Origin of the sequence: Microcoleus sp. PH2017_08_TRC_O_A, from assembly GCF_020738665.1 — a bacterium.
Classification (GTDB): domain Bacteria; phylum Cyanobacteriota; class Cyanobacteriia; order Cyanobacteriales; family Microcoleaceae; genus Microcoleus.
Genome location: NZ_JAEQCE010000014.1, coordinates 1 through 57,671, shown reverse-complemented (window position 1 = coordinate 57,671; position 57,671 = coordinate 1). Strand labels below are relative to the sequence as shown.

The window sequence follows — 57,671 nt, the reverse complement described above, 5'->3', positions numbered from 1 at the left end:
CCAAAAACCGGCCCCAAAGCAGCCGCACTCTTGGCAAACGCAGCATTAACCTCAGTGAAGTCCATCGAATCGTATTCGATCGCCTCTTCCAAGGAATCCATCACCTCCGGTTCCAAAACTCGCTCCATAAAATTTATCTTGTCATCTGGGATTTCTATATAGGGGCTGAGTTTCGCCTGCAAAAGCTCCACCAACTCCGGTTCCATATATCTGTAATTATCCGGGATTTGCAGGCAAATAACTTCCTTGTCCTTAATACTGTCGGGAAATTTGCTGCGAAGTCGATCCCCATGCTTCTTTTCCATCACAAATATCAAATCCGCCCAACCGAGCAAACCTTCAGTTACTTTAATTCTCGCACCTTTTTCGGTTCCAGCCGATCGCGCGCTGTACCCGCTAATTTTCTCGCAGATCTTCTCGGCCGTTAAACTCCGCCACTTATTCTGGCTGCACACAAACAATATCTTTGTTCGATCCATTTTATCTGCGTTAATCCGCGTACATCTGCGGTTAAAAATCTCAATTCCATTGCTCCGACCCACCTTGCATATCATAGATAGGGTATTTTGTCAAATTTGCCAAAATTTCCGTTACAATTATTAACCTATAAAATGCCTGTTTTGCACAAAAACTTGTATTTTTAATATTGGCAGAGTTCGTTTATTTAACGATTTTAAAGAGTTTCAGGCGATAAAAGCAAAAATAGTTATAGCACCCCTTGAGTATCAGAATCCTATAATAGCTCAAACGGCGCAAATTCGTCAAGTAAATGAGAATGGAATCAATAGTGAAGGGTGGTAATTTTGGGGATTTTTGGAGATTGATTGAACATTTAAAACAAAATTACTTTTTCTATTGTTTTTACTTATCAAAATTGCTTCTGCTGTCCCGATCGCCCTCAACCGCTCAACAATAGAAATAAGCTCGATCTAACTTTCTCCATCTCTGTTATAATTGAGATTAAACGAAGTCGTTATGAGTTCAAGTAAGCAGCTATGACTGAACAAGCCGTAGAAAACCTAGTAATTATTGGCTCTGGCCCCGCAGGTTACACAGCAGCCATCTACGCCGGGAGAGCCAACCTGAAGCCAGTCGTTTTTGAAGGCTACCAAACCGGAGGAATTCCCGGCGGTCAACTGATGACCACCACAGAAGTCGAAAACTTCCCCGGCTTTCCCGAAGGCATCACCGGGCCGCAACTGATGGATCGGATGAAAGCTCAAGCAGTGCGCTGGGGTGCGGAGTTATACACAGAAGATGTAACTTACGTTGATTTAACCCAGCGGCCGTTTACAGTGCGATCGGACGATCGAGAAATCAAAACCCACACGATAGTAATTGCTACAGGCGCGACGGCGAAAAGATTGGGTTTGCCTAGCGAGCACGTATTTTGGAGTCACGGCATTTCTGCCTGTGCGATTTGCGACGGCGCCACCCCAATTTTTAAAGGAGTAGATTTAGCTGTCATCGGTGCGGGCGATACCGCAGCAGAAGAATCTATTTATCTGACAAAATACGGCTCTCACGTCCATATGTTGGTGCGGCGCGGTCAGATGCGCGCTAGCAAAGCCATGCAAGACCGAGTGCTGAGCAATCCTAAAATCACCGTGCACTGGAACACCGAAGCTGTGGATGTTTTGGGAGTGCCGGGGAGCAAGATGGATGGGTTGAGAATTAGAAATATTGAGACCGACGCCGAGAGCGATTTGCTGGTGAAGGGTTTGTTTTACGCGATCGGTCACACTCCCAACACTCAGCTTTTCCAAGGTCAGCTAGAACTCGACGAACTAAGCTATATCGCCACGAAACACGGTTCGGTAGAAACCAGCGTCGATGGAGTGTATGCTGTCGGCGACGTGCAAGACCACGAGTTTCGTCAAGCCATCACTGCTGCCGGTAGCGGCTGTATGGGGGCGATGCTAGCCGAAAGGTGGCTGTCATCGAACGGCTTGACTCAGGAATTCCATCAAACCAAGGAATCGCAGCAAGCAGCAGCGCCGCCCGCTCCAAAAGTACGCAAAACCAGCGAGAACTTTGATATCAACGACACTCGCCACGAAGGAGGTTTTGCTTTGCGGAAGTTGTTCCACGAGAGCGATCGACTGATTGTAGTTAAATACTCGGCTCCGAGTTGTGGCCCTTGCCACAGTCTCAAACCGATTTTGAGCAAAGTAATAGATGAGTTCGAGGGCAAAATTCACTACGTGGAAATTGACATCGAAGAAGATCCCGAAATTGCTGAAAATGCTGGCGTGATTGGTACGCCGACGATTCAGTATTTTAAAGATAAAGCTTTGGTGACTGAGCTTAAGGGAGTTAAGCCGAAAAGCCAGTACCGCGAGTTAATTGCCAGCAATTTGTAAGCTCGTGTCGGCAGAGGATGACTGCGATCGGATTGGTTGCTAGTGAGAATTTCAGTCTCCCCCACAGAAGGACTTGCATTCCTCACTACGAACGGCGGACTTGCATTCCTCACTACCAGCCTGGTCGATGTTTGATAAAATTATGACTGGCGCCGATCGAGCAGATTGTTGAGCAAAATCTACCCAGCAACCGAGTCGATCGAACTGCGTCGGTCTGTCCGGAACAAGTACGACCGCTAAACTTTGCCGATCGCGTCCGGAACCTCCAGGATTGGAAGATTTGAAACCATAACTGTCCCGTTGCAAGTGCAGCACAAAGGCACGCCGAACTAACCAATCCCAAGGCGATCGCATACCGGAACTCGAAAGCCTACATAATTAGACTTGAATTGCCAAAATCGAAAAATACCCTGAAACGATCTGCGTTTATCTGTCTTTATCTGTCTGACATCTGCGGTTTCGGGAACGATCGAAGACTTATGCAATTCAAGTCTATTCAAAAAAAACAATATAAAGCCCTCCTAGAAAGACGGGGCTTCTACCCATTTTTCTGATGACAGAAACTAACTTGAATCTCCAGCCAGACTACTGGAATAAGATTTGGCAAGAAGAAGGCCGCGGAACTTGGCGTCGATATCCCGGCTGCTTCGGCAGAGTTTGTTGGGCCGTCGGACACGGGCTGGAAGTTTTAGAACTCGGATGCGGTTCAGGTGTCCTGGCTTCTCAGTTGTTAGAGTTTGGCAATTCAGTAACTGGGTTAGATATTTCCGAAGCTGCGATCGCCCAACTTCCCAAACAGATCTCAGGGGTAGTCTCAACTTTACCCGAAATTCCTTTTCCCGATCGCAGTTTTGATGTTGTAGTAGCAACAGAAGTTTTGGAACATATCGACGACGATCGAGCGTGCGTGATAGAAATAGTTAGGGTGTTGCGATCGGGCGGCAGAGCTTTTTTTGCCGTACCCAACGATTGCCTCGGCCCTGATGAAGAACCAGAGCACGTTCGCAAGTACACTCCAGAAAGCCTAATGGATTTACTCTTGCCTTACGGCGACGTTTTTACGGAAACATTTATTGATGAGTTCAGTGTTGGCAGAGATCTTATTGCTCTACCAAGCATTTTAGCCGCACTCTACCTTCCCAGCGACAACTAACTTGTTTGAGTTGCAAGATATCAGGATAAAAAATGAGCATTAGGGCAGCACTCGGACAAAAACCATTTTTATCTTTTTGTGCGATCGTCAAAAATGAAAGCGAGAATTTAGCGCGCTGTTTGGCTAGCGTTCAACCCTACGTTGATGAAATAATTGTAGTCGATACGGGTTCTCAGGACGGTACGCCGGAAATTGCCACTCAGTACGGAGCAAAAGTGGGATATTTTGAGTGGTGCGACGATTTTGCGACGGCGCGGAATTATGCTTTATCTTTAGTGACGGGTGAGTGGATTTTAGTGCTGGATGCAGATGAGGAGTTAGTTGTCACATCAGTAGATTTTAGAGAAACCCTCAAATCGCAGCCCGAAGCGCTGGCTTATTCAATAATTAGAACAGAAGTAAGGCATCAAGCGGGAATGACTCCGCTACACATGATCCGCTTGTTTCGCAATCTCCCAGAAATTAGATATGTCGGTCGTTTTCACGAGCAAATCCAGTATCAAAACCGCAGTTTTAGCGACAGTGCAGTCAGCAGTTTAGATAGTGTCAGAGTATTGCATCACGCTAACAGCCACCAACAAGTCGCCGCCAAAGTTGTCAACCGCAATATTCCCATCTTAGAGCTGGCCCGACAAGAAGAAGGGCTTAGTCTCATGCTATTGTACTCCCTAGCTGGGATGTACGGCTCAGCGGGCGAGGACGAGAAAGCGCGAGACTGCTGGGAGGAAGCATTAGAAAGATTGTTTCCGCATTTGATAGACGGCAACCCTCCAGAAGAATTTGGTTTCATTCCCTCCTTAGTTTTTACTTTAGCAGGGCGATCGCTCCAAAATCGAGATTACGAAACAACCGTGTTACTGTGTCAGCGAGGTCTAGAATGGTGTCCCAACTATCCTCCCCTAAATTATATAGCTGGCATGACATTAATTAATCTAGGATTTCCGTTAGGTGCCGTTGCTTACTTTGAGAATTGCCTGAAACTGGGTAAAGATAACAGCTACTATACAAGAGAGCCTTTCGAGCCAAGTTTCACCACCACCGACCCGGCTTGCTGTTTGGGTCTAGCTTATATTAACCTGAAGCGCTGGTCGGATGCAGTATCGGCATTTGAACTAGCGCTGACTTTCGATGAAAACTGCACAGCAGCCCAGGAAAATTTAGCAAAAATCCGACAAAGCTTCAATCAGTAAACGGCTAAACATGACACTAAACAAAGTTCAATTACCGCGATTTCTCAACATTGCCTCACCGTCAAGCCTGTCAATGAAAATGATGTGGGCGGGTTTGGCAATAACTGCCTTATTTATCATAGTAGCAACCTTATCTCCCGTCATGCAAGGTTGGGGATGGCTGCAAAATCCTACCGATGCTTTGATTAACCCGATTCACGAACCGCCGTCGGCGAATTATTGGTTCGGTACCAGCCGCAGCGGCTACGATGTTTTTTCGCGCACGCTGTTTGCTTCGCGGGCGGCTTGGCAAGTCGTGATTTTAGCCACAGCGTTGAGTTTGTTTATCGGCGTGCCGCTGGGTTTGGTTAGCGGTTATTTGGGCGGCAAGCTCGATCGCGTGCTGTTATTTTTAATGGATACAATTTATACGTTGCCGGGATTGCTGCTTTCGTTAACTTTAGCATTTGTCGTGGGAAAAGGAGTATTGAATGCTGCGATCGCCCTGAGCATTTCCTACATCCCTCAATACTACCGCGTCGTCAGGAATCACACCGCCAGCGTCAAAACCGAATTATTTGTCGAAGCCGCCCGCGCCATGGGTGCTGACACTTGGACAGTGTTGTCGCGCTACCTGTTTCTCAACGTAATTCAGAGCGTACCGGTGCTGTTCGCGCTCAACGCCGCCGATGCAATTCTAACATTAGGAGGCTTAGGATTTCTCGGTTTGGGACTTCCCGAAGAAACTCCGGAATGGGGACACGATTTGCGTTTAGCTTTAGATGCGCTACCTACGGGCATTTGGTGGACGGCTTTGTTTCCCGGTTTGGCAATGACTTTAATGGTTGTTGGGCTGTCTTTGGTGGGAGAAGGATTGAACGAATTTGTCAATCCCCGGCTGCGGAACCAGCAGTAATAGGAAAGATTGGTTCGTAGTGAGGACTTCAGTCCTTTCTTCTCTTATAATTATAGTCCTACAAAAAGGTTCGTAGTGAGGACTTCAGTCCTTTCTTCTCTTATAATTATAGTCCTAAAAAAGGTTCGTAGTGAGGACTTCAGTCCTTGCCTTTCTCAATACTCTAGTCTAAAAAGGTTTGATCGTTCGGACTTGGGTCCTTTCTTTTCCGAGGACTAAAGTCCTGACTACGAACTGTTTGACAAGCAAACGCAAAAGATGAAATACCAAACATTTCTCGAACACATATCCGAGTTGTACAATAACTGGGGGACACCGCAAGCCGAACCAAAATCCAGTCAATTTCAGCAAATAATCAACTCTCTGCAAACCACAACGACAGCCAATGCAATGCAGTTGCTAAATTTTGCTGTCGAATGTATGTCTCCCGAAGAAATTTACTGCGAAATCGGCTGCTTTCAAGGCGGCAGCTTAATCGGTACGCTGCTAAATCATTCACAAATAACCGCTTGTGCCGTTGATGACTTTTCGGAATTTGATACTTTTGGCGACAGCAGCGATAATTTAGGAGAAAACCTAGCCAACTTTAATATATCGGAACAAGTTGTTTTTTGCAATCAAAATTTTGAGGAATTTTTCTGGGATTTGCGGGAAATGCAATCTGCCGATCGCATTGGTGTATTGTTTTATGATGCCGCTCACGATTATCGATCGCACTTACTAGCTTTACTTTTATCCAAACCTTTTTTAGCAGACTCGGCACTGATTGTCGTCAGCAATAGCAATTGGGAGACTCCGCGTCAAGCCAACTGGGATTTTATCGCCGCCCACCCTCAATGCCAACTGCTATTTGATTTTTCTGCACCTGAATTTAGCGATGCTTGGAATGGCTTGCAGGTTTTTAGTTGGGATGTCGTCAATACATCCGGCAATTACGAGTGGTCAACTTTTCAGCAATTGGGCAGTCGAGCTGCGATTCAATCAATTTACGATTTGCAGCAATCCGATCGAAAAAAAATCACCGCAGAGCTGTACAGTCAAGCTTTAAACCTGCACCAAGCCGGACAATTTATAGCAGCAGAGGAGAAGTACAAGCAGGTTTTGCAGTACGATCCAAATCAAGTAGATGCTTGGCAAAATCTCGGTACACTTTATTATGCCACAGAGCGGTATCGAGAAGCGCAAGATCTGCTGAGCGAATGTTTGGCGGTGGATTCCTCCGTAGCTGGCGCTCATTACAGCTTGGGCTTGGTGTTGGAAAAAACCGGGGATGTTATCGGTGCCGTAAGAGCTTATCGAGAGGCGATCGCCCTCGAACCCAACTGCATTGATGCTTATAATAATTTAGGCAATATTTTAGGACAAATCGGCGATGTCGATCGAGCTGAGTCAATTTACCGTCAAGCGATCGCACTTAATCCCGCTCATTTTGGCAGCTATCTGAATCTGGGAAACTTGCTACTGTCGAAAACAGAAGTCGATCGCGCGATCGAGCTTTACGAAACTGCCCTGCAATTGCAGCCCGATGCTGCTGAAGTTGTCGCCAATCTCGACTTTGCCCGCCGTCTCAAAAATGACCCAATTCAAGCATACCTTTATTTTGGCAACGATTGCTATGGGCGCGGTGAATATCAACAAGCCGTTATCGAGTACAGGAAATTTTTAGAAGTTCAAACAGGCGACCTTCAATTATACTTGAATTTGGCTGAGTGTTACCAACATTTAGATGAATATGCAGCCGCCATTCAAGTTTGCCGGGAGGCGATCGAGCTTTATCCAGCAGACGCCAGTCTTTACCGCAATTTAGTCTTGGCTTTGGTAGCATCCGGGAGAAATTCAGAAGCGATCGCAATTGCGACCGATGCGTCGAGTTTATTTCCCGAAGACAGCTTTTTTAATCCGGGACAGTATTTAATTCTGCCGGTGATTTATCAAAGTGTAGAGGAAATAGCTGTTTATCGCGATCGGTTCGAGACGGGAATCAAACTGTTAATCCAACAAACCAACCTCGATACAGATGCAGGCCAACAAAAAGCCTTAACAATTATCAGTCAGCACACCAACTTCTTTCTAGCTTACCAAGGCGGCAACGACTTAGATATCCAGAAACAGTACGGGCAATTTGTTCGCAAAGTCATGGCTGCTAACTACCCGCAGTGGGTAAAGGATTTACCGCTACCTCCCCCCAGCCAAACCGGCAAAATTCGCATCGGCTACATCTCTGGCTGCTTGTGGGGACATACAGTCGGCAAATTAACCCTCGGCTGGCTGCAACACAGCAGCAGCGAATTTGAAGTATATTGCTATCAAATTACTGAGACGCAAGACAAATTTACTCAACAGTTCCGATTTTACAGCGATACTTTCCACTACATCCCCGGCAACTTAGAATTAATCTGCCAACAAATTATTGCTGACCAATTACACGTACTGGTTTTCCTCGATATTGGGCTGCAACCGCAAATGACTCAACTTGCAGCCTTGCGCCTTGCTCCCATTCAGTGTACCTCCTGGGCGCATCCGGTGACTTCAGGATTGCCCACCGTCGATTACTTCCTCTCCAGCGACTTGATGGAACCGGAAAATGCTGTTTTGCACTATTCAGAAAAATTAATTCGCTTGCCGAATATTGGCATTTCTTACCCGCAGCCCACGATTCCTAGCACAACGGCCACTCGTGCAAATTTTTGCCTGCGGGAGGGGGCTGTTGTTTATCTCTGCTGTCAAACTCTCTGCAAATACCTGCCGCAGCACGACTACATATTCGCGGAAATTGCCCGACAGGTTCCTCAAGCTCAGTTTGCCTTTATATCACGTCCGAATGTTGATATTGGTAAACTGTTTCAGCAGCGCCTCCAGCGGACTTTTGCTAAGTACGGTTTGGATAGCGCTGATTTTTGCGCGATTTTACCTAAAATGGATGAGAAAGCTTATTGGAATCTTCAACTTTTGTCTGATGTTTTTCTCGACAGTTTCGGTTGGTCTGGAGGTCACACGACTTTGGAAGCGATCGCCTGCAATTTACCAATTGTCACTTGTCCGGGAGAATTTATGCGGGGCCGCCATTCCTCTGGGATTTTGGAAATGCTCGGAGTGACCGAAACAGTTGCTCAAACCGCAGCAGAATACGTAAAAATAGCTGTGAGGCTGGGCTTAGAATCGGAATGGAGGCAGAGTATTGCCGATCGAATTTTGCAAAGACAAGGGCGTCTGTACGGCGATAAAACTTGCGTCGCAGCCCTTGAAGCTTTTTATTATCGTGCAGTTGAGTCAGTTTAATTATTCGATCGCGGTTGTCGGAGGTTTGGAGTCGCCAAGCGGTGATTGAGTGCCCAACAGGAGTGGCGATCGCGATCGGTTGCACAGTTGTTTTTAATAGGATAATGATGGCGGCAAATTTTTTGTCCTTGCCACCAACCTTTATACTTAAGCCTGAGTCTGGTTTTGCCGCTCCCTGTTTTCCAACAGAAGACAACTGTTTTGTCAGATCCTAGTCCCGATCCCATGAATCATTCCCCATGCCCAATCCCCAATCTTGCATCTAAAATAGCATGAGTTGGTTTTAAATACAGCAGGTCATCCCGTAATATTACTTAGTATTGCGGAGAAAAGGTTCATCGCGTCTTTATATTGCAGCGGATATTTTTTAATTAAGTATAAAGTTGCACGTCTTTTCAACAATCAGGTCAGACAATTTTCGATTTGAGATTTTCGATGGAATCAGCTATACCATGATGGTTGGGATCGCGGGTCTACCATCGCATTTTTTGAGGGAACAGGTGTCGGTTGAACGGCTAGCTCCTCTCAAGAGAGCTTGGAGTTTCTCAAATCCATCAAGTGTCGCCATGGAGGCGATCGCCCGTGAGGAAGATCTGCCTCGGCGAGATCGAGGTAAACTTAGTAATATTGGACTTAAGTTGTTTCTGAGATTAAAATGAATGTAGATATTAGCTAGAGAGACAAGCAATCCCCGAACAGTTCGCAGCGTAACAATTACCGCAGGAGCGAACTCTTAGCAAACTTTCTCATTCTGGCTGTTATCTCTGAGACCGCAAAGCTCACAGACAAGCTTAAATGAGAATGTGACGTTACGAACTTAATGTGATGTAATGTCAAAAGCAGCCCCAATTTTTCAAAATTGAGCTAACTTAACAAAGAAAGCCCCTGTTGCACTACTAAACCCGCAACGCTTCATTGGGGGCGATCGTCGGTCTCTCATGAGAGAGTTGCCGACTTACAACTAAAGCTCACAAGCTTTATTCAATCGCAGATTGCGTATGATTCAATTCAGGGAAACAGGGTAAAGATGGGTGCATCTACACGGATTGTATTGGTCTCAATTCCGGCAAGTCAAAAATTGTCTGCTAACTCTCTGGCAGACTGCGCCGCAGCCTTTAACCCAGATATCCACACAAAACAGCGCCGTTCGATCGCGCCCAAGTTTTTCCGGGCCGTTCTCAGGATTTAGCTGAGCCAGACATGAGTCAGTATTGTCAAGCTAAGCTGACAAAGTTTTCTAGGTTCTTGACAAAAAACGGAAAACAACTTCCATTTTTTGTGAGAACGGCTACAATCGTAAGGGTCTTTCCAAGATCCGATTCTCACAGTTTGGTGCTTCGACTCTCTGCTGTTACATTTGAGGCAGCAGACCCGCATCCAAGGTGGCGAAAATTTGCCGTGCAACTGTGATGTCTGACGACCAGAGTGAAAGCAGCAAGCAAATCAAAAGTTGGACACCCATAACAGAAAAGTTAGAGGGTTCCGTGCCAGAAAACTTGTACGGGTAAAACATCGAAGTGCCGAGTAAAAAAGCCAGTATTTTTTGAGGTGCGATCGCATCTCCGGGTTTGCTTTTCTGGGTCAGGTATCGCAGACGATGCGTTAACTAGCCCAAACAAGAAAAAGCCGCACGCTCAATCCGAGGTTGCGACGTTAAAGTCGGCGATCGAGTGAATGCGCTGGCTACTTCTTTCCCAGAGCTCGAACTTTGACTCATAAAATTGGTGCGGTTTCGGTTACTGCTTCACTTAGCAGACCGAAAATTCCACGATTTCTTCCTGCGGGAATGTCAATACTGGCTAACTTGTCTAAACTACAAACAGACACTATTCCACTGTTATTTATTCTTTAATTCAGGAGCATGAGGAAGGCGGCATGATCCAGGCTAACACCGTACTCGAAACCAAAATTACACCCAAAATGGAAACTATCGAGTTGCTGAGGAACGCCGAAAGCGTTCTACCTGAGAGCGAGTTGGAACTCTTTATCGACGAAGAAGACGATCGAGAAGATTTTCTAGACAACCCGTCTGAGGAGGACGACACTAAAGCTGGCAAAGGCGCGAAAGCCCGCCGTCGGGCTCAGGCAAAGAAAAAGCATTATACAGAAGACTCTATTCGTCTCTACCTGCAAGAAATCGGTCGGATTCGACTGTTGCGAGCAGACGAAGAGATTGAACTCGCCCGCAAGATTGCAGATTTGCTGGAATTGGAGCGAGTTCGAGAACAATTGCTCGAAGAGTTAGACCGCGAACCTAAAGACAACGAATGGGCTACTGCTGTAGACATGGCACTACCTGCATTCCGTCACCGACTCCACGTTGGTAGGCGCGCCAAGGAGAAGATGGTGCAATCAAACCTGCGTTTGGTGGTGTCGATCGCCAAAAAGTACATGAATCGCGGTTTGTCTTTCCAAGATTTGATTCAAGAAGGCTCTTTGGGTCTAATCCGGGCTGCTGAAAAATTCGACCACGAAAAAGGCTACAAATTTTCCACCTACGCAACTTGGTGGATACGTCAAGCCATCACCAGAGCAATCGCCGATCAATCCCGGACTATCCGCCTCCCGGTTCACCTTTACGAAACCATCTCGCGGATCAAAAAAACTACCAAGCTGCTTTCTCAGGAAATGGGCCGCAAGCCTACGGAAGAAGAAATCGCCACCAAGATGGAGATGACCATCGAGAAGTTGCGCTTTATTGCTAAATCCGCACAGTTGCCAATTTCTTTAGAAACTCCGATCGGCAAAGAGGAAGACTCGCGTCTGGGAGACTTTATTGAATCTGACGGGGAAACGCCAGAAGATCAAGTCTCAAAGAACTTGCTCAGGGAAGATTTGGAAAGCGTTTTGGACACTCTCAGCCCCCGAGAACGGGATGTACTGAGGCTGCGTTACGGCTTAGATGACGGACGGATGAAGACCTTGGAGGAAATTGGTCAAATCTTTAACGTCACTCGCGAGAGGATTCGCCAAATCGAGGCTAAAGCCCTGCGGAAATTGCGCCATCCCAACCGTAACAGCATCTTAAAAGAATATATCCGCTAGAGCATTTGTCTCGCATCACCCAAAAGAGTGATTTGCTCTTTTGGGGTGGAACCCCCTACCCCAAAAAGAGCGATCGCTGTTAAACATTGTACTGCTCAATGCACGACGGCAATTAGCTATTTGCTGCGGGTAAATTCTCCTGCAAAAATTGCGCTGCTAAAAACGCACGGGCAAAATTTTGGGAGTCCCCAAAAGAACTCCCAAGCTTTGCAGTGTCTGAAAAGTTTTAACTAGAAAATTAGATCAGGCCCCAGAAGTGCAGCACGCCTTGACCGGAAACCAATTCAATGATGACAGCGGCAGAGAAACCAATCATTGCTAAACGACCGTTCCAATTTTCAGCACCTGCGCTGAAGCCCCAGTTCCAAGCGTTGCGTTTTTGTTCTTGCATAGTGCGAACTCCCTTCATTAACTTTTGTAAGGCTCATGTTAATTAATATAACAGTTACTTGAAAAAAATGCAAGTTTGTGATGCGTGATATCGATCGCAAAGGTCGATCGACCTTTCTCCTGTTTCCTACCGAGGAAAAATCGCCAATTCGGTATCAGGATCGAACAAGTGAATTTTGTCATGGGCGATCGCCAGCCAAAGCTCCTCGCCAACACGGATCGATCGCTCGGGAGGCACCCGCACCTGCATCCGCACAGCCCGATCGTCAGTCAAACACACCCGCAAATAAGTTTCGTGTCCCAAAGCCTCCACAATTTCCACTTGTACCGACAAATTTTTGGTAGCAGGAGGGTTAATGCTGAGATGTTCCGGGCGAATGCCCAAAATCAGTCCTCGCCCGTCATATTTTTGTAGATTTTTCGCCCAAATATCGGGTAAAGTAAAGCGAAACTGCGGGTGAGAAATCAACAGCGGCGCGGTAAACTGCACGGGCAAAAAATTCATCGGCGGAGAACCGATAAACTCAGCCACAAATAGATTAGCTGGCTTGTTGTAAAGCTCTAGAGGCTTAGCGACTTGCTGAAGCTGGCCAGCATTCATAATCGCAATGCGATCGCCCATAGTCATCGCCTCAGTTTGGTCGTGAGTCACATAAATAGTGGTAGTGCCCAACTGCCGCTGCAACTGCACAATTTGCGATCGAGTTTCCGCCCTCAACTTCGCATCAAGATTCGATAGCGGTTCGTCCATCAAAAACACTTCAGGATTTCGAGCCATCGCCCTACCCAAAGCCACCCGCTGCTTTTGTCCTCCCGAAAGTTGTTTCGGCAAGCGATTTAAAAGCGGTTCTATTTGCAATAATTGAGCAACCGCCCTAACTCTTTCTCCTACCGCCTTTTCCCGTTCCGACAAATAGCGCAAACCCGGAGGAAGCTTGCGAGTTGCTCCCACTAAAAAGTCCTCCCCTAAAGTATATATTCGCTCTTTGCTTACAGTATTAGAAGCTAAATAATCGATCGCCTCTTCTATCTTATTCCTGATTAGTTCTACCTTCTCCCTTCTTCCTTTTTCTGTCACTGTCACTGTCTCTGCTTCCTCATTCCTTCTTCCCTCTTCCCTCTTCCCTCTTCCCTCTTCCCTCTTCCCTCTTCCTTCTTCCTTCTTCCCTCGGACTTCTTCCTTCTGTGAGCGGCGCAATCCAAAGGCGAGATTATCGTAGACTGTTAAGTGAGGATAGAGAGCATAATTTTGAAACACCATAGCGATATCTCGGTCTTTTGGAGGTAAATCATTAACGAGCCGATCGCCAATCCAGATATTGCCGGCTGTCAAAACTTCCAAACCTGCGATCGATCGCAGCAAAGTGCTTTTTCCGCAGCCCGAAGGCCCCACCAACACCATGAATTCCCCGTCGAGGACGGTCAGGTTAATCCGCCGCAAAACAGTGTTAGACGAAGAGCTAGGAGTCTCTGTTGAGACACTTTCTGCGACGTTGTTTGCTACTTTTTCCTGTTCTCCTTGGCGGAGGGGAAAACTTTTGTAGATATTTTCTAATACAACTTGCGCCATCAAACGATTTTAGATTTTAGATTTGGAGGAAGGAAGAAGGAAGAAGGAAGAGGGAAGAGGGAAGAATAATGGGAGAATTTCATTTTTGTAAAAATAATTTTTTCTTTTAGTGTGATCGTCCCCGGTCGCTTGCCGATCTAACCCTCGCGAGCGGGGACAGCACTATAAAAACAAAACTGAGATGCTCCCCAAATAATTACCCATTACCAATGACTACTGACTATTGACTACTGACTACTGACTATTGACTACTGACTACTGACTACTGACTACTGACTATTGACTATTGACTACTGATAACCTTGATAATTCTTTCACCAGGATTGAGGTCAAAAACCCGATCGCCCGGAGCATCCTTCCCCCAAAAAGCTATAGCATCAGTAGTCGATCGCAGCAGGCGGCCAGCAGTCGTAAAAAGTTTAACATCCGTACCCGGAACAGCCCGCAGCAATCCAACCAAAGCATCTTTAGGCTCTGCAAAGCGAAAAGCTTGAGTGCCAATTTCGCCGCGGTTAGTCAGCCTGACAGAACCCGCAGGCATTCGTTTAGCCCAACCCAACTCCGAAATTAGCACCAGACTGTCCTCCCGGTCGATCGTAATACAACCCACCAACTGTTCCTGCTTCCGCAACCTGGTGACTTGAGAACCCTGGGCGGTGCGGCCCATGGGCGGCAGTTGTTCGTCATCAACATCAAATCGGAGGACTCGACCTCCCGAAGTTGCGACGACCACTTGGTCGCCAACTTTGCTGAGACTAGCATTACGCAGTCGATCGTCCTCCTTGAGTTTAACAACAGTCACGCCGCGATTAGTCAGCTCAGCAAATTCCTGCATCGGCAAGCGCTTAATTTTGCCTTGTTGAGTCAGAGTTACTAAATCCGCAGCCTCCGAATTTTCCGGCAAAATAAAGTGTGCAACTGTGATTTCCGAGAAAGCACGACCTGCACTTTCTTTAGTAGCACTGGGCGACAACAAACTAACAATCGGCGTTCCCCGGTCTTTTTGGCTGCTACTAGGAATATCAGCCACTTTCAGCGGATAAGCTTTGCCGTTAGGAATTAAGACGACCAAAGTGCGATCGGTTTTTGTCAGGTTTGCCGTCACAATAAAATCTTCATTTTTTTCTAAAGCTGAAACCGATTTTTCGCGACTTTTCGAGCGCGGGCGTTCCGCAGCGGGCAATCGTCTCACGTACTGCTTGTGCGAAAATTCAACAATAGTTTCCTCCGGTTCAATATCGGGCAATAAATTAGGTGAAATTGTTGCCGGCAACAAAGGCTTCACACCAGCATTTTTCTTGCCAGCCGGTTGTGTTTGAGCAGTTCTGGCGCGTCCGGTTCCATTGGCAAATTTAGTGCGACGTTCGTCAGCGTACTTGCGTTTTAGCGATCGCAATTCCTTCTTTAAAGCCTTCAAAAGTTCGCGCCTGTCGCTCAACAACCGCTGCAATTCTTGAATATTCCCCATCAACTCATCCAACTCAGACTGCAAATTTTGCCTTTCCATACCAGTCAGCCGACGCATCGGCATCGCCAAAATCGCATCAGCTTGACTTTCGCTCAGATTAAGGCGAACTTGGAAAGTTTGCTTAGCAGTAGTCCCGTCAGGAGCATTTCTGAGAATGTCGATCGCAGTATCAAGATTTGTCAAAGCCAACATTAAGCCTTGGACAATGTGACAGCGACGTTCTGCCGCCTGCAACTCGTAATTGTAGCGGCGGGTGAGAGTCACTTCTCGGAAATCGAGAAATTCTTGCAACAATTGTCTCAAGGTCAACTGTCGGGGTTGACCGTTGACAATTGCCAGCAAAATCGCGCCAAAATTTGTTTGCAGGTCAGTTTGTTGGTAAAGACGAGCCAGCACCGCCTCTGGAGTAAATTCTCGTTTAAGTTCAATTACAACTCGAATGCCTTCGCGATCGCTCTCGTCACGCAAATCAGAAATACCGTCGAGGCGGCCGGCATTCACCAACTCCGCCACCTTTTCAATCCAAGCTGCCTTATTTACCTGAAACGGAAACTCCGTCACGACGATCGCCGTTTTAGTTCGTACCTTGCGATTCCCAGGCACTTCTTCCACCCCAGCTATACCCCTGACCGCAATGCTACCTCGACCCTTAGTGTAGGCATCAACAATGCCCTCTGTAGAGACGATTTCCCCTCCGGTCGGGAAATCTGGGCCCGGAATTAGTTCGATCAACTTCTCATCCGAGATCTCCGGATTTTCAATCAAAGCAATTAAACCGTCTACCACCTCGCCCAAATTGTGCGGCGGGATATTAGTAGCCATCCCGACAGCAATGCCAGTACAACCGTTGAGCAACAGAAACGGCAACTGAGCAGGGAGCGCCGTCGGTTCCTGCTGCGAACTGTCAAAGTTATTAGTAAAATCAACAGTTGCGTCACCGACTTGGGTTAGCATGGCTTCGTGGGCGATCGATGCCAGTCTAGTTTCCGTGTAGCGCATCGCAGCAGCAGGGTCATTGTCCACCGAACCGAAATTGCCGTGACCCGCCAGCAAAGGATAGCGGCTCGAAAACTCCTGAGCCATTCGCACCAGAGCGTCGTAAACCGATTGGTCGCCGTGGGGGTGATATTTTCCCAAAACATCTCCAACTACCCGGGCGCACTTGCGGTAAGGTCGGTCTGGTGTCAAACCGAGTTCGTGCATCGCGTACAAAATTCGACGGTGCACAGGTTTTAAACCGTCGCGGACATCAGGCAAAGCTCGCCCGACGATCACACTCATGGCATATTCGAGGTACGATTGCTGCATCTCGGCGTGCAGAGGCGTAGAAATTACTTGCCCGGAAAGTAGGTTGAGTTGTTTAGCCATGAGTCCTTATGTCTAATTACTAGATAGCAGAATATCGGAGTATTCTGGGGTGAAACGGAGTGAACTAAAATCGATATGAGTAGCCGTCCTGTCGGTGAATAAACTTCACGTTTTTTATGGTAGAAACTCCAATACGAAACTGATTAATTAAAACCTCAAAACCCTTTGCAGTAGGTTTTTTCACTCGCGCCGTATAGGTTCCGGCTCGTGAATTCTTGCGGTCAGTATCCAGCGTGAACTTAACTGTATCGCCTGTTTTGACGTGCTTGTATCGTACTCGTGTATTTTTCACTGCTGGGAACCCGTGTTTGTTGACTCGTATTTCCTGCCTTGTGCCGTGCCCAAAACACGTGACAATCAGAGGCTGAGTTGTTCTCAATTGAATCGAGCGACCAGATTTCCCGACACAGGCGGCATCAATGCTATGTGACTTCTCTAAGCCCTGTTGAGTGCGGTTGAATTTAGTTCTGCCGCCCGTCCAACACTTCACCGTGTCGCATAGCTCTTTTGCCATCCTGACAATGGCAAAACGGGTTGAATTCACTGCTGCTGCATCTTTAAGGGGTTGCTTGGCTTGTGCAAGAATACGTTGTAGCAGGTCGGGTTTGCCCGAAAGGAAATCTTGGATATCGCGATTCCCCTTCTTCTGGTTGCACGGAACACAGGAAAGAGCAAGGTTGCTGACTCGGTTTGACCCACCTTTTGATTTAGCCTGAATGTGTTCTACTTCCAGGGGGGTATCGGTTGCACCGCAGTACGAGCATTTTTGTTCCCACTTTTCTAGTAGATATTGCTTCACCTCATAGCCAGCCAGTTCACCCGCTTGATATTGCACTCCACTAATCTCAGGATTCTGCATCAGTTGTGTGTCAAACCGGACTTGCTCAATCTCAATCTCAGTGATGGGACTGTAGCGCATGAATCGCTTAATCCAAGTTTCTACCGTTTGAACTCTATGTCGCAAGCTGGGGGCTAACCATCCTGTAGGCTGCTTTCGATTAAAACGCTTTGCTCGATATCTAAGATTGCGCGAACGCCGCGAGCCTCGCACGCTAGCCCGTTGTTTGAGGTCAGCGCTGATTTGCAATCCTCGATGCTTTAGTTCCATGCCGAAGACAATATCTTCACCGCATTGAATGGCGAAACCCGTCCATTTAGAACCTGGATCTATTTTGAGCCGATAGGGTTTGAGTGTGGGATTGAGAATCTGTTGCTTGAGGACGATCGCAAACGGATATGATCTGTACACCGCTGCTTTTTGTTTGGTCAACAGCTCTCTAGCACGGGCAGGATGCACCATGTTGAGGAACGTCCTGTCGTGATTCAACAGGAAAACGTAATTAGCTTGAATTTGCATTTCTGCATCTGGGGACTTGGTAATGTTTGCATCGATTGGCTTACAGGCTTGTTACCAGGGTGCGGTGTTCCACGTTCAGAAGCTACGCGATGTTCCTCCCCTGACGCTTGAATCTTGCCCGAATTGATTGAGTCATGACCCTCCAGCGGCTATCACACTCTTGGTGTGTGTGAAATCTGGTGTAGCAGGGTACTCCGAATTACTCCGTTTCCCTCGAATTACTCCGCTTCTTTGCTACTCTATGTTGCCGACCTTTGTGCCTACCTGTCTATTTACCCGCCGCGAGAAGGTTGATTCACAGTCATACTTTTCCTTATAATCGCTCACAAAGGCAGATCGTTCAGAATTCAGCCGGGTCAAATCTATCCGGGCGAACTCTCAAGCCTCTGACACCAGCTCGATAGCGGTCAAAACTGAGAATGGCGAATCCCCAACCATCCCCGCTATATTGGGTACTCCGATCCGAATGGGAAGGCCCGAGTAGGTCAATCAACATTGCTTGACTCTAAGAGCAAGAAAGAAAATAATTGTCAAGGCTCCGGGACTCCCATAGCAGTTACAAAAAGTAATGGAACTGCCCTCAACCTCAGTCCACCTTCATACCCCTATCCGAGCGATCGTCCCCAGTCTAAAATCTAAAATCTAAAATGGTACAAGTTGGAGTCCTGACCACAAGAGAGGATAAGCAGTAGCAATCCCGAAATTGTCTGCGATATTCGGGGGAGAGAGGGAGATTCTCGGTCGTCGGGGAGAAAATGTAACCGTGAAGGGGAATAGAGAATTCAAATATACAATTTAAATCGACAACAGGTTACTAAAAACTTGCTACCGGGGGATCGTGAGACGAGCGTCAGTGTCAGGTCTAGTTCTAAAAAACAACTAAACACTCTATCTAAGGTAGACAATTATTTGAAATATTCTAGTAGACTGTGGTAGATTGTAGTAATATCAATAGGTTCACCCTATTTTACGTTAAAGCATTTCCGCATCTAAGCGCGGATGTATTGTAGCAGACTGACTGAAGAATATACATCTAAAACCTGTTCAAAGTATGGACAGAACCACAAAAAGTTAGAAGGTAACCAACAGTTTGTCCTTCTTGCGGTCATGGCATCGGGCGTGATATGAATGGCACTTTTAGCCTTTTTTTAAAGGCTGTGACAGATCCGCGACACAAAGGCGTAAGATTGCATCTTACCAATTGTGCCATACACAGTAAAGGTTGATTTTCAGCTTCTACCGGGTTAAATGTATCTGTTTGTTTGTATGTAGTAGTCTAAATGATGGTAATGGATGCTTCTGGGCATCTGTACACCCTCTCACGGTAGTCGCTCAAGGAATATATGCGGGTTTTGCAGGGTTCCCGGCTGATGGCGCTAAAAACTCTGCATTTTTGACGGGGAATCTAATCCTCGTGCCGTGTTCCTCTTTTGACTCATGTCGCAAAGTTTCCATACTTCCCATATTTATTTATGAAAACCGTTCTGATTGTAGAGGACGATTTGGTTAATGCTCGAGTTTTTTCCAAAATACTTACTAAGCGGGGGGGCTTAGCTGTCAAGCACACGGAAAATGTTGAAGAGGTGATGCAGATTGCTGCGGCCGGCCAAGCTGATTTGATTTTAATGGACGTGTCTCTTTCGCGCAGCGTGTACCAGGGAAAATCTGTTGACGGCATTAAGATTACTCAACTGCTGAAAGCTGACCCGCAAACCGCCTCGCTGCCGATTATATTGGTGACGGCTCACGCGATGGCCGGTGATAGAGAAACTTTTCTGGATCAAAGCGGTGCCGACGGTTACATCTCTAAACCCGTAGTAGACCATCAAGAGTTTGTCGATCGGATCAAGGCTTTGCTCCCTGAGTAAGCGAACCATATTTGAAGCAGGAAGTTCAGCAACGGATTCGTCGGCTGTCGGATGTAACAAATGTAACGGAGGGAAGCCACGAAGTTTGTAGTTTAATACGCTTGGGTTAGCGGTCTTTTACCGAAAACTTGGCTTCTTCAGCCCCGTCCTTCTAGGACGGCTTTTATTTGATCGACTTTTTAAGAAAAGTCTTGATATTTCTTAAAGACCTAGTGTTCAATCTAACCTACGAATTCGTGCTTAAACCCACATCAGAACAAATAGTTATTTTCGCAGACTGGCTTGAATAATGCGAGCGTGTTTATAATACCATTTTGACAAAAGATTGCGACATAATAAATGTTTTGTTTGGTCGCTTGTACCATTGTGGTCAGGTGCGGCTCTGTCAAATTGTCGATATATAGCTACGAATTTTTCGTGGATCCACAGCCTACAACTAATGTTGTATTAATTTTGAAAATTGGTATTATAAGGAAGAAATAATTTTATTTATAGTTTGATTCAAACAATTAAAAATTTTAATTTTCAAGTTTTATAAAAAAACATTCGGTAAGCGGAAAACTCAGTGTCTTTAGACCTGAGATGCAAGCGACACGGGCGGTTTCAACCGCCGTGAATCTTTTTTGATTCTTAATACTTAAAACCAAAGAAAGATGTTAAAATACAAGCCAGGGAGGTGAACTAGATTGATAATAAACTATGTTTATAAGTTGCGACCCAATCAAACACAATCATCAAAAATGTCTGCTTGGATAGATATGCTGCGAAGCCAGTATAATTGGTGCTTAAATGACAGAATCTGTCAGTACAGCCAGCAGTTTATCCAAGGCAATTACTGTGACATTAGAACGAAAGGCGAAGCTTCACCATTGACCTGCTTCGTAAGTAAAAGTGGCGCAACCGGAAATCCTTGGAAAGATTCTAAGTCTGACAAAGAAGGCAAAGCTAGAAATCCTCGTCGAAGTGCTGGTGACATTCAGATTACAGCATTACCTGAGTTAAAAATGGCTAGACCTTGGTATAGTGGAATTGACTCAACAGTTTTACAACAGAATGTTAAACGCTTAGACATTGCCTACAAAAACTTCTTTGAAGGTAGGGGATTTCCTAAATTTAAAAACCGCAGCAACTTCACATCTTTTACTTTCGTGATGGGAGTAAAAATCAAGGGTAATAAAATTTACCTACCCAAACTGGGTTGGATGCGGTTTTACAACTCTCGCTCAATCCCAGATGGGTTTACCATCAAGGCTTGCGCGGTTAGAAAACGCCAGAATGGCTGGTATGTTTCTATTAGAATAGAGGATAAATCTGTACCTGAATACAGCGCTACTCCTGTTGGCGATAACCCCAAAGTAATAGGTTGCGACCTAGGAATCACTAAACTGGTTCACCTTTCTGATGGATACCAAATCAAAAATCCCAAGTTTTCGACGAACAAAAAAGCTAAGCGGACTCTAAAAATCAGACAGAGACGGGTTAGTCGCAAAATTAAGGGTAGTAAAAATCGCAAAAAAGCAGCTATTAAAGTTGGGAATTTCCATCAAAAGATTAGCGATAAGCGTCAAGCATATCAATGGAAAACTGCAAATTTAATAGTATCTCGTAACGTTGATGTAATTGCCACAGAAGATTTAAATATTTCAGGGATGATGCGCCGATGTAAAGTAAAAAGTGACGAGAAAACTGGGAGGTTTCTGAAGAATGGGCAATCCAGAAAAAAGGGATTGAATCGCGCTATGTCTGATGCAGGTTGGGGCGATTTGGGATTAAAGATTGAGTATCTGGCTGCAAAGCAAGGAAAAATCGTAATCAAAGTTAATCCTAAACACTCTAGTCAGGAATGCAGGAATTGCAGTCAGATCGATAAATCCAACAGAGATGGAGAAAAATTCATCTGTGTTGAGTGCGGATATCACGAACACGCCGATATTGGCGCTGCAAAAACGATTAGAGATCGAGCTTTGAGAATGGTACGTGGGCCAGGACGCGAAACTAGGTGCTCAACACCTAAACGCCCAAAAAATATCACCACGCTCGCAGAGCAAACGTGGTGAGTTTGGGAACCTGAGCAATCAGGATATTAAGGCCGCAATGTCTTAAGAATCTCAGTCGCTTTAGCGCTGAGAGTGTCAATGAATTCTGATTTATGCCTGCGGCTGAATATCTTCTGCCTTCTTTTTTCGGGCGATTTGATGTGCCGATCGCACTTTCGCCTGTGAATTTTGAATTTTAAGTTTTGAAACCAAAAATTTAAGATTTTTCAACCAACGCTTGCGCCTGTTGGTTGGGAGGATCTCTCAAAAATTGCCGCGCAGTTCAGGATCGCTGGCTGCGCGGCAATCTATCTCAAAACACTCGTTTTAGTCTTCGTCCTCGTCGAAGTCGTAACCGATATCATCATCATCATCGGCGATCGCGCCTAAGGAATCATCATCAGTATCAGGGACAAAATCGTCCTCATCAACCTCAACTTCCTCAAAATCCTCCTCGGAGTCAACATCAGGGGCGCGGCCGACATCAAAAGGACTCTCGATCGTATACTTGCGGCGGGCAGTGCGATCGTCCAACACGACATCTTCCTGCAAATCCTGGATGTCGTCGTCAAAGACAGCACCCTCAAAACCGGCATCTTGAACGCTGGCATCCTCATAGGCATTGAACCCAGTTCCAGCAGGAATCAGGCGGCCGATGATCACGTTTTCCTTGAGGCCGCGCAGCCAGTCGGATTTGCCTTCGATCGCAGCTTCGGTGAGCACCCTTGTGGTTTCTTGGAAGGAAGCTGCGGAAATAAAGCTGTCGGTATTGAGCGAAGCTTTGGTAATCCCCAGCAGCACCGGGGTGTAGTCGGCGGGGGCGCCGCCAGTAATCGACATGGCTTCGTTCACCTGTTCGACTTGCCGCAGTTCGACCAACTCGCCGGGGAGCATGGTGGTGTCGCCGCCGTCCTCCATGCGGACTTTGTTGGTCATCTGGCGGACGATTACTTCGATGTGTTTGTCGGAAATATCCACGCCTTGAGACTGGTACACCGATTGCACTTCGTTGACGAGGAAAGTCTGCACCTGCTGGAAACTCTCCAAAGCGGCCTCGAAGGTAGGTTGGCGCTCTTTGAGGACTTGGAAAAATACTTCGAGAATTTCGTGGGGGTTGGCGGGGCCGTCGGTTAAGGCTTCGGCGACGCCAACGCGCTGTCCGTCGGAGACGATCGGGTTTTGGCCTGGTAATAAAGGATATTGCTCGATTCGGCCGTCATCCTCGACTACGGCGAGTTCCACCACATCGTCGTCGGTGACTACCTGAGCTGTCCCCGGGCGCTTGGCTAAAATGCAAGCTTCCTTCGGTTTCCGCCCTTCGAGCAATTCCTCAATCCGGGGTAAACCTTGAATGATGTCCCCAGTTTTGGCTCGCTCGAATACGAGGATGACTAAGTTGTCGCCGCGTTGCACCAAGTCGCCGTCGTCTACGTGGAGCACCGCACCCCCGGAAACTCGGTAGGGACGGGCTACGCGCAATACTATTTTGGCTTCTTCTCCGTCATTGGAGGTTGGTATAACTTTCACGACTTGACCGGACTCTTCCAGAATTACTCCCGGCGCTACTTCTGTACCGGCTACGAGTAATTGACCGGGACTCACCTCGGGCGTACCCGCTACTGAAACTGTGACTGAATCGGCATCCCGCATGACTAACAACCGGCGGATGGGTTCGCCCTGTCCTTCGCGGATGCCCCGGACGATGCCGGCTTCTTTGCAGAGAATCTCGGTGCGGGCGACTACTGCGCTGGGGGCGATCGACTGTCCGTCTTCTACCAATAGTCTGGTGTGGGTGCTGCCTTGGGTGGGATCTGCCGATACGTCCCGCCGAATTACCAGCGATTCCAAAATCACTAACTGCAAGCGGAAAATCCGAGAAGGCGCTGGGACTTCTTCGCCTTCGACGAGAGCTAGTTCTTGCGACGCCACCGCCGCTTCTGAGCCAACCCAAGCTGGGCCGGAACCGTCGGCTCCAAAAGCTAAGGCGTCCCCATCGTCGGGCAGGAGTTCGATATCTGCTGCCAGTTGCGGCGCGCCGGAACCAATTTCTAAGATGAGCTGAGTCCGCAGCAGTTCGAGTCCTTCGACTGATTTGACGCGCTCTCCGTCTTTGTAGGGGAGGCGTTGGACTGCTTTGAGGGCGATCGACTCGTTGAGGGCTGTTTGGGAAGGTATGGGTGGTTTGTCGGGTACGGGGTACTCGACTACGGGGCGCAGCAGCAATGCTGGGCCTTCGGGGGTTTCGATGTATTCGGCATAGCCCAATTCTTCGGCAATTAAGCCGGGGAAGATTTCTTGACCGGCACTGACTATTTGACCTTCGCCGTAAGTGAGCGGCGGGCGATCGACCGAGTGCAGGGTTCCAGGCTTGATGACGATTTCCCGGAGGATGTCGTTTTTCTGGGTAACTTCTACCGCACCGCTGGTTTGGCAGAAAATATCTTTGACGACTTCGGTGCCGGCTTCGACGTACTGGCCGTCTTCTACTAGGAGTAGGGAGATGTCTTTGTTGACTTCGTGGCATTCTTCGGGAATCCACAGCAGGGTGCCGCCTTTGACGACTTCGTAGCCGAGTTTGGCTTTGCCGCGCTTGTGGACTTCGACTCCGGCGTATTTGACGATGCCTCCGGTGGCGGTGCGGTAGCTGTCGTCGAGCAGTTCTGCGACGACTTCGCCGTTGATGACTTTGCTTCCTGGTGCTGTTTTGAGCGAAAACCTTTGGTTGGAGGCGGTTTCGATGATGTAGTGTTCGCGGCCGCCGGCGCTTTCGGCGCGGACGATGGCTTGGTCTAGCAGCACTTGAGCGGTGATGATTTCGATTTCTCGCTCGTCGGCGATGCGGACTACGCCGCCGTGTTCGGAGACGAGTTTGGTTTCGGCGATGACGCTGTTGGCTGCGATGCGATCGCCATTTTTGACTGCTGGTTCGGCACCCGGGAGCAAGTTGTAGACTTCACCCGAGAGAATCCAAATCAGTCCGCCTCTGCTGGCGGTGCGGGTGGTGTTTCCTTGACGGTCGGTTTTTTCCTCTGGTACTAGGTCGGCAAATTTGGCTTCGCCGGCCAAGTCGGAGGCTACGTCTGTTGTGACTTTTTCGGTGGTTTTGCGGGCGGCGCGTCCGACGATCGGCACTTCTGCCAAAACTTGACCGGGGATGGCGCGCTGTCCGTCTTTGACCATCAGGGTCGAACCTTGGACGATCGCGAATTCTACTTTCAGCTTCTGATTTTTGGCGCCGGATTTGCCTTCTTCGTAGCCTTCGCCCTCGAATACGAGTTTGCCGTTGTTTTCGGCTACGAGGGCTTCTTCACCGTGTCTGGTACGGAAGGCGCGGGTGCGTAAGTTCTTAAACTTGGCGACGCCGGGAAATGGTGCGCGTTCTTGTTTGGCGACTTCTCCAGTAAATACGCCGCCTGTGTGGAAGGTACGCATGGTGAGCTGGGTTCCTGGTTCCCCGATCGACTGGGCGGCGATAATCCCGATCGCTTCTCCCATGTCCACCATTTTCAGGTGGGCGAGGCTCCAACCGTAGCAGCACTGGCAAACGGAACGGGTGGCTTCGCAAGTTAGGGGCGATCGTAAATAAACTTCTGGCACTCCAGACTTACCGATTTCTCCTGCCAATTCTTCTGTAATCGGCTGGTTGCGGGCGGCTCTTTCGTTCTCAAAAGTCACGATTTCTTTGGTTTTGGGATTGACCACATCTCGGGCCAACACCCGCCCCAGCAGCCGATCTTTCAGGGGGATGAGCACGGTCGCACCGTCGGTCATGGGGCGGACACGAATCCCGCGTTGGGTGCCACAGTCTACTTCGCGCACGATGACATCTTGGGATACATCGACTAACCGACGAGTCAGGTAGCCGGAGTCGGCGGTGCGGAGGGCGGTATCTACTAAGCCTTTGCGCGCTCCGTAGGACGAAATGATGTATTCGGTAACGGTGAGTCCTTCGCGGAAGTTGGTTTTAATTGGCAAGTCGATGATTTCCCCTTGGGGGTCTGCCATCAATCCGCGCATTCCGACGAGCTGCCGCACTTGGGAGATGTTCCCCCGGGCGCCGGAGAAGGCCATCATGTACACCGAGTTGAGCGGGTCTGTGGCTCGGAAGTTTTTGACTACTTCGTCTTTGAGGTCTTCTGAGGTGCTGTTCCAGGTGTCGATTACTTTTTGGAAGCGTTCGACTTCGGTGATTTCGCCTCTGGTGTATTTTTGTTCGGTGATTCGGATTTCTTCTTCGGCTGCTTCGAGCAGTTGTCGTTTGATTGGCGGTACTTGCAGGTCGTCTACGCTAATTGAAACTCCCGCTCTGGTCGCAAACCGAAAACCCAAGTCTTTGAGTTTGTCGGCCATTTGCGCCGTGCGGGCCGTTCCATAGTTCATGAATGACCAAGAGATTAATTTTTTGAGCTGACCTTTGTCAACAACTCGATTGCGAAAAACAATTTCCTTATTTTCCTTATTTTCTGTCATTTTTCTGCTGTTAGTAATTTAGTCATTGGTCAGAAGTGCGAGCTTAAGAGCTCGCGAACCTTGTCATTAGTCATTGGTCAGAAGTGCGAGCTTAAGAGCTCGCGAACCTTGTCATTAGTCATTGGTCATTGGTCATTGGTAATTAATAGAATTTCAGCAGCCTAACATCGATATTTAGGGTTTGCTTTGTCTACCTTGCCGCTAAGTCGCACCTCATTTTTTTCGCCTTTAGGACTTACCAATTACCAATTACCAGAAAGAATTGGTTGAAAGCCCCAAGTCTTTGAGGGAGAAATTAAAATCAGACTATTCATTACTCCAATCCTCTTCCTTCTAGGTAAAGGTCGCTCTCAAACTGTCAACTGTCAACTGTCAACTGTCAACTGTTGAACAATTACCCAATTCCTAATTGTTAATTACCGATTCGATCGTTTGGTGATAAATAATCCTGCCCGGAGTAGTCCGAATAAACTGATTGATCCTCTTACCCTCTGCATCTTCCCGAACGCGGCGGAACTTGTATTCTTTCGTCACAGTACCGTCAGTCGATCGCTCCACCTTCAGCGGTTCACCTTCGGGTTCTGTGTTTTCGATCGCGCCTTGAAACCTCACCCACACGTAGGAGTGCAAGTCCACGACTCCTTGTTCGTAAGCTACAACCGCATCATTAAGATTAGAGAAGTAATGACCTGCTCCTTTTTGACCGTTAGGATTGTCGGCTGTCAAGTAATAGCAACCGAGCACCATATCTTGAGAAGGAGTGACGATCGGTCTTCCAGTTGCCGGCGACATAATGTTATTAGAAGCCAACATCAGCAAGCGCGCTTCAGCCTGAGATTCCAGAGACAAAGGCACGTGTACCGCCATTTGGTCGCCGTCAAAGTCAGCGTTAAAAGCCGGACAGACTAGCGGGTGAAGCTGAATCGCCCTCCCGTCCACCAAAATCGGCTCAAAAGCTTGAATCCCCAAACGGTGCAGCGTAGGAGCCCGGTTCAGCATGACAGGGTGTCCTTCAATTACCTCTTGCAGCACGTCCCAAACGCTGGGATCGTTGCGTTGAATCAGTTTTTTGGCTGCTTTGATGTTGTTGACGAGTCCTTGGCGGATCAGGCGGTGGATGACGAAGGGCTGGAAAAGCTCGATCGCCATTTCCCTCGGTAAACCGCACTGATGAATCTTCAGTTTCGGCCCCACCACAATTACCGAACGTCCAGAGTAGTCAACCCGTTTACCCAGCAAGTTTTGCCGGAAACGACCTTGTTTCCCTTCAATAATGTCCGACAGCGACTTCAGCGGACGGTTGTTTGCGCCCACCACAGTCCGGCCACGGCGGCCGTTATCAATTAGCGCATCCACAGCCTCTTGTAACATCCGCTTTTCGTTGCGAATGATAATTTCCGGCGCCAGAATTTCTTGCAATCTGGCCAAGCGATTATTGCGGTTAATAACTCTCCGATAAAGGTCATTAAGGTCACTGGTTGCAAAACGTCCACCGTCTAGCTGTACCATCGGCCGCAAGTCTGGGGGAATCACCGGAATCACATTGAGTACCATCCAATCGGGATGAGAACCCGTAGCGATAAAGTTGTCAATTACCCGCAAACGTTTAATTAACTTCGCGCGTTTTTGACCTTTAGCATTAGCAATATCTTCCCGCAGCTTTTCCGCTTCGCTTTCTAGCGGAATATTTTGCAGCAAAACTTGCAAAGCTTCCGCACCAATGCCTACTTCTACGCCTGTCAGCGTGGAATCTTCACTGTAAAGTTCATCTTCTATTTCCAGCCAAGCATCTTCGGTGAGCAATTGCTTGTATTGGAGCTTTTCAGCATTACCAGCATTCAGCACAACATAGGCATTGAAATAGACAATTTGTTCGACATCTCGCAGGGGCATATCTAACAGAATTGCCATGTAACTGGGGATGCCTTTGAGATACCAAACGTGAGCTACTGGAGCTGCTAATTTGATAAATCCCATGCGGTGGCGGCGGACGCGAGATTCAGTGACTTCCACACCGCATCTCTCGCAAACAATGCCTCTATGACGCACTCTTTTGTACTTACCACAATGACATTCCCAATCTTTTGCAGGCCCAAAAATGCGCTCACAAAACAAGCCGTCCATTTCCGGTTTTAATGTTCTATAATTTATGGTTTCTGGTTTGATGATCTCACCAGTTAGCTGACCATTGGGTAAAGTTCTCTCTCCCCATTGTCTAATTCTTTCTGGTGAAGCTAACCCAATCTTTACGTAATCAAATCGTTGTTCTATCTTAGCCATTCTTGACTCCACTCGATGATTTACTTGAAATTGTTTGCTGTAATTTATCTGTTTTGATTGATTGTTTTGCAATTAAATCAATGTCAAACTCCTTTATATGTGACATTATTTTTAATGTCATGAATAACACTTCTGGATACTTCAAATTCCAGAGCTATCTTAGGAATAGATTCTCCAGCTTTAATTCGTTCTCGCACATCCTGTGCTTGAGCCAAAGTCAGTTTGCGATCGAGATATCCACCCATACGAGGAATCGGAACCTCTTCGCCTTCTTCCTTCCAAGTCAGGTGATACTTAATATTGTGTATAGTTATCGGATGTACGCTGTATGCTTCAGCTAAATCCTTCATTCTTTCTCCTGCTGCTAGTTTTTGCCGGATTTCTCGCACTTTTTCCCAGTCTAATTTGGCATTGGAAAGGGGATGACTTTTTCCTTGGGTGCGTCCTTTTTGGGAAGCATCTAATAAATTCTGAGTGCGAGTACCAGCCCAGAGGTGTTCTGGATTAATACAACTGGGAGTATCGCAAGTATGACAAGCATCCATATAGGTGGGAAGTTCATATCCTAATTTCTCTGCTAAAACAGCACGAGTAACTGATTTTAATTTCCCATTTTTGAAGTATCTGCCATAGCCTGAACCATCTTTTGCGCCTTGGAAAATTATGCAGCCGTTGTCTTGAATTTCTCCTAAAAAACGTGGGGAAACTGTGGTGAAGTTATCGGGAATATTTGTCTGAACGATCTTAGTAATAGTTTCATGTTGTACCCCATACTCTTTTGCTAGGTGGTTCTTGACTTTTCCCGATAAATATTTAGTCTGAATTTCCCGCAGTTGTGCGATCGACAATTTATCAATTCCCGCAATGCTTTTTCGTCTGGGAGTTTTGCGATCGCGCCCCATCATCTGTCCGGTATTCTCAGCAGCAGACCCCGCTACGAGATGTTCCGGGTTGATGCAGCCTGGATTATCGCAGGTGTGGCAAGCAAAATAACTGGAATCGAGGAATCCTGCTATTTTCGATTCGAGGACTAATCGGTGGACTAATACCGTTTTGCCATCGATCCACTTGCGCCCATAACCGTTACCAAACTTACTGCCTTGCCAATTAATACAGCCTGTCTCCAGGTCTAATTCTCCTTCAATTCCAGGGATAACTGTTACAATAATCATGTCAGCGTCTCTCCTTGTTAGAGCGTTGATTCGCCTCAGCAGTGGTACGAACACTGTTGAGGCATTTTCATTTGAGAGTATCGATTAAAGATTTTAGATTGAATGTTGCCAAAAAATCTAAAATCTTTAATCCCTAATCCTCGTCGAGTTCGTCGCGAGAAAGCGATTCGTAGGTAGGCCTGGAGGGCGATCGCCGCCCACCAGCATCCGCCATCAAATCAACTTCTACGTGCTCGCTGCCTTCGTCGTTCGTATTCACCTTGTGCACGGCAATGTCCAAGCACAAAGATTGCAACTCTCGCATCAGCACCTTAAACGATTCCGGCGTACCGGGGCGCGGGATGGCTTTGCCTTTGACGATCGCATTCAAGGCTTCATTTCTACCCTGCATATCGTCCGACTTGACAGTCAGCAACTCTTGCAAAGTATAAGCTGCGCCGAACGCTTCGAGAGCCCAAACTTCCATTTCTCCGAACCGCTGACCCCCCTGCTGCGCTTTGCCACCCAAAGGCTGCTGCGTTACCAGCGAGTAAGGCCCCGTGCTCCGGGCGTGGATTTTGTCATCTACCAAGTGGACGAGTTTGAGCATATAGGCGATGCCGACTGTGACGGGGCGATCGAACGGTTCGCCGGTGCGGCCGTCGTAAACTATAGTTTTGCCTGGGTGTTTTTCGTTAAATACCCAAGGTTTGCCAGTTTTTTCGCGCGCCTCCTCTAACTTGCCGTGAACGGTTTCCCGCGACTTTTCAGCGCCGTGCATTTCGTCAAACGGCACCATCTTGAACCGCATCGACAAATTTTCGCCCGCCCAGCCCAGCAAGCACTCGAAAATCTGACCTACGTTCATCCGCGACGGTACGCCCAAGGGGTTGAGTACGATGTCAACCGGAGTCCCGTCTGGGAGATAAGGCATATCTTCCATCGGCAGAATCCGGGAGACGATACCTTTGTTACCGTGGCGGCCGGCCATTTTGTCGCCGACTTGAATCTTGCGTTTTTGGGCTACGTAGACGCGGACAACCATGTTGGCGCCAGGGGGCAGTTCGTCGCCCTGTTCCCGGGTAAACACGCGCACGTCCACCACGCGGCCTTTTTCGCCGTTAGGGACGCGGAGGGAGTTGTCGCGCACGTCTCGGGCTTTTTCGCCGAAGATTGCCCGCAGCAGTTTTTCTTCCGGCGGTTGGTCGGATTCGCCTTTGGGAGTCACCTTCCCTACCAAAATGTCGCTGGCTTCTACCCAAGCACCTTTGCGGATGATTCCCTGTTCGTCTAGCTGGCGCAGCGCGTCTTCGCCGACGTTGGGAATTTCGCGGGTGATTTCTTCGGGGCCGAGTTTGGTTTGGCGGGCTTCGATTTCGTATTTCTCGATGTGAATCGAGGTGTATACGTCTTCGTACACCAAACGCTCGCTAATGAGCATGGCATCTTCGTAGTTGTATCCCTCCCAGGGCATATATGCTACGAGGATGTTGTGGCCCAGGGCGAGTTCGGCGCCTTCGGTGGAGGAACCGTCGGCGAGCACTTGACCGGCTACGACGCGATCGCCCTCATAGATCAAAGGACGCTGGTTTAAACAGGTATCCTGGTTCGATCGCTGATATTTTTGCAATTCGTGTTCGATGCAGCCGGCATATTTTTGCTTCCACACCGAGGGCTGCTTGGTTTTGAGCTCGTCGTATTCGCGAATCATGAAATGTTCTTCGCTGGAATTCGACTCGGCATCTACCGCTAGGGGCTTGACAATAATCCGGGTGGCATCGATGTAAATTACCTCGCCGTTGACCTTAGAAACTACCACCATCCCGGAATCTCGGGCGGCTTGAGCTTCCAAGCCCGTACCCACAAGGGGACGTTCTGGTTTCAGTAGCGGCACAGCTTGCCGCTGCATATTCGATCCCATCAGAGCTCGGTTGGCGTCGTCGTGTTCCAAGAACGGAATCAGCGATGTCGCGACGGAGACGATTTGCACTGGCGAAATCGCCATGTAGTCCACCTGCATCGGGGTGGTGGTGGTGAACTCTTGGCGGTAGCGCACGGCTACGGTTTCGCCCAAGAGGTTGTTGTTTTCATCGAGGCTGATGTCTCCGGGGGCGACGCGCAAGTCGTCTTCTTCATCGGCTGTCATGTATACGGGGGCTTTGTCCCGCAATACTTGTCCTTTTTCGACTGGGTAAAAAGGAGTTTCGATGAAGCCGTAGGGGTTGACGCGGGCGTGGGTTGCCAAGGAGCCGATGAGTCCGGCGTTGGGGCCTTCTGGTGTTTCAATGGGGCAAATCCGGCCGTAGTGGGACGGGTGAATGTCCCGCACGGCGAAACCGGCGCGTTCCCGAGTCAAGCCTCCTGGGCCGAGGGCGGAAAGCCGGCGTTTGTGGGTCAGTTCTGCTAGGGGATTGGTTTGATCCATGAACTGGGATAGCTGCGAGGAACCGAAGAATTCCTTGATTGCTGCTACCAGCGGTTTGGGGTTGACCAGGGAAGCGGGGCTGAGGGAGTCGGCGTCGGAAACTGTCATCCGTTCGCGGATAATCCGTTCTAGGCGGTTCAATCCGACGCGGACTTGGTTTTGCAACAGTTCGCCGACGCTGCGGACGCGACGGTTACCTAAGTGGTCGATGTCATCCGTTGAACCGATGTCGAATTCCAGGTTGATCAGATAGTCGATCGCCGTCAAGATATCTTGGGATGTCAGTACCCGCATCGTATCGGGGACTGTCAACCGCAGTTTTTTGTTGAGTTTGTAGCGGCCGACTCGGCCCAAATCGTAGCGTTTGGGGTCAAAGAAACGCGAGTTGAGGAGCTGTTCGCCGCCGGCTACGGTGGGGGGTTCGCCCGGACGCAGTTTGCGGTAGAGCTCCATCAAAGCTTCTTCTTCGCCGAACTGTCCTTCTTTCTCGATCGTTTTTTGGAAGTATTCGGGGTGGCGCAAGCTGTCGTAGATTTCGCCGTCTGTCAAGCCTAGGGCTTTGAGCAGAACTTGGGCCGACAGCTTGCGGGTTTTGTCGATTCTCACCCAGACTAGATCGTTTTTGTCTGTTTCAAATTTCAGCCACGCGCCTCGGTTGGGGATGAGACTGGCGTTGTAGGAACGGCGGCCGTTTTTGTCGGTTTCTGATTTGTAGTAGACGCCAGGGGAACGGACGATTTGGTTGACGATGACTCGTTCCGCACCGTTGATGATGAAAGTGCCGCGTTCGGTCATCAAAGGCAAATCGCCGATGAAGACTTCTTGCTCTTTGATTTCGCCTGTTTCTTTGTTAATCAAGCGGGTGGGGACGTACATTTGCACCGAGTAGGTGCTGTCCCGGCGCTTAGCTTCGTCTACATCGTATTTTGGGCGCTTGAGTTTGAAGTCTTTGCCGATGAAGTGGAGTTCCAGCTTTCCCGTGTAGTCTGTAATCGGGGAGAAGCTGTCTAGTTCTTCAATCAGTCCGGCTTCTAGGAACCAGCGAAAACTTGCCCGCTGGATTTCGATCAAGTCGGGCAAGGTGAAGGCGAATTCTGTGTAATCTTTAGTCGTCATGGGTGTCCTTTTTCCGCAGTGGCTCTAGCTTTTTACATGGCGCCAAGGCTTGGCGTTTTTACCTTGTTGCGTTTTTTTGATGGATTGTGTGAGAGAATTTATATGATGTTTTCGATCGCCTACCAACTGCTGCAACGGTTGTTTTTATTGGTTGCTCGCATTATTTTTGTGCGGGTTCTGGCTGCGATCGAGATTCTTTTAGCTCCGATCTCTTGGTACTCCAGGGTAAATCCCTTACACATTTGACTCCTAAAATTGACTTTACAGCTATTGCCAAATTGCTGAGGTTCCAAGTTGCTTGTAATGTGTAAAATTGAGTGTAAGTTTGAGGTATTGCTTGACGTTTTTGTCTGTCCGGAAGATTAGCGCGCCCTCGCCCAAGCTAGCAGTTCGGCGACTGCGACGGCGCCCGCAAGCAAGCGATCGCCCGATCGGTCGGTTCTTTTTATTATTATAGGACGCAAATCCGATCGCACTACGGCAACTCCCAAAGAATCTGAGATTAAGGATGAATCCGGTTTTTGTATCAGGATATAGATGGGATTTTTCCTATCTTTTCCCCCGAACTCCACCTGTTTTCCTCGTTTCTCTATGCGCTAGTAGCTAAAGTGACAACCCGAATAGCTGACAGGCATTTTCGGTTGTCTGCTGGGACAAAGTCAAGAGAGAAACTCCTCTCAATTTAGCAACTTGCTCGGCTACGTAGTAGACGTAAGCTGGTTCGTTGCGTTTTCCCCGCTGGGGTACGGGCGCGAGAAAAGGACAATCTGTCTCGACTAGGATGCGATCGCTATTTACCATACAAGCTGATTCTTGTATTTGCAAGGCTTTTTTAAAGGTGACTGTGCCGCTAAAACTGATGTAGAAACCCAGGTCTAAAAACCACTGGGTTTCTTCGGGCGTGCCTCCCCAGCAGTGCATCACCCCGCGTACTGGGCCGCGTCTTTCCCAAAAGTTCCGCAGCATTTCAGCCATTGGGGCGGCGGCGTCGCGACAGTGAATAATGACTGGTTTGTCAAGTTCCTGGGCAATTTCAAGCTGTGCCTCAAACACTTTAAACTGGTGTTCGCGATCGTCAGCCTTAAAAAAGTCTAGTCCAGTTTCGCCGATCGCCACTACCCGAGAGTCAGAACTTGCTAATTCCCTAATCAGGCTTGCAGTTTCGTCTTTCCACTTGGCGGCATCTAGGGGATGAAGCCCCACCGCAAAAGAGACTTCTGCAAACTGATTGGCAATTGCTTGAATTCCAGCAAACTCTTCGGGTTCTACACAAGAATGAACCAATCGAACTACACCAGCTTCGCGCCAGCGTTCTCGAATGGCTTCTAACTCCGACTTGAAAGTCTGAAAGTTGATATGAACGTGAGTATCGATGAGCTGCATGGGGGAATGGGAGAGTGAGAGAGTAGACGAGGGGGAGAGTGGGAGAGGGGGGGAGTGGGAGAGGGGGAGAGGGGGAGAGTGGGAGAGGGGGGAGAGGGGGAGAGGGGGAAAATCTTCTCTCTTCCTTCTTCCTGCTACTTTTTCTTCTTCTTCCTTCTTACTTCCTGCTGCTTTTTTCCTTCTTCCTTCTTCCTTCTTCCTTCTTCCTTCTTCCTTCTTCTGTCTTAGGATGCTACTTGTGTTTCGTGTGGCTTGATGGTTCTTGCCAAGCGGGACTTTTTGCGAGCGCCGTTGTTGCGGTGCAGTACACCTTTTTTCACAGCTTTGTCTATTTTGCTGTAGGCCTCAGACATCCGCTGCTGGACTTCTTGCATTAATTCTGGTGTCGGAGATGCGGCGTATTTATCGACGGCTGCAAAATACTTTTTCATCAAAGTTTTTACCGCTGACTTGTACGACTTGTTGTACAAGCGGTTGCGCTCGGCGATTTTGACTCGTTTGACGGCGGACTTAATATTTGCCATAGTTCAGTTTGTGGAAGTAGGTATTGATTGATACATCATAGTCTCAAGATAGTCTCAAGACACGGAGATTTTGAGGGACAATCTTTTCGGGTGGGAGCCACAAAAAGCTTGATTTTTTTAAAGCTGAGTCAGCCATGAGCCGATCGATCGGATTCAAGCTGAGCCTGGGGCTACTTTTTCAAGGGCGATCGCGCAATAATTTTTAATTGACTCATTTAACTGCCTTTTTTTTTACCTCTGACGATACCCAAAGGTATGACAAGGGTGCGATCGAGGCGTCTTGCGGGGTTTCCACCGTCACGAGTTAAATTCACGGTTTATTGCGCGCAATTTTCAAGTATACAATAACTTGGCGTTTTTTTATAAAAAATTATCAGGTGTCGAAAAAACTAATATAGCATCGATTCGGCTCAAAATCCCATTCCCTGAAAAATCCAAGTTAAGCTATAACAAAGAGTACGGGTTATTTGGGCTTCGTCGAAGGAAGAGGGAAGAAGGAAGAAGGAAGAAGGAAGAAGGAAAAGGGCAGAAGGAAGAAGGAAAAGGGCAGAAGGAAAAGGGCAGAAGATTTTTCCCTCTCCCCCTCTCCCCCTCTCCCCCTCTCCCCCCTCTCCCCCCTCTCCCCTCTCCCCCTCTCCCCCTCTCCCTCCGCACCCGATTCTCTGGCGAGCAATTTCTAGAAAAGCTCTCAGTGTTGCAAAATCATCGACAGAGATTTATAACGCTGCACTGAAGCCTTAGAAACTCCCGCGAGTCTCGCGGTTTAAGCTTGTGGGCTGGTGGTGGCTGACTTGTCCAGGAGATAGCCACAAAAATCCCCAATTGTCAAGCAAATGTTAGTGAATTATTGACGGCATTCCTAATCTCCATGCTGCGAATTATTACTCAGTGGGTTGAGGCGCAAGCTGAACTGCGACGAATCTGCGATCGCACCCACGACGAACTTGTTATTCACAAAGAAGCCACCGTGCGCGAGGTGCTGCAAGCTGTAAGACGCAAAGGCGATCAGGCTGTGCTGCAATATACTGCTGAATTTGACCGCATCACCCTAAATGCGACAGATTTGCGCGTGAGTGGCGCCGAATTGGATGCTGCTTATCAGCAAATATCGAAAGAATTATTAAATGCGATCCGGCTTGCTTGTAAACAGGTAGAGGCGTTTCACCGACAGCGTGTGCCCAAATCTTGGGTGCAGTTTGGTGATGACGAGATTGTTTTGGGTAAGCGCTACACGCCAGTCGATCGCGCGGGAATTTACATCCCTGGCGGTCAGGCGTCCTATCCCAGCTCGGTGATCATGAATGCGGTGCCTGCGAAGGTCGCCAAGGTGCCGAAACTGGTGATGTGTACTCCCCCCGGACAGGAGAAGAAAATGAATCCTGCGGTGCTGGTAGCGGCTCAGGAGGCGGGAGTTGATGAGATTTATCGGGTTGGCGGGGCCCAGGCGATCGCAGCTTTGGCCTACGGTACCGAAAGTATTCCCAAGGTAGATTTAATCACCGGGCCGGGGAATATTTACGTCACGCTGGCGAAAAAACTGGTTTACGGAACAGTCGGGATCGATTCTCTGGCGGGGCCGTCGGAGGTGCTGATTATTGCTGATGCTACGGCGAATCCCGTACACGTGGCTGCGGATATGTTGGCTCAAGCTGAACACGATTCGATGGCGTCGGCGATTTTGCTGACGGCGGATTCGGTGTTGGCTAGAAAGGTGGTGGCTGAAGTTGACAGACAATTGGTAAATCACCCGCGCCGGACTTTGACGGAAAAGGCGATCGCCAATTACGGTTTAGTTGTAGTAGTTGAGTCCCTGAAGGCGGCGGCGGAACTGTCTAACGAGTTTGCTCCCGAACACTTGGAATTGCAGGTGGCAGATCCCTGGGCCCTGCTCGACCAAATTCGGCACGCTGGGGCGATTTTCCTGGGCTGTTCGACACCGGAAGCCGTGGGCGATTATTTGGCCGGCCCGAATCATACTTTGCCGACTTCTGGTGCTCCGCGCTATGCTTCGCCGCTGGGTGTGGAAACTTTTATGAAGCATTCGAGTTTGATTCAATATTCGCCGGCTGCACTGAAGAAGGTGGGTAGGGCGATTAATGTGTTGGCCGAAGCTGAGGGTTTGCCTTCTCACGCTGATTCGGTGCGCTTGCGGACTGAAAATGAGGGAGGGTGATGAGTTTTAGATGGTAGAGTTGAGGTTGGCGATCGAGATTTACGCACTTCGGGCTTAAGAAACCCGGTTTCTTTCAATAAGCTGTTGCACATTTAAATTGTATATTCGGGACGGGCTAGAAGCCCATCCCACAAGAGTTTTTAAGTGATTTTTGACATACAATTTAAATGTAGGACAGCTTATCTTGCGTAAATGACGCAATTATGTTAAGAAACCGGGTTTCTGTGTAGTAATGATGCTGTTGGTGGGAAGCGCTAAATTGTGGAAAGTAGGCGACTATCAATGAGAAGTTTAAAGTCTAATATCTGAGATTTAAAGGTGCATTATATTGGATACTCTTTTGGTGGCGATCGACAATTCTGAGTTTGCAGCACAGGTTTTGCAAGCTGTGGGGCAGTTTAAACTAGAACCTACGGCGAAGGTGATTTTAGTTCATGTTGTGAGTTCTGATACGCTGGATTTTGATGCGGTGGTCGATCGACCTCACGCTCAGGGAAATGAGATTGCTTATCGAGAAGTAGAGAAGTTGTTGCAATCTTATCAGGAAATGTTGCCTTGCCAGAGTGAGTTGGAGATTGTGGCGGGGGAACCGGCCGAGGAGATTTTGCGTTTGGCGAATATTTATAAAGTGGACTTAATTGCGATCGGCTGTCGGGGTTTGACTGGTTTGAAGCGGATTTTGGAGGGTTCGGTGAGTGCTGAGGTTGTGGCTGAGGCTCCTTGTTCGGTGTTGGTTGTGCGATCGAGGTAGGGGGAATTGAACCGCAGAGGTTGACAGTGCGATCATCGGCTGATTGATATTTTACTAAATTTCTTTCTGGATCAAGCCTTCCATAGAATAATTATGAGCGTGACTCTTAACATCCCTACAATCAATGATAATCTGAACGATTTTGACAATCTGTTTCAGCTTTTGGAGCAACTAAATGAGGATTGCTCAGAAGTAATTATTGACTTTTCTAAATGTTTTTTTCTCAGACAAAATGCCGTAGCTTTTCTGGGAGGATTGATTCGTCTCATTCAATCCCGCTCGATAAAATTAAACATTAATTGGGATAGTATTCATAAGAACATAAAAATGAATCTTGAACAAAACGGATTCATGTATACTTTTTGTGAGAATAAAGAACCTTGGCAGGGTAATTCTATCCCTTATCGAGAAGATAAAAAACAAGATAAAGATGGCTTGGTTGACTACCTAGCAGAAAAATGGCTAGGACGAGACTGGGTTGATATAATTGACATACTCACCGTGCTGAAGCAGCGGTGATTCTTGACGCTTCATCGACTGACGCTACGGTCGTAGTCTTACTCTGTCTCTGCGCCCATTTAGAGTCGTGGCAATGCCCTATCCCGACTATATGTATCGTTTCGTTTGAAAACATAACAATACTTTTTATTTTGCTTCCAGGTTGGGTTTTAACCATTGCCCTTCAGTCTTTCCCTATTACTGGATCAGTCTCGGTTTCAACTCGGAATGAGTATATATCGCTGCAATCTTAGGTGGGAATTTCAACCAATTAAATTCTAACATAAAGCCGTCCTAGAAGGACAGGGCTTGTATCCCAATTTTTTGGTCAAAAATTGCAAAACGTCATCGTAGGAACTGTTTGGGAGATATACGCTAACGCCTTTGAGCATGGGCAAACAGAAATCGGAGTCTTTAGCTGTGGACAGCACTACCCTAAAAAAAAGGAACTAAAACTCACTGTGATTGACTTCGGTGTTGGGATTCCCCAAAATGTGCGCCTATTCCGAAAACTCTCGGATTTACCAGCAGACGAAGCCCTAAAATGGGCATTTGAAGCAGGAACTACAACCAGGCGCGGTGATGTTGCTGGGGGTGTTGGACTTGACTCTCTGAAAAGATTTGTAAAGATGAATAGAGGAAAGTTGGAGTTTTTCAGTCACAATGGGTATGTCCTGATTAACAAAGATGAGGAAACTTACCAAAATCGCCCAACCTTTTTCGGAGGGACACTGGTTAACATTACTCTCCAATGTGATGAAGCCATTTATGTACTGGCTTCTGACACCGACGGCGACGCCCCACTTTTCTGAGGGAACTTCTGAAATATGAAATCTTACAAGATTGGCACTTTGATTGGGAAAACTTGCATGACACCCGATGACGGTATGAAGGTGTATGAGTTGACATACCCCGAACTACGGGCAGAGCACGCTGTAGAGCTTGACTTTGCTGGTGTAGAGATTTTTGCATCTCCGTTCTTCAATTTTGCCATTGGACAGCTACTTAGGGATATCTCCCCAGACACTTTAAACCGTCTGCTGACATTTTCTCATCTTAATACTGTAGGCAATCAAATACTCAAACAGGTGATTAAGAACTCAAAACGCTACTACGCAGCAGATGATGCAACCCGCAATGCAATCAATGAAATTGTCAGCCAACAGGTGGGAAATGTATAATGGCAATCCAATATACAGTCAAGGCTGAGGTAGTTAATATCCAGTTTGACACACCTCAAAAAGATGACATTTTTCTGGTAGATACTAATGTCTGGTACTGGCTGACTTACACTCCAGCCAGTACCTCTGCGAAAAGCTATCAAATAAATGATTATCCTGCTTATTTAACAAAAATTATTTCTGCTCAAGGATTGCTTTTATATTGTGGGCTTTCTTTGGCAGAGTTAGCACATAATATTGAACAGGCAGAACGAGCAATTTTTTCGGCTACATTAAACACAAAAGAATATCGCCATAACGAGCCAACAGAAAGAGCTAACGTAGTAGCTGAAGTTCTAGCTGCTTGGGGTCAGGTAACATCTATTGCTGTATCGACCGATGTGACTATTGATGAAACTACAACTAACGCATCTTTAACCAGATTTCAAACTCAACTTTTAGATGGCTACGATCTGCTAATTCTCGAAGCAATGGATAAAGCAGGGGTAGTTCAAGTAATTACTGATGATGGTGATTATGTGACTGTTCCTGGTATCAAAGTTTTTACTGCTAACCGCAATGTAATTACGGCAGCAAGAAATCAAGGTAAGCTGATTACTAGATAAGAAATAAGACCAAATGCTTCATAAGTAATCAACACGCGATCGCAGCAGATATACTGTCTCTATTAAGCTTGCCAATTCGTCAGTGGCAATTAAGGCTACATTTTCGCCGTCAGAGCGGGTGATGATGGCATCGCGATCGCTTATGACTTGTTCGCACAGTTCATCGAGATTGGTCTGAGCTTCAGTATAAGTTACTTGGGTTTATGTGAGTGACATGGTTTTTGGCTTCCCAATACTTTGGACTTTCTTCGACTTGACAAGACTTAGCTTTTATAGTCACAATCATCTTTAAGAGGCACTATTATAGCTTTCCCATAGGAAAAAAATGACTACACAACCATTATCCCTCCCCCAAGCAAACTTAAAAATGGCTCTCTGGCAAGTAGATGCCGATTCAATGAGTAGTAGCGATTTGTATGTCTGGTTAAATGATATCGGCTTGCCCCACGAAGTCACCATCAGATTGCACGAGTTGGCTACCTACACGAAAAAATCTGGTAACAAAGTTTTGGCTGTAGGGAAAATTATTCTGCTCAAAATTATCGAGTTTGTCAAAGCACATCCTTATTTAGCTACGGGCATTGCTGTAGGAGTTGCTGTGGGACTATTGGTAAGTTCAGTACCATTTATCGGCCCAGTGTTAGCGCCATTGGCAGCAGTGCTAGGTATAACTGTTGGTGCGATCGCTGGACATAGACTAGATCAAGGCTACCGTCAAGTAGATGGGATAGTTGGAGTAGCACAAGACATTATTGAACTCGCCAAATTGTTTTTTCAACTACTGATTGATGTTTTCAATGCAGTTTTTATAAACGTTATCACTGCTTAAATAAGAAAATTTGAAACAATCAGGAGGCTTAATATGTCAGGAAATAAAACCCTAACTAAGGAGCAAATCCTTAAAGCGATCGAGCAATTGGCAAAAAATCCTAATGATAAGCTAGGAATTTTAGCTGATATTGGGATTGGTGTGGTAGGTGCTGGTGCTGCTGGTGCTGCTGTTGCGGCTTTCGGCGGTACATCCATATTGTTTGGGCTAGTAGCGCTTGCACCCCCAGTAGGATTGGTTGTTGGCGGTGCAGCATTAGGTGCAGCAGCTCTCGTTGGAGCAAAGAGGATCTTCTTTGATGGCACATTCAACCAAGGGAAACAAGCAGAAATGCTCCAACAGTTACAAGAACAGCTAAGAGAGGTTGAAACAAAAGAAAGAGTATCTAAGGTTGGAGAGAGTGACAAGACAAAATTTATCGTTTCCTTGAAAGAACCAGTTAGGCTTAATCTAATTAGCCCTAAAGATGCTCAGAATTTAATGAGGGCTGTCGAAAGTGGTCAAATGCCTATCAAAGAGGCGATTAAGATGGTTCAGGCTATAGTTGAAGCAGCTAAACCCCAATAGTCTTTTAAATCTATGACCTGAGAATGCTAGGCACAGGCTATGTTGCTCTGGTATTTCTGAGAATTGACTTAGGTGCTGAAAAAGCGATCGCCCTTATATGATTGAAGCGCGATCGCTCTTTGGTATAGTCAAAGAATCCCGAGCGCACACAACCCAATGGAATCTCTACCCAATCATTGGGACGAACTGGCTAAAATCTTAGAACCTATTCATATAAATCACCTCGCAACCCAACATTTAGAATCCTGTAATTACAAAATACTGGACTACTGGGATAGCAATAATAAGTTTTACGAAGAAATTGCTTTAATTCATCCCATCTGTGCTGAGTCGATCGGGCGATCGATTTCCCTAGCCCTAATTCCCCTTCCCCTTTCCCTTCCCCGCCAAAAACTCCCGCAGCCGCAACAAACTAGCGGTTTGTCCCAAATTCAGCGGTAGCAGCGACACTCCCTCCAACCGAGACTGCACCCAACCGTCGCCCCAATACCACTCGTGAAACCCGTCAATTCCCTGACTCAACAACAGTCGCAGACAATTTGACTCAGCAATTTCCACATAGTGCTGCACCGCTACCGGGCCTATCCAACTTGTGAATGTCAATTCGCGATCGAGCAATTCGGGCAAACCCTGAGAAAACTGCTGAGGCCACAGCCACTGCTGCAACTGCACCGGACGCACCAAACTGTCTCGAATCGCAGTCTCCGAAGCTTCAACCTCAATCCGCAATTGGCTTTGTTGAAAATTACCTAGCATAGCAATTTGAAATTTTATATAGGAGCTTTACTTAACTTAAATGTAACGTAATTGCATGGAGTTCGATCGGGCGGGCTAGAAGCCCACCCCACAAGAAAATTCATTGTCAACTCGTTCTACTCGTTACCAGGCTGGAGCCTGGTAACGTAGATCCGGAGGCAGAGCCTCCATTTTACACACTGACGAGGCAGAGCCTCTAGATCTCGCTTCCCAGGCTCCAGCCTGGGAACCAGTTAATTTATCTCTTGTGGAACAAGCCGAAAAGCCTGTTCTTAAAAATACCGCTAAACATTCGATCGCACATTAGCGTCCATCCGCATTCATCTACCATAAAAAATTTAAGATTTTCCATAGAAACCAGCATCAAAAACCCCATTTTTGTATCCAATTGTTAAGCTCTGTTGCATTTCATTTAAATCTCCCATTCTCACCCCACAGCAGAGAAACTCCGTGATACCATCACATCTGACTGGTAAAGACTTATAGAAAAAATTGGGAGAAAAGCTTTGACACTACGGGTTGCAGTTGTTGGATCGGGGCCAGCGGGTTCTTGCGCCGCCGAAACATTGGTAAAAGCAGGCATCGAAACTTATTTATTTGAACGCAAATTAGACAACGCTAAACCCTGCGGTGGGGCAATTCCTCTGTGCATGGTTGAAGAATTTGACTTGCCACAAAGTATTATCGATCGCCAAGTCAGAAAAATGAAAATGATTTCCCCCTCCAATGTAGAGGTGGATATCAACATCGAAAACGAACACGAATACATCGGTATGTGCCGCCGCGAAGTCCTCGATGGCTTTTTGCGCGATCGGGCCGCTTCCTTAGGTGCCAAACTGATTAACGGTACTGTTCACACCTTAGAAATTCCAGGCAACAACACCGACCCCTACATTCTCCACTACGCCGACCACTCCAACGGCACCGCTGTGGGAACTCAGAAAACCCTGAAAGTCGATTTGGTAATTGGGGCTGACGGCGCTAACTCCCGCGTAGCTAAGGCGATTGATGCTGGTGACTACAATTATGCGATCGCCTTCCAAGAGCGCATCCGCCTCCCAGAAGATAAAATGGCTTACTACGAAGGTCTAGCCGAAATGTACGTCGGCGACGACGTTTCCACCGACTTCTACGCCTGGGTGTTCCCCAAATACGACCACGTAGCCGTCGGTACCGGCACGATGAAAGTCAATCAAGCTGATATCAAAAAGCTGCAAGCCGGAGTCCGCGCCCGCGCTGCCAAAAAACTCATGGGCGGTGAGATCATTAAAGTGGAAGCTCACCCCATCCCAGAACATCCGCGTCCCCGCCGGGTTGTCGGCCGAGTTGCTCTCGTAGGCGACGCTGCTGGTTATGTTACCAAGTCTTCGGGCGAAGGTATCTATTTTGCGGCTAAGTCTGGCCGGATGTGCGCTGAAACTATTGTGGAAATTTCCAATAAGGGCGCGCGGATTCCGACTGAACAAGAAATTAAGCTGTATCTGAAGCGCTGGGATAAGGCTTACGGTATTACCTACAAAGTGCTTGACATTTTGCAGCGCGTGTTCTACCGTTCCGATGCTACTCGCGAAGCTTTTGTGGAAATGTGTGCCGATCGCGATGTGCAGAAACTCACATTCGATAGCTACTTGTATAAGACTGTAGTACCGGCTAATCCCTTGATTCAGATGAAGATTACTGCGAAAACCATTGGTAGCTTGTTGCGCGGTAGTGCTTTGGCGCCTTAATCTCTGGCGAGTTATCACACTTTGTATAATAATCCGGAGATCCCCCCTAGCCCCCCTTAAGAAGGGGGGGACATGAGTATTCTGAAAGTTCCGCTGCGATGAGGGGACAGGAATATTCTCAAAGTCCCCCTTCTTAAGGGGGATTTAGGGGGATCGAGACTCGGGGATCAGCGAGATTTATCAAGGCTTTCAGGCTTCAGTTGACAGGAATGAGCAGTGCTGTATCCCTACAGATAAGCTGCTCAATCGGAAATCCCCTCCCAATTTTGAATTGGGAGGGGATTTTAAGCTTTTTTCCGATTTAGGGACAGTCCTTTTTTTGGGTTAGTTCAAGTTCAATTGCACTAAGGTGTCGGGGGCGAGGAAGTGGGAAATGTGGTAAGCTCGCTCTTCTGTTTTTAGCAGGATTTTTTCGTAGAGGTAGCGCGTAGCTCGATCGCCCAAACTTTCTGCTTGTCCTGCTTGACGGCGCAACAAACCGATTATAGCTTGTTCGGCAGTCAAATCGTGTTCCAGCATTTGGCGGCACGAATACACGCCGTCGGCTTCCGGAGCGAAACAGCACATCTCGGCTAACTTGCTAAAGCTAGCTACGGGTATGCCGCCCAATCCGTTCAACCGTTCGCCCAATTCGTGGACGCTATCTTGAGCTTCTCCGTAGCTTTCTTCAAAGAATTTGTGCAAGGAGTAAAATTCTGCTCCTTCCACGACAAAATGATGTTTTTGATATTGCAGGTATAGAGCCTGAAAACTCGCCAGCAGGGCGTTCATTCCTTCACAAATCGGTGCTGTGACTGAATGTTCTAACAAAATTGGGTTTTCAGCTATGTGACCAAACGGTCTCAATGCACTCTGAATCTGGGCCATTAGTGTTTTCCTCTCAATAGGCAGTGATTGTTGCCAATAGAGTTAGTCTAGCATCCTAAATTTAGCAGTCAAGCAGGGTCTGGCTTCATAGTGATAGAGTTTCGAGAGTAGGAAAATTTTTTTGTAAACCTATTGAGAATTATTAGCAGTTGCGTTATGCTGGAAAAAGATGCTCGTTCTGAGTGCTTCCTGAATGTGGGGCGAATCCTCCGAAGGCAGAAAGCAGCAGGCAAAAGGCTAAATTTTTCAGAAAGGGCTTTTGACAATCCTTGATTCTCTTCTGAAATCTGGCTTTTAACTTCTGCTCGCTATCAGTCCGGGTAAAAATTAATGCAAATTATTATTGTTGTCACAAGATGAATCCAGCCGATCGAGAGTTAGAAGTTTGTGAGATTGTGCAAGTTAGTTGGCTAGACAGGTGGCAAGTTTACAAACGCTTGCAAGAACTCGAAATCCCCTGCTGGTGTGCGGTTGACCAACCTTTGCGGGCAAAAGTCAACACTGTCAGACAAGCTGCTCAGCTAATGAGCGTGTTGAGGCAAGTTAGTGCCCCTCGGCGCGAACTGGTTCAGTTGCTGGAGTGCTGCTGGCAAATCGGATAAAGCCCGAAGGAAGAAGGAAGAAGGAAGAAGGAAGAAGGAAGAAGGAAGAAGGAAGACGGAAGACGGAAGAAGGAAGACGGAAGAAGTAAAAATAATGATGCGATTCAACGCATAAATACCTTCACTGGCGACGTTTTCTTGTCAAGTTTGATAATTTTCACCGAACAGTCAACCCAGGAGTTATGACAATGTATAAGTCTGGCAAGCAAGTTTCTGAATTCAGCCTAGAGGGAGAAATCCTCAGCCTGATTATTGAAGATGGTTATAAACTTAAATATTTGCGTATTAGCAGCGATCGCAAAGTAGAATACCTTGTTAAACTTTCCAAGGAATTGCGGTCATTTTTAGCGCCTGTTTTGACTCCTGGGTTGAGAGTTCAAGTTGCAGGTGAGAAAGAACTCAATTTGAAAAACGGTAAAATAAAACTGAAAGCTCACAGCCTCACTCTGGCTCGGGGCCACAACGATCGATCGCCCGAACACCTCGACTCTACCAGCGTACCTGCTGGGGTACTGACATCCGTTGGCGCGATCGGCAAAACCGAAGTCACCACTCCCACAGCAGCTCAAACTGTCAAAGCTGCGGCAAAAACTCAAACCAAAATATTAGTGTGTCAAAAATCTGACTGCCAGAAGCGGGGCGGCGCAGCAGTCTGTAAAGCTTTAGAAAATGCTTTGAATGCACGGGGTTTAGAAGAGCAAGTGACTGTTCAGGGAACCGGATGTCTCAAACAGTGCAAAGCAGGGCCAAATATAGTGGTGATGCCGGACAAAACTCGCTACAGTCGCATCAAACCGGCAGAAGTTCCAGCAATTGTTGACAAACATTTTGCAGTTGTTAAAGTTTAGCCGATCGCAGGAAATCTCGGAATGCCCGAATGTCGGAGTCCCCAATCGGAGAATTTTGCTTGTGACCAATGCCCTGCTTGCCCTGCTTGCCCTGCTTGCCCAATAACCAATAACCAATAACCAATAACCAATAACCAATAACTAGGGGCTTTCTTTTAGATAATCTATAAGGATAGACTGTATCTGAGACCCTGTGACTATTGGGATAAAAAGCCATGTCAGAAGCTGATCTTCGAGCCAGTCAGCACCAACCCCACCCTGCTGTTCGATCCGAGAACGAAGGATTGCAGTCAAATTTTGCTGCTGCTGGGGGTTTTGAGCCGATCGCCCCCCGTCCGACAGATACTCCCGCAACGGTGCCCCAACAGCCAGAAGAAGACTGGCAAACACTAGATTTTCCCAACGCGATCAGCGTAGATGCAATTCCCACAACACCCTCCCCGAACAATTTGCCATCTCAGACACAGCCGCCAGAGGTGGGATCGCCCGTGATTTCAGACAATCTCAAAAATCTGCTTGGGAATGCCGAACAGGCTAAGAACAAAGGATCGACACCAGTTACCCTCATGCAAGCGCTGCACGAATGCAACCGCGACCTTTTGCAGCGAATCGCTCAGCTAGAAACAGCCCTCGAAGAGTCCCACAACAAATTGGAGAATCGCGAAACGTTACTAGAACAGCGGACTGCTGAACTAGAAAGCATTCAAGAACAATTGACGCGACTGTTTGGGAAAGTGGAAGTTTCCCATCAAACTCTGCAAGGTCAAGAAATTTTAGTGGAAAGTTTAAGCAGTCAGTTGACAACCAGCCAAACCAGGTTAGCGATTGTGGAGCGAGAATGTGCGTCTACTGTGCAGCGCTACAACGAACAGTTTCACCAGCTAGTAGCTACCGAAAATGTTTGCAGGGAATTGCGATCGCGCTTGCACCGCCAGCAGCGCCACACTCTGCAATTTAAAGCTGCTTTGGAAAAAAGTCTGGAAAGGCCACAGAAATCTCCAATTATTGAGCCACCTGACGATGCGGAGGATAGCGCCCACAAGCAATTACAATCCTTGCTCGCGGCAGTCAGAAGCTCTCAGAGTCCGCTACCGCCAGCCTTCAACGCTTCCCCTGTCCAAGCTTGGTCAGATCCCGAAGAGCATCTAGAGGCAGCGCTTGCTGAATATGCGATCGACCCTGAATCGATCGCAAATATGGAACTTAACAAATTAGCCCAAGCATCCGGCATTCAATTGCAGGAGACGGAAACCTACCAGCCGTTTGAGCCAGCAACTGACTCGCCCCTTGGGGTTGCGGAACCTCAACTGCCGGCGGCTGAGCCTGAACCTGAACCAGAAACTGCTGCGCCCACCTTAGGCAGCCAAGAATTGGCTAAGGCGGTTCAAATTTTGAATTCAGTGGAAACCTTTGGCCTTCAGGAAGTGCGATCGAGTGCGGTCAAACCTACAGCAGCCGGACAACCCGAGTGGCTGACCTTGATTTCCAATCCGCTGCGGGCTTCTAAAAAACGTCGATCGCTGGCTGAAATTGAATTGCCGAGTTTTCGATAGCAAACGCAAGTTGACAGTTGACAGTTGACAGTTGACAGTTGACAGTTGATAGTTGACAAAAGAAGGAAGAGGATTGGAGTAATCAATCGTCTTCTTTTAATTTCTCCCGATCAGGGTTCCGGCTTTAAACCAATTCTTTATGGTAATTGGTAATTGGTAATTGGTAATTGCTCAAATTTACCAATTACCATAAAGACAGATCGTCGTTTGGGTTTTGACCGGAAAAATATTATTCCGAGTGCAGTGCGAGCGTCTCGCTCGCGTGTTCAACGTCAGCGAGATCCTCGCGTGTTCAACGTCAGCGAAACGCTCGCACTCAGCTATCAACTGAAAACTCTTTTTTCCCCTTTCCCATGCCGTAGGTGAGAGCATAGCTGGTAGCCAACAGCCACAGCCAAACACCCGGATATCTGGGTTCCAACCAAGGCTGTACCTTGCGGGCGAAACTGGGTAGCCATCCGAACAGCCAACTAGCTAAAGCCAACAGAGTAAAAGTCAAGTAACTCCCCAACCAGCGCCAAACATCCCCCAAGGTGACAAAATCTAAAATCCACAGCAGCAGAGAAGGATTTTTTCCGGCTGCTTCAATCGCCAATCGATTGAAAGTTAGCCAATCGACTCTATCTTTGATAAAAGTTTCGGCTACGGTGAGTTCTTGTCCTGCCAAAATGCCGAAGAAGGTATTGAGAATTGAATTAATTCTCTGGGGCGGCAAACTGCGGCCGGTGGGAACCATCATCCCTTTAGAAAACAGCCAAGTTACTGACACGTTGCTCTGGTAGGCGCGAATTTGGTTTAAGTGATTGGCACTTAATAAATCGTGTTTTAATGCTGTATCCAAAAGGTCAGTTAAGCGGAAAAGATTGCGGACGAGGGAGCCGAAACCGGTGAATACTAAGGGAGATTGCAAAGATGCTGCATCGCCGATCGCAATTAGGCGATCGACTGCCACGGCGCGATCGCTGCTGTTGCTGCTAAAATGCCCCGGAATATAACCAAAAGTCGGCTTTTTCCACACCAATTTGTCGATATCGCAGCGACGGTACTCCGGCAGAATAGCGAAAAAGTCCTCGTACAGTTCTAGCAAAGAACCGGGATTTTCGGGATGTACTTGGTGGTAGTGAAATAGATAAACTGTCAGTTCTCCACCAGCAGCGGGAAACAGTTCCCAAATGAGCTGGCGCCCCCGGGAGATGTCGCCGTGACTGTAGAGAACATCCCCGTAGTCAGAATCCCAAACTCCAGGCTCAAATCCTCCGTCAATGGCAGCTCCGACGGTGGGGCAAACGCTGTCAAACGCCCGTCCTCCGTTCAATTGCCAAGCGATGGGAGAAGCTGAACCCATGGCATCCACGAGCAGTCGGGCGGAGGTTGTGCGATCGGCTTTTGTCGGCAAGTGGCTGGCTTGAACCACTACTTTTTTTGCTTCAACATCGGCTCTAACAAATTCAGTTTCGTCCCAAATTTCCCCACCAGCTTCTGTTAGCTTAACTCCCGCCAAATACAGCAATTTTTCGCCATCTAAAGCTATATTCAGCACCTTCGGCGTGTGCAGGATTGGGGCTTGAGCAACGGTTGGATTGTTAGCATCAAAAAACTTGTTATAGCCATCTTTATATTCTCGCGCAATCAAAGTTTCGATTTCCGCAGCCGTAAACAAACCCAAATCAATTAAGCTTTGAATTTCATCCCGCGAAATATTCCACTCGCGATTCATCCGCCCGAAAGGCATTCTTTCCAGCAGCAGCACTCGGTAGCCCAATCTCGCCATGACTGCGGCGTGAATTACCCCCAACGCCCCGCCAATATAAATCAAGTCGTAAACAGTATCCCCAACATCCGACACCGAAACTGTGCCTTCTTTCTTCTCCCCTCTTCCTTCTTCCTTAAAACTATCCCCAACATCCGACACCGAAACTGTGCCTTCTTCCCTCTTCCCTCTTCCTTCTTCCGACTTCCCTCGGACTTCTTCCTTCTTCAAAAACACTACTTGCTTTGGCGCTTGAGGATTGCGAGTACCTTCACGCCAGCGCTGCTCCCACCAGTAGACGCGCTGGAGGTCGTATTCGCCTTTGGGCATTTTTTTGAAGTATTTGACGGTAAGGGGGTAATAGGGGGCAAGAGCTTCAAAAATTGACTGTTTGGAGAGGTCTATGACGGGGGGTTCCGGGTATAGCTCTGGAAACTTGTTTCTTACAGCCAGATTCAGAGTTTCCAGGAACTTTCTTTCTCCAGCGGGTGCGTCTTCGATACGAAAGACTTTTAAATAAGTTGTGCGCTGGACTGACCAGACAAAGGTGGAAAGTTCTGTCGATCGCGAATTGCGGTTTTCGGAATTGCTATGGGCGAATGTCGGTTTTAGATTAGCATTTTGAGCTCCAGATTTGACCAATTCGGCTGCTGTGACGTTGGAAAGCAGGCGAAAACCGTCAGGAGTAATAATTTTTTCTCCGATTCCGGGATCGAATTCCTGTTGCAACCAAGTGCAGACGGCTGCTGTATCGGGTGTCGGGACTTCTAAATAAAGAATTTCTTGCATTTTAATGTCTCAATTCTCAATAAATTCATAAAGATGGGGGAGTTGACAAGGGAGCAAAGTAGGCTATACTCCCAAATACTTATTTAGTTTTAAATAAGTTTACATTGTTCTCAGATTTTTAGCTAATTGGCTGGAAACCCCGCAGTGGCTGAATATCTACTTTCTTCGGTATGCAATTTCATGAATTATCCCATTCCTACGAATCCTCAAGAAATGATTGCTTTGCGACAGCAGCCGCTGAATGAAGAATTGGTGGCATCTGCGATCGTGGGTGTGGTTCAGATTGCCCGATCGCGATCGCAGTCTTTGGATGAGTTAAAGGCTGAGGTACTGGCGGACGACAATCTGCTCGATTTGACTCAAAGGCGCTGGCTGAGTGAGATTGTGGCTCAAGCTTGGGAAAATTTGCCCTAAATTGTCAAAATCAGAAGCATTCGCCAGTGCGATCGAGCCGGGGACAATAAGCTGATGACAGCTACATTGTCCGGTAGAATTGGCGATCGTGCAAAAATTATAGACTTATGGCATAAATCTTTGATTGGGGAAACCGCAGATAAACGCAGATAAACGCAGATGACTTTCAAGATAGTTTGAGTTTCACAGGTTAGCTGCGTTTATTAAGTATTTTAATATGCCAATAATTTGACTGATATTATCAATAAAATAATCATTTAAATCCACTTCCATAATTTGATTGCTAAGTCGTAAAAATTTCCAGTTTGTTCCGGTTGTGACCACTCCATATATTTCGGAAATATTATTGTTTCGTCTTTCATTAAAAATTTGAGCTGCAATCATTTCTGCCATACATTGTGGCAATCCAGCTTGGATATCATCATTTTTAGCTTCTACTAAGGCGACAACCGGGGCTTTAATTAAAAGTTGTTCTGGAGAACGACTAATTAGAAAATCACAAAAACCAGTCAATCCTTTTTCTAAATCTACATTAAACTCTTTTCCTGAAAACAAGCTAATTTGATACTTAAACTGCTTTCTCAGTTCTACTAAAATAGGTGTAACAATTAATTCTGAGCGAGCTTTTTCGGTATTAATTGCTAAAGCTAAAGAGATATTTTCTTGCAGGGTTTGACTGAGAAGGTCGCTATACTCGGATTTGGGTAAATTGGCAAAAATACCAACTTTGTCAGCAATGGTGATGCCAAAGTTGGTTTCAATCATTTCTAGGTTGATGAATTGACTGTATGACATTCTTTTAAAAGTGCGATCGGGAACTAAATCTAAATAAAAGTCGGCGGTTGAAACCGCATCTACACAAACGATGTCCGCCTCCGCGGACTAAGAAATAAAGGGATATTAAAGTTTATAAGGCTTAGCCACTAACGCAATTCAACTTCTCGCTTAACTTCTGCTAAAACCCGATCGCCCCGCGTCAACCGATATTCTGCGCGCCACACTCCGGGAGTCAAAGGAGAATTTGTGCTGTTTCTTTTGCCGACATAACGCAACCAAGTGCGGCTGGGGGCTGGAATTTCCTTGCTGTCGTTGACGATAGTTTTGCCATCGGGTGCAAATATTTTGTATTGTTCGCGATCGCCCTTGAGGACTCCGTAACTCTGCACCCAAAACAATAAAACCGGGCTGTTTACAGGTAGTTGAGTTTCCGAAAATTGTCCCGCCCAGACAGTATTCTCATCCGGCGGCTTGGGGGCAAAACCGGCGCGAATTAAACCGGTGGGAACATAGTCGATCGGCTTGTCCCAAATTGGATTGCGGGCAATGTTGCAGCCTAACTTCGCGTCTGGCCCCACAAACGGATCTACGGGCTTGCCTTGATAGCGAAAAGTGATGTGTACGTGGGGGAAAGAGGCTAAGCCAGAGTTGCCCACCATGCCCAAAACAGTGCCTTTTTGTACCTGCATTCCCGGTTTGACAACAAGGCTGTTTTGGCGGAGGTGGCAATATTGGGCTTCCCAGCCGTTGCCGTGATCGATTACCATACCGTTGCCGCATTCTGTACCTGCGACGTTGGTTTTGTCTGTCTGGTTTTGCAAACGCCGATCGACTACACCATCTCGCACTCGCAAAACTTTGCCCGCAGCGGAGGCGACAACGGGGACTCCTTTAGCCATTGCTTTGGCGTCGGGAATGGCAAAATCTATGCCGTCGTGCCCGTCGTAGGTTTGGCGCCCGCAGCCGAATTCAACGGCGCCAGGGCTTGGATCGCGATCGAAATAGTGCATGACAAAACAGTCTTTTCCTAGGGTACAGGCGATCGGCTGACCGAATTTCGGGCTGTTGGGCTGTTGGGCGACTGCTGAGGAGACGAGGCGTTGGGCGATCGAGTTGGCTTGGGCGATCGGCGTACTTACTCCGGTATCTTTGGCACAGCTAGAAATACTTGTCAACCCCACGGTCAACAAAATTGTAGAAATCTGTTTTCTTGATAGTATGTTCATTCGTCTCTGGGATGTAAAAGCTGAGTTGGTAGAAGATTACTTAATCATTCAAAAGATAGTTGTTCAGGAATCTAGACGAGCGATAAGGTGTTTTCGTTTCATAGATTTGTGGTATTATTCCCGGTTTTGGGTTTTTAATTGTTAATTACTTAAAAAATGCTCTCTAAAATTCGATCGCTAATTTCGATAATTCGGCTTGGTGGGCTGGCTGTTGCTGGTTTGGCGATGTGGGCATTTGCCACCATTGCCCATGAGGTTTTGGACTCGGAAACAGACGCTTTTGATAAATCAATTTTACTATATCTCAGGAGCCTGCACGATCCGGTGCGCGATCGCATCATGCTCGCCTTGACATTTTTTGGGGAACCAAATTTGCTGCTCATGCTGAGCGTGAGTTTGGGTATTATGTTGTGGGTGCGCCAACATCGATCGGAAGCTATAACGATCGCAATTACGGGCGCTGGGGCTGTTGGTTTAAATATGCTTTTAAAACAACTCTTTGCGCGCGATCGACCTCAACTTTGGGAGCGCGCGGTTGAGGTAAAATTTTACAGTTTTCCTAGCGGACACGCAATGATTTCAATGGTTGTTTACGGTTTGCTAGGATATTTTTTGGCTGCGCGCTTTCCCAGACAGCGCTGGTTGATTTACGGCTTGACAGTTGTATTAATTGCTGGTATTGGTTTGAGTCGGCTTTATCTCGGAGTTCACTGGCCTACGGATGTTATTGCTGGTTATATTGCGGGTTTTGTATGGCTGCTTGCTTGCATTTTTAGTTTGGAAGTATGGAAGCAGTTTCATGATTCTCGTCCTATTCCTGAAGAAAAGTTTTTGTCACCTGAATCCCAAAATCTAACCGAGAAATAACCAGAAACAAGGTTCGTAGTGAGGACTTCAGTCCGCAATAAGAAGGACTAAAGTCCTCACTACGAACCATGAAGAACAATTTCCTTTTGGGTAAAACACATGGCAATTCCTTTTTCGTAGTAAGCCGCCTCGTTAATAAAAATTGGATAAACAATTGATTTACCTTCATACAAGACCGACTCGCCCTCAAAGGTCAAAAACATTGGATCGCCCGGATTCAATGCTTCATAATCTCTCGATTGTAGCTGAGGATGAATCATTGCCTGAATTTCTCCAGAGTTGTTTCTCGGATAGTCGATCGCCCGAATGCTTTGATAAATAGTCAGGGAATTATTGACAACGGGCATTGTGCCTAGATTGTAGGCTTCTGTGCAATCTAATATTGTCCCGATAACTTGCTCGGTTTGCTGAAACCAAGACGCATCTAAAACACCTTGCGCGACTGCGCCAACTTCCAGCGTACCGCCTAACTCAGAAATCGATCGCAACAAAGGACTATCTTGATGATTGCTTGGCGAAGTGAGTAGCTTGAGGTGCGGATACACAGAGGTTAAATAAGCTGCTAGTTGCAGGTTAAAGGGATGCTGGCTGGCGAGAATAAATGTTAGCCCCATGTTCGATGTGGTGCTGTGCAAATCGATAATTAAATTTTGTTCCTGAGCATTTTTTGAGCTAAAAATGTGGTATATCTCTTTTGCCCGCTGGGCTTCGTAGCTGGAGAGGTGGGGATTTTCTAAATCTTGCTGGCGAAAGCAGCGGTTGAGGTCGATGTCGATGTAGCGTCTCCCAATTTCGCAGGCTTTGGGGTTGGCTAGCAGGGCGATTGTTTCAAAAGTCGATCGCCCAATTAACTCTGGCGCGCGATCGAACTTCTTCACAAGGTATACTCCTGTGAGTTCGTTTCCGTGGGTTCCTCCCACTATGGCAACACGTTTAATTTGATTCATAAACAAACAAGTTTCTATGCCAAGCCTACCATCATTTCAGTTCTCTTGGTAACACAGACCTCAGAAACCGGGTTTCTTTCCGTATTTATCGTCACCTAACCAAAGATTAATAAAAACCCGGTTTCTCGCCCCCTGCGTAAACAACTGATATATGTCATTGCGACGAACGAAGCAATCTTAGTCTTGGCGATTGCTTCGTGCCTCGTAATGACAATTGCGGACGTTTATTTATAATAGAAACCCGGTTGCTCATCTCAATTTGCCAATTTTTCCGGATCTTCCAAATTCCTGCCTGAATAGAAACAAGATGGCGGGGAAACACACGCGGAGACTCAGGATATGACGCGCGATGAAGCACTACGACGAATTAATCTAGCTACTGATAAAAAAATTACAAAACTTGATTTGTCGGGATTAGAGTTGCAGGAATTGCCACCGGAGATTGGCAAATGTACGCAGCTTGAAAGTTTAGATTTAAGCGGTATTGGCTTAACAGAAATCCCAGAAATTCTCTGCCAACTCTCTCATCTGTCAGTGCTTGACTTAAGTTACAATCAGATTGCAGCTATCCCAGATTTTATCGCCCAACTATCCAATCTGACAGACCTTGACCTCTATAATAATCGGATTGCTGTCATCCCAGAAGCACTCGGAAAACTGTCAAAGCTGAAACTGCTCGATCTCAGTTACAATCAGATTACCGAAATCCCAGACTCTCTCGCCCAATTGTCGAATCTGACAGACCTCGACCTGTATAATAATCAGATTACCGAAATCCCCGACTCTCTCGCCCAATTGTCGAATTTGACAAAGCTTTACCTCACGCACAATCAGATTGCAGCCATCCCAGGGGCGCTAGGAAAATTAGCGAATTTGACACAGCTCAATCTCAGTAAAAATCAGATTGCAGTAATCCCAGAGGATCTAGCCCAATTGTCGCATTTGACAGAGCTTTACCTCCGATACAATCAGATTACAGCAATTCCAGAGGATCTCGCCCAACTCTCGAATCTGTCACAGCTTTACCTCAGCAGCAATCAGATTACAGAAATTCCTGAGAATCTCGCCCAAATGCCGAATCTGAGACAGCTTTACCTGAATGATAATCAGATTACAGCAATCCCAAGGGCGATCGACAGCATGGAGAATCTAGAAAAACTCGATTTGCGGGGAAATCCGATTCTAGGGGAAATTTGATATGATGGTTGGAGCGATCGCCACCGCGCAGAAATCGATCGCATTATAGTTTCCCATCAAACCGAATAGTAGAATAGTAGATAGCTAAAAGAGGGATTTTAGATATGGGACTGAATGAGTATTTTGATTTCTTAGCAGCGGATGATATTCGCATTAAAGGACATCGCATCGGGATTGAGACGGTGCTGTATGAGTATTTGTATCGGGAACGCACCGCCGAAGAAATTCAGCAACTCTATCCATCTCTAACTTTAGCAGAAGTTTACACAACTATTTTGTATTATTTGCTGAACAAGGAATCAGTAAGTCGATATATACAAGATTGGTTGGAATGGTCACATCAGCAGCGAAAAATGCAAGCAGCAAATCCCCATCCGGCTGCGGAAAGATTGCGAAAATTGAAGGCTGAACGGGAAAGACAAACTGCGATTCAGGGTGCTTGAGAGAAATGGCGCTTAAATATTTGATGGATGAGAATGTTACGCCAATTTATGCGACACAACTTCGCCGGAAACGCCCGGATCTAGTAGTTTGGGCAGTGGGCGACATTGGTACGCCTCCGAAAAGTACGCTCGATCCGGATATTTTGATTTGGTGTGAAGATAATCGTTTTATTTTAGTGACGAACAACCGCAAGTCAATGCCAGTTCATCTGGCAGATAATATGGCGGTCGGCAGACATATTCCAGGGATTTTCATTCTCAACTCAGATTTAAGTATTGGGCAAAATATTGAGGAATTAATTTTAATTGCTGATGGTTCATTCGATGATGAATACCAAGATCAGATCGTCCATCTCCCGCTAACATAAACCGAGTGGCCAGAAACCGGGTTTTTGCGAGAATTGTTGGTGACAGCGCAGAAACCCAAAAAAACCCGGTTTCTTAGATTGTCGCGGGGGCCAGAAACCGGGTTTTTGCGAGAATTATTGGTGACAGCCCTAGATATGGGAAAAAACCCGGTTTCTTAGATTGTCGCGGGTGGCCAGAAACCGGGTTTTTACGAAAATTGTTGGTGACAGCGCAGAAACTCAAAAAAACCCGGTTTCTTAGATGGTCGCGGGTGGCCAGAAACCGGGTTTTTACGGAAATTGTTGGTGATAGCGCAGAAACTCAAAAAAACCCGGTTTCTTAGATGGTCGCGGGTGGCCAGAAACCGGGTTTTTACGAGAATTGTTGGTGATAGCCCAGAAAACCATAAAAACCCGGTTTCTTAGATGACGATGCGCGATTCTTTCCCCACCAACCAAAAAATCCTGTCACAATCAAATGAAGACTACGGGGAGACAAAAGATATGACGCGAGAAGAGTTGTTGCAGTTAACGGGACTTAAACAAATTTTAAGCCCAAACAAGGCCTAAACTGGCTTTATAAGCCGAGAATACGTCCCAATTTTGGTTCAACCATTTCACAAATC

48 protein-coding genes and 1 pseudogene (1 of these 49 running past the window's edge) are annotated in these 57,671 nt (G+C 47.2%); 28 read left to right on the top strand and 21 right to left on the bottom strand.

The features are described from left to right. On the bottom strand, window positions 1–479 hold the 5' end (the start) of the coding sequence (locus JGK22_RS06470) for a methyltransferase domain-containing protein (protein ID WP_293204763.1). Its footprint begins 529 nt before the window's first position; only the first 479 of its 1,008 coding nucleotides appear in the window; its start codon is at window positions 477–479; the stop codon falls past the left edge of the window. 516 nt (window positions 480–995) lie between these two features. Here JGK22_RS06470 and trxB point away from each other — a divergent pair. Next, entirely contained in the window at window positions 996–2,363 is a 1,368-nt protein-coding gene (gene trxB, locus JGK22_RS06465) for a thioredoxin-disulfide reductase (RefSeq protein ID WP_293185824.1), read from the top strand. A gap of 51 nt (window positions 2,364–2,414) precedes the next feature. On the opposite strand, the gene JGK22_RS06460 is transcribed toward trxB, so the two are convergent. Beyond that, window positions 2,415–2,717 (bottom strand): hypothetical protein, encoded by a 303-nt coding sequence (locus JGK22_RS06460; RefSeq protein WP_293185823.1) that lies wholly within the window; start codon window positions 2,715–2,717, stop codon window positions 2,415–2,417. A 199-nt stretch (window positions 2,718–2,916) separates the two neighbouring features. Here JGK22_RS06460 and JGK22_RS06455 point away from each other — a divergent pair, with 199 nt between their 5' ends. The 4 genes from JGK22_RS06455 to JGK22_RS06440 all read left to right on the top strand — a co-directional run bounded on the left by JGK22_RS06455 (window position 2,917) and on the right by JGK22_RS06440 (window position 8,880). Continuing rightward, entirely contained in the window at window positions 2,917–3,516 is a 600-nt protein-coding gene (locus JGK22_RS06455) for a class I SAM-dependent methyltransferase (protein ID WP_293204760.1), read from the top strand. A 32-nt stretch (window positions 3,517–3,548) separates the two neighbouring features. After that, window positions 3,549–4,706, top strand: coding sequence for a glycosyltransferase family 2 protein (locus tag JGK22_RS06450; RefSeq protein ID WP_293312561.1), 1,158 nt, complete (start codon window positions 3,549–3,551; stop codon window positions 4,704–4,706). 10 nt (window positions 4,707–4,716) lie between these two features. After that, window positions 4,717–5,601, top strand: coding sequence for an ABC transporter permease (locus JGK22_RS06445; protein ID WP_293185819.1), 885 nt, complete (start codon window positions 4,717–4,719; stop codon window positions 5,599–5,601). A gap of 258 nt (window positions 5,602–5,859) precedes the next feature. Continuing rightward, window positions 5,860–8,880, top strand: coding sequence for a tetratricopeptide repeat protein (locus tag JGK22_RS06440; RefSeq protein WP_293312559.1), 3,021 nt, complete (start codon window positions 5,860–5,862; stop codon window positions 8,878–8,880). Here the strand turns inward: JGK22_RS06440 and JGK22_RS06435 are convergent. Beyond that, the gene (locus JGK22_RS06435) at window positions 8,877–9,107 is read right to left on the bottom strand and encodes a hypothetical protein (protein WP_293189374.1); all 231 of its coding nucleotides are present in this window, start codon (window positions 9,105–9,107) and stop codon (window positions 8,877–8,879) included. The genes JGK22_RS06440 and JGK22_RS06435 overlap by 4 nt on opposite strands. Window positions 9,108–9,907: 800 nt before the next feature. Between JGK22_RS06435 and JGK22_RS06430 the strand changes: the two genes are divergently transcribed. Continuing rightward, a complete protein-coding gene (locus JGK22_RS06430) occupies window positions 9,908–10,069 on the top strand; it encodes a hypothetical protein (protein ID WP_293178500.1) in 162 nt (53 codons plus the stop codon). Window positions 10,070–10,755: 686 nt separating this feature from the next. Then, window positions 10,756–11,925: an RNA polymerase sigma factor RpoD gene (gene rpoD, locus JGK22_RS06425; RefSeq protein WP_293178503.1), complete on the top strand. Its 1,170-nt coding sequence runs from the start codon at window positions 10,756–10,758 to the stop codon at window positions 11,923–11,925. A 238-nt stretch (window positions 11,926–12,163) separates the two neighbouring features. Here the strand turns inward: rpoD and JGK22_RS06420 are convergent, their stop codons facing one another. The 4 genes from JGK22_RS06420 to iscB all read right to left on the bottom strand — a co-directional run bounded on the left by JGK22_RS06420 (window position 12,164) and on the right by iscB (window position 18,078). Then, entirely contained in the window at window positions 12,164–12,316 is a 153-nt protein-coding gene (locus tag JGK22_RS06420) for a chlorophyll A-B binding protein (protein WP_293178506.1), read from the bottom strand. 126 nt (window positions 12,317–12,442) lie between these two features. Beyond that, window positions 12,443–13,885 (bottom strand): ATP-binding cassette domain-containing protein, encoded by a 1,443-nt coding sequence (locus tag JGK22_RS06415; RefSeq protein WP_293269336.1) that lies wholly within the window; start codon window positions 13,883–13,885, stop codon window positions 12,443–12,445. Window positions 13,886–14,168: 283 nt separating this feature from the next. Continuing rightward, complete coding sequence (locus JGK22_RS06410; protein ID WP_293189378.1) at window positions 14,169–16,721, bottom strand: DNA topoisomerase (ATP-hydrolyzing); 2,553 nt, start codon at window positions 16,719–16,721, stop codon at window positions 14,169–14,171. 64 nt (window positions 16,722–16,785) lie between these two features. Continuing rightward, on the bottom strand, window positions 16,786–18,078 hold the full coding sequence (gene iscB, locus JGK22_RS06405; protein ID WP_293178516.1) for an RNA-guided endonuclease IscB: 1,293 nt from the start codon (window positions 18,076–18,078) through the stop codon (window positions 16,786–16,788). 1,472 nt (window positions 18,079–19,550) lie between these two features. Here iscB and JGK22_RS06400 point away from each other — a divergent pair. Beyond that, complete coding sequence (locus JGK22_RS06400; RefSeq protein WP_293153459.1) at window positions 19,551–19,946, top strand: response regulator; 396 nt, start codon at window positions 19,551–19,553, stop codon at window positions 19,944–19,946. A gap of 740 nt (window positions 19,947–20,686) precedes the next feature. Further along, window positions 20,687–22,003: a transposase gene (locus JGK22_RS06395; protein ID WP_293189379.1), complete on the top strand. Its 1,317-nt coding sequence runs from the start codon at window positions 20,687–20,689 to the stop codon at window positions 22,001–22,003. Between the two features lie 306 nt (window positions 22,004–22,309). On the opposite strand, the gene JGK22_RS06390 is transcribed toward JGK22_RS06395, so the two are convergent. From JGK22_RS06390 to rpoB, 4 genes are all read right to left on the bottom strand, one after another. Next, window positions 22,310–26,452 (bottom strand): DNA-directed RNA polymerase subunit beta'', encoded by a 4,143-nt coding sequence (locus tag JGK22_RS06390; RefSeq protein ID WP_293178519.1) that lies wholly within the window; start codon window positions 26,450–26,452, stop codon window positions 22,310–22,312. Between the two features lie 405 nt (window positions 26,453–26,857). Then, on the bottom strand, window positions 26,858–28,732 hold the full coding sequence (locus JGK22_RS06385; protein ID WP_293189380.1) for a DNA-directed RNA polymerase subunit gamma: 1,875 nt from the start codon (window positions 28,730–28,732) through the stop codon (window positions 26,858–26,860). Between the two features lie 83 nt (window positions 28,733–28,815). Further along, window positions 28,816–29,904 (bottom strand): HNH endonuclease, encoded by a 1,089-nt coding sequence (locus JGK22_RS06380; protein WP_293312557.1) that lies wholly within the window; start codon window positions 29,902–29,904, stop codon window positions 28,816–28,818. Window positions 29,905–30,037: 133 nt separating this feature from the next. Then, window positions 30,038–33,424, bottom strand: coding sequence for a DNA-directed RNA polymerase subunit beta (gene rpoB / locus JGK22_RS06375; protein ID WP_293178528.1), 3,387 nt, complete (start codon window positions 33,422–33,424; stop codon window positions 30,038–30,040). A 102-nt stretch (window positions 33,425–33,526) separates the two neighbouring features. On the opposite strand from rpoB, the gene JGK22_RS06370 reads away from it, so the two are divergent. Next, on the top strand, window positions 33,527–33,670 hold the full coding sequence (locus tag JGK22_RS06370; protein WP_293178531.1) for a hypothetical protein: 144 nt from the start codon (window positions 33,527–33,529) through the stop codon (window positions 33,668–33,670). Window positions 33,671–33,786: 116 nt separating this feature from the next. Here the strand turns inward: JGK22_RS06370 and JGK22_RS06365 are convergent, their stop codons facing one another. The 3 genes from JGK22_RS06365 to rpsT all read right to left on the bottom strand — a co-directional run bounded on the left by JGK22_RS06365 (window position 33,787) and on the right by rpsT (window position 35,331). After that, window positions 33,787–33,996, bottom strand: coding sequence for a hypothetical protein (locus JGK22_RS06365; RefSeq protein ID WP_293178534.1), 210 nt, complete (start codon window positions 33,994–33,996; stop codon window positions 33,787–33,789). A gap of 31 nt (window positions 33,997–34,027) precedes the next feature. After that, entirely contained in the window at window positions 34,028–34,807 is a 780-nt protein-coding gene (locus JGK22_RS06360; protein ID WP_293178537.1) for a TatD family hydrolase, read from the bottom strand. Between the two features lie 224 nt (window positions 34,808–35,031). Continuing rightward, window positions 35,032–35,331, bottom strand: coding sequence for a 30S ribosomal protein S20 (gene rpsT, locus JGK22_RS06355; RefSeq protein WP_293178540.1), 300 nt, complete (start codon window positions 35,329–35,331; stop codon window positions 35,032–35,034). Between the two features lie 467 nt (window positions 35,332–35,798). Between rpsT and JGK22_RS06350 the strand changes: the two genes are divergently transcribed. The 7 genes from JGK22_RS06350 to JGK22_RS06320 all read left to right on the top strand — a co-directional run bounded on the left by JGK22_RS06350 (window position 35,799) and on the right by JGK22_RS06320 (window position 40,539). Continuing rightward, the gene (locus tag JGK22_RS06350; RefSeq protein WP_293178543.1) at window positions 35,799–36,011 is read left to right on the top strand and encodes a hypothetical protein; all 213 of its coding nucleotides are present in this window, start codon (window positions 35,799–35,801) and stop codon (window positions 36,009–36,011) included. Between the two features lie 188 nt (window positions 36,012–36,199). Next, window positions 36,200–37,504 carry a histidinol dehydrogenase gene (gene hisD, locus JGK22_RS06345; protein ID WP_293178546.1) on the top strand — a complete coding sequence of 435 codons (1,305 nt, stop codon included), beginning with the start codon at window positions 36,200–36,202 and terminating at the stop codon, window positions 37,502–37,504. 325 nt (window positions 37,505–37,829) lie between these two features. Beyond that, window positions 37,830–38,255, top strand: coding sequence for a universal stress protein (locus JGK22_RS06340; RefSeq protein WP_293197003.1), 426 nt, complete (start codon window positions 37,830–37,832; stop codon window positions 38,253–38,255). Window positions 38,256–38,348: 93 nt separating this feature from the next. After that, window positions 38,349–38,774, top strand: a complete 426-nt coding sequence (locus tag JGK22_RS06335) for a hypothetical protein (protein WP_293196970.1) — start codon at window positions 38,349–38,351, stop codon at window positions 38,772–38,774. A 314-nt stretch (window positions 38,775–39,088) separates the two neighbouring features. Next, complete coding sequence (locus tag JGK22_RS06330; RefSeq protein WP_293196971.1) at window positions 39,089–39,565, top strand: ATP-binding protein; 477 nt, start codon at window positions 39,089–39,091, stop codon at window positions 39,563–39,565. Between the two features lie 15 nt (window positions 39,566–39,580). After that, window positions 39,581–39,934, top strand: coding sequence for an STAS-like domain-containing protein (locus tag JGK22_RS06325; protein WP_293189387.1), 354 nt, complete (start codon window positions 39,581–39,583; stop codon window positions 39,932–39,934). Beyond that, window positions 39,934–40,539 (top strand): hypothetical protein, encoded by a 606-nt coding sequence (locus JGK22_RS06320; protein ID WP_293189389.1) that lies wholly within the window; start codon window positions 39,934–39,936, stop codon window positions 40,537–40,539. The genes JGK22_RS06325 and JGK22_RS06320 overlap by 1 nt, the downstream gene beginning before the upstream one ends. An 18-nt stretch (window positions 40,540–40,557) precedes the next feature. Here JGK22_RS06320 and JGK22_RS06315 read toward each other — a convergent pair. Continuing rightward, window positions 40,558–40,725 (bottom strand): annotated as a pseudogene (locus tag JGK22_RS06315) (type II toxin-antitoxin system Phd/YefM family antitoxin); the annotation flags it as partial. A gap of 139 nt (window positions 40,726–40,864) precedes the next feature. Here JGK22_RS06315 and JGK22_RS06310 point away from each other — a divergent pair. After that, the gene (locus tag JGK22_RS06310; RefSeq protein ID WP_293204865.1) at window positions 40,865–41,368 is read left to right on the top strand and encodes a hypothetical protein; all 504 of its coding nucleotides are present in this window, start codon (window positions 40,865–40,867) and stop codon (window positions 41,366–41,368) included. 33 nt (window positions 41,369–41,401) lie between these two features. Beyond that, window positions 41,402–41,935, top strand: coding sequence for a hypothetical protein (locus tag JGK22_RS06305; RefSeq protein ID WP_293204867.1), 534 nt, complete (start codon window positions 41,402–41,404; stop codon window positions 41,933–41,935). A 357-nt stretch (window positions 41,936–42,292) separates the two neighbouring features. Here JGK22_RS06305 and JGK22_RS06300 read toward each other — a convergent pair whose 3' ends face one another. Beyond that, window positions 42,293–42,691 carry a hypothetical protein gene (locus JGK22_RS06300; RefSeq protein ID WP_293204869.1) on the bottom strand — a complete coding sequence of 133 codons (399 nt, stop codon included), beginning with the start codon at window positions 42,689–42,691 and terminating at the stop codon, window positions 42,293–42,295. Window positions 42,692–43,197: 506 nt separating this feature from the next. Here JGK22_RS06300 and chlP point away from each other — a divergent pair. Further along, window positions 43,198–44,418: a geranylgeranyl reductase gene (chlP, locus tag JGK22_RS06295; protein WP_293178567.1), complete on the top strand. Its 1,221-nt coding sequence runs from the start codon at window positions 43,198–43,200 to the stop codon at window positions 44,416–44,418. A 324-nt stretch (window positions 44,419–44,742) separates the two neighbouring features. On the opposite strand, the gene JGK22_RS06290 is transcribed toward chlP, so the two are convergent. Next, a complete protein-coding gene (locus JGK22_RS06290) occupies window positions 44,743–45,285 on the bottom strand; it encodes a Dps family protein (RefSeq protein WP_293178570.1) in 543 nt (180 codons plus the stop codon). A 356-nt stretch (window positions 45,286–45,641) separates the two neighbouring features. On the opposite strand from JGK22_RS06290, the gene JGK22_RS06285 reads away from it, so the two are divergent. From JGK22_RS06285 to JGK22_RS06275, 3 genes are all read left to right on the top strand, one after another. Beyond that, window positions 45,642–45,887, top strand: coding sequence for an Asr1405/Asl0597 family protein (locus JGK22_RS06285; protein WP_293178573.1), 246 nt, complete (start codon window positions 45,642–45,644; stop codon window positions 45,885–45,887). 182 nt (window positions 45,888–46,069) lie between these two features. Beyond that, entirely contained in the window at window positions 46,070–46,735 is a 666-nt protein-coding gene (locus tag JGK22_RS06280) for a (2Fe-2S) ferredoxin domain-containing protein (protein ID WP_293232451.1), read from the top strand. A 215-nt stretch (window positions 46,736–46,950) separates the two neighbouring features. After that, entirely contained in the window at window positions 46,951–48,288 is a 1,338-nt protein-coding gene (locus JGK22_RS06275; RefSeq protein WP_293312555.1) for a hypothetical protein, read from the top strand. Between the two features lie 316 nt (window positions 48,289–48,604). On the opposite strand, the gene JGK22_RS06270 is transcribed toward JGK22_RS06275, so the two are convergent. Further along, window positions 48,605–50,827, bottom strand: a complete 2,223-nt coding sequence (locus JGK22_RS06270; protein WP_293178582.1) for a flavin-dependent dehydrogenase — start codon at window positions 50,825–50,827, stop codon at window positions 48,605–48,607. 180 nt (window positions 50,828–51,007) lie between these two features. On the opposite strand from JGK22_RS06270, the gene JGK22_RS06265 reads away from it, so the two are divergent. After that, complete coding sequence (locus tag JGK22_RS06265) at window positions 51,008–51,241, top strand: hypothetical protein (protein WP_293153381.1); 234 nt, start codon at window positions 51,008–51,010, stop codon at window positions 51,239–51,241. Between the two features lie 183 nt (window positions 51,242–51,424). Here the strand turns inward: JGK22_RS06265 and JGK22_RS06260 are convergent, their stop codons facing one another. Next, complete coding sequence (locus JGK22_RS06260) at window positions 51,425–52,006, bottom strand: hypothetical protein (RefSeq protein WP_325314830.1); 582 nt, start codon at window positions 52,004–52,006, stop codon at window positions 51,425–51,427. 158 nt (window positions 52,007–52,164) lie between these two features. Beyond that, window positions 52,165–53,244 carry a M23 family metallopeptidase gene (locus tag JGK22_RS06255; RefSeq protein ID WP_293312553.1) on the bottom strand — a complete coding sequence of 360 codons (1,080 nt, stop codon included), beginning with the start codon at window positions 53,242–53,244 and terminating at the stop codon, window positions 52,165–52,167. 156 nt (window positions 53,245–53,400) lie between these two features. Between JGK22_RS06255 and JGK22_RS06250 the strand changes: the two genes are divergently transcribed. Beyond that, window positions 53,401–54,111, top strand: a complete 711-nt coding sequence (locus JGK22_RS06250) for a phosphatase PAP2 family protein (protein WP_293204880.1) — start codon at window positions 53,401–53,403, stop codon at window positions 54,109–54,111. Window positions 54,112–54,170: 59 nt separating this feature from the next. On the opposite strand, the gene JGK22_RS06245 is transcribed toward JGK22_RS06250, so the two are convergent. Continuing rightward, entirely contained in the window at window positions 54,171–55,058 is an 888-nt protein-coding gene (locus tag JGK22_RS06245; RefSeq protein ID WP_293204883.1) for an aspartoacylase, read from the bottom strand. A gap of 339 nt (window positions 55,059–55,397) precedes the next feature. Between JGK22_RS06245 and JGK22_RS06240 the strand changes: the two genes are divergently transcribed. The 3 genes from JGK22_RS06240 to JGK22_RS06230 all read left to right on the top strand — a co-directional run bounded on the left by JGK22_RS06240 (window position 55,398) and on the right by JGK22_RS06230 (window position 57,066). Continuing rightward, window positions 55,398–56,255 carry a leucine-rich repeat protein gene (locus JGK22_RS06240; protein WP_293189401.1) on the top strand — a complete coding sequence of 286 codons (858 nt, stop codon included), beginning with the start codon at window positions 55,398–55,400 and terminating at the stop codon, window positions 56,253–56,255. 104 nt (window positions 56,256–56,359) lie between these two features. Further along, the gene (locus tag JGK22_RS06235) at window positions 56,360–56,698 is read left to right on the top strand and encodes a DUF433 domain-containing protein (protein ID WP_293178597.1); all 339 of its coding nucleotides are present in this window, start codon (window positions 56,360–56,362) and stop codon (window positions 56,696–56,698) included. 5 nt (window positions 56,699–56,703) lie between these two features. Next, entirely contained in the window at window positions 56,704–57,066 is a 363-nt protein-coding gene (locus tag JGK22_RS06230; RefSeq protein WP_293196978.1) for a DUF5615 family PIN-like protein, read from the top strand. Window positions 57,067–57,671 lie beyond the last annotated feature (605 nt).

Excerpts from the sequence above, each read along its gene's own strand:
- JGK22_RS06300 (WP_293204869.1), bottom strand. The coding sequence starts at position 42,691 with ATGCTAGGTAATTTTCAACAAAGCCAATTGCGGATTGAGGTTGAAGCT.
- JGK22_RS06400 (WP_293153459.1), top strand. The coding sequence starts at position 19,551 with ATGAAAACCGTTCTGATTGTAGAGGACGATTTGGTTAATGCTCGAGTT.
- rpsT (WP_293178540.1), bottom strand. The coding sequence starts at position 35,331 with ATGGCAAATATTAAGTCCGCCGTCAAACGAGTCAAAATCGCCGAGCGC.
- JGK22_RS06245 (WP_293204883.1), bottom strand. The coding sequence starts at position 55,058 with ATGAATCAAATTAAACGTGTTGCCATAGTGGGAGGAACCCACGGAAAC.
- JGK22_RS06420 (WP_293178506.1), bottom strand. The coding sequence starts at position 12,316 with ATGCAAGAACAAAAACGCAACGCTTGGAACTGGGGCTTCAGCGCAGGT.
- JGK22_RS06380 (WP_293312557.1), bottom strand. The coding sequence starts at position 29,904 with ATGATTATTGTAACAGTTATCCCTGGAATTGAAGGAGAATTAGACCTG.
- JGK22_RS06385 (WP_293189380.1), bottom strand. The coding sequence starts at position 28,732 with ATGGCTAAGATAGAACAACGATTTGATTACGTAAAGATTGGGTTAGCT.
- JGK22_RS06390 (WP_293178519.1), bottom strand. The coding sequence starts at position 26,452 with ATGACAGAAAATAAGGAAAATAAGGAAATTGTTTTTCGCAATCGAGTT.
- JGK22_RS06275 (WP_293312555.1), top strand. The coding sequence starts at position 46,951 with ATGTCAGAAGCTGATCTTCGAGCCAGTCAGCACCAACCCCACCCTGCT.
- JGK22_RS06440 (WP_293312559.1), top strand. The coding sequence starts at position 5,860 with ATGAAATACCAAACATTTCTCGAACACATATCCGAGTTGTACAATAAC.
- JGK22_RS06435 (WP_293189374.1), bottom strand. The coding sequence starts at position 9,107 with ATGGGATCGGGACTAGGATCTGACAAAACAGTTGTCTTCTGTTGGAAA.
- JGK22_RS06450 (WP_293312561.1), top strand. The coding sequence starts at position 3,549 with ATGAGCATTAGGGCAGCACTCGGACAAAAACCATTTTTATCTTTTTGT.
- JGK22_RS06460 (WP_293185823.1), bottom strand. The coding sequence starts at position 2,717 with ATGCGATCGCCTTGGGATTGGTTAGTTCGGCGTGCCTTTGTGCTGCAC.
- JGK22_RS06235 (WP_293178597.1), top strand. The coding sequence starts at position 56,360 with ATGGGACTGAATGAGTATTTTGATTTCTTAGCAGCGGATGATATTCGC.
- JGK22_RS06335 (WP_293196970.1), top strand. The coding sequence starts at position 38,349 with ATGAGCGTGACTCTTAACATCCCTACAATCAATGATAATCTGAACGAT.
- JGK22_RS06255 (WP_293312553.1), bottom strand. The coding sequence starts at position 53,244 with ATGAACATACTATCAAGAAAACAGATTTCTACAATTTTGTTGACCGTG.
- JGK22_RS06445 (WP_293185819.1), top strand. The coding sequence starts at position 4,717 with ATGACACTAAACAAAGTTCAATTACCGCGATTTCTCAACATTGCCTCA.
- trxB (WP_293185824.1), top strand. The coding sequence starts at position 996 with ATGACTGAACAAGCCGTAGAAAACCTAGTAATTATTGGCTCTGGCCCC.
- JGK22_RS06260 (WP_325314830.1), bottom strand. The coding sequence starts at position 52,006 with ATGATTGAAACCAACTTTGGCATCACCATTGCTGACAAAGTTGGTATT.
- hisD (WP_293178546.1), top strand. The coding sequence starts at position 36,200 with ATGCTGCGAATTATTACTCAGTGGGTTGAGGCGCAAGCTGAACTGCGA.
- JGK22_RS06280 (WP_293232451.1), top strand. The coding sequence starts at position 46,070 with ATGACAATGTATAAGTCTGGCAAGCAAGTTTCTGAATTCAGCCTAGAG.
- JGK22_RS06455 (WP_293204760.1), top strand. The coding sequence starts at position 2,917 with ATGACAGAAACTAACTTGAATCTCCAGCCAGACTACTGGAATAAGATT.
- JGK22_RS06430 (WP_293178500.1), top strand. The coding sequence starts at position 9,908 with ATGGGTGCATCTACACGGATTGTATTGGTCTCAATTCCGGCAAGTCAA.
- rpoD (WP_293178503.1), top strand. The coding sequence starts at position 10,756 with ATGATCCAGGCTAACACCGTACTCGAAACCAAAATTACACCCAAAATG.
- JGK22_RS06410 (WP_293189378.1), bottom strand. The coding sequence starts at position 16,721 with ATGGCTAAACAACTCAACCTACTTTCCGGGCAAGTAATTTCTACGCCT.
- JGK22_RS06325 (WP_293189387.1), top strand. The coding sequence starts at position 39,581 with ATGAAATCTTACAAGATTGGCACTTTGATTGGGAAAACTTGCATGACA.
- JGK22_RS06230 (WP_293196978.1), top strand. The coding sequence starts at position 56,704 with ATGGCGCTTAAATATTTGATGGATGAGAATGTTACGCCAATTTATGCG.
- JGK22_RS06250 (WP_293204880.1), top strand. The coding sequence starts at position 53,401 with ATGCTCTCTAAAATTCGATCGCTAATTTCGATAATTCGGCTTGGTGGG.
- JGK22_RS06270 (WP_293178582.1), bottom strand. The coding sequence starts at position 50,827 with ATGCAAGAAATTCTTTATTTAGAAGTCCCGACACCCGATACAGCAGCC.
- JGK22_RS06310 (WP_293204865.1), top strand. The coding sequence starts at position 40,865 with ATGACTACACAACCATTATCCCTCCCCCAAGCAAACTTAAAAATGGCT.
- JGK22_RS06265 (WP_293153381.1), top strand. The coding sequence starts at position 51,008 with ATGAATTATCCCATTCCTACGAATCCTCAAGAAATGATTGCTTTGCGA.
- JGK22_RS06415 (WP_293269336.1), bottom strand. The coding sequence starts at position 13,885 with ATGGCGCAAGTTGTATTAGAAAATATCTACAAAAGTTTTCCCCTCCGC.
- JGK22_RS06370 (WP_293178531.1), top strand. The coding sequence starts at position 33,527 with ATGATGTTTTCGATCGCCTACCAACTGCTGCAACGGTTGTTTTTATTG.
- iscB (WP_293178516.1), bottom strand. The coding sequence starts at position 18,078 with ATGCAAATTCAAGCTAATTACGTTTTCCTGTTGAATCACGACAGGACG.
- JGK22_RS06320 (WP_293189389.1), top strand. The coding sequence starts at position 39,934 with ATGGCAATCCAATATACAGTCAAGGCTGAGGTAGTTAATATCCAGTTT.
- rpoB (WP_293178528.1), bottom strand. The coding sequence starts at position 33,424 with ATGACGACTAAAGATTACACAGAATTCGCCTTCACCTTGCCCGACTTG.
- JGK22_RS06305 (WP_293204867.1), top strand. The coding sequence starts at position 41,402 with ATGTCAGGAAATAAAACCCTAACTAAGGAGCAAATCCTTAAAGCGATC.
- JGK22_RS06285 (WP_293178573.1), top strand. The coding sequence starts at position 45,642 with ATGAATCCAGCCGATCGAGAGTTAGAAGTTTGTGAGATTGTGCAAGTT.
- JGK22_RS06360 (WP_293178537.1), bottom strand. The coding sequence starts at position 34,807 with ATGCAGCTCATCGATACTCACGTTCATATCAACTTTCAGACTTTCAAG.
- JGK22_RS06395 (WP_293189379.1), top strand. The coding sequence starts at position 20,687 with ATGTCTGCTTGGATAGATATGCTGCGAAGCCAGTATAATTGGTGCTTA.
- JGK22_RS06290 (WP_293178570.1), bottom strand. The coding sequence starts at position 45,285 with ATGGCCCAGATTCAGAGTGCATTGAGACCGTTTGGTCACATAGCTGAA.
- JGK22_RS06240 (WP_293189401.1), top strand. The coding sequence starts at position 55,398 with ATGACGCGCGATGAAGCACTACGACGAATTAATCTAGCTACTGATAAA.